This is a genomic window from Haliscomenobacter sp. (assembly GCF_040403615.1).
Lineage (GTDB): Bacteria > Bacteroidota > Bacteroidia > Chitinophagales > Saprospiraceae > Haliscomenobacter.
In genome coordinates, this window is the sequence record NZ_JBBAKG010000010.1 from 57,672 (window position 1) to 101,289 (window position 43,618).

Annotated in this window: 40 protein-coding genes (1 of these 40 running past the window's edge); 15 read left to right on the forward strand and 25 right to left on the reverse strand. The window is 46.2% G+C overall.

The genetic code is table 11. From position 1 onward, the window contains the following. The 4 genes from ABW391_RS05240 to ABW391_RS05255 form a co-directional block, all read left to right on the forward strand. Positions 1–106 carry the 3' portion of a HEAT repeat domain-containing protein gene (locus ABW391_RS05240; protein ID WP_353480781.1) on the forward strand. It extends 686 nt beyond the left edge of the window, so only the last 106 of its 792 coding nucleotides appear in the window; its start codon lies beyond the left edge, outside the window; the stop codon is at positions 104–106. A gap of 109 nt (positions 107–215) precedes the next feature. Beyond that, the gene (locus ABW391_RS05245; RefSeq protein ID WP_353480782.1) at positions 216–1,301 is read left to right on the forward strand and encodes a redoxin domain-containing protein; all 1,086 of its coding nucleotides are present in this window, start codon (positions 216–218) and stop codon (positions 1,299–1,301) included. Positions 1,302–1,486: 185 nt separating this feature from the next. Then, positions 1,487–2,263: a DUF4097 family beta strand repeat-containing protein gene (locus tag ABW391_RS05250; protein WP_353480783.1), complete on the forward strand. Its 777-nt coding sequence runs from the start codon at positions 1,487–1,489 to the stop codon at positions 2,261–2,263. Between the two features lie 109 nt (positions 2,264–2,372). After that, complete coding sequence (locus tag ABW391_RS05255) at positions 2,373–3,119, forward strand: DUF4097 family beta strand repeat-containing protein (RefSeq protein ID WP_353480784.1); 747 nt, start codon at positions 2,373–2,375, stop codon at positions 3,117–3,119. 91 nt (positions 3,120–3,210) lie between these two features. On the opposite strand, the gene ABW391_RS05260 is transcribed toward ABW391_RS05255, so the two are convergent. The 6 genes from ABW391_RS05260 to ABW391_RS05285 form a co-directional block, all read right to left on the reverse strand. After that, complete coding sequence (locus ABW391_RS05260; RefSeq protein WP_353480785.1) at positions 3,211–3,600, reverse strand: VOC family protein; 390 nt, start codon at positions 3,598–3,600, stop codon at positions 3,211–3,213. A 65-nt stretch (positions 3,601–3,665) separates the two neighbouring features. Next, positions 3,666–4,805 (reverse strand): helix-turn-helix domain-containing protein, encoded by a 1,140-nt coding sequence (locus tag ABW391_RS05265; protein ID WP_353480786.1) that lies wholly within the window; start codon positions 4,803–4,805, stop codon positions 3,666–3,668. A 59-nt stretch (positions 4,806–4,864) separates the two neighbouring features. Next, a complete protein-coding gene (locus ABW391_RS05270) occupies positions 4,865–5,563 on the reverse strand; it encodes a hypothetical protein (RefSeq protein ID WP_353480787.1) in 699 nt (232 codons plus the stop codon). Between the two features lie 91 nt (positions 5,564–5,654). Further along, a complete protein-coding gene (locus ABW391_RS05275) occupies positions 5,655–6,965 on the reverse strand; it encodes a F390 synthetase-related protein (protein WP_353480788.1) in 1,311 nt (436 codons plus the stop codon). Continuing rightward, complete coding sequence (locus ABW391_RS05280; protein WP_353480789.1) at positions 6,962–7,816, reverse strand: alpha/beta hydrolase; 855 nt, start codon at positions 7,814–7,816, stop codon at positions 6,962–6,964. Before ABW391_RS05280 ends, ABW391_RS05275 begins: the two co-directional genes overlap by 4 nt. Before the next feature lie 131 nt (positions 7,817–7,947). Next, on the reverse strand, positions 7,948–8,496 hold the full coding sequence (locus ABW391_RS05285) for a CopD family protein (RefSeq protein WP_353480790.1): 549 nt from the start codon (positions 8,494–8,496) through the stop codon (positions 7,948–7,950). Positions 8,497–8,834: 338 nt separating this feature from the next. Here ABW391_RS05285 and ABW391_RS05290 point away from each other — a divergent pair, with 338 nt between their 5' ends. Continuing rightward, positions 8,835–9,632: a tetratricopeptide repeat protein gene (locus ABW391_RS05290; protein WP_353480791.1), complete on the forward strand. Its 798-nt coding sequence runs from the start codon at positions 8,835–8,837 to the stop codon at positions 9,630–9,632. Between the two features lie 43 nt (positions 9,633–9,675). Here the strand turns inward: ABW391_RS05290 and ABW391_RS05295 are convergent, their stop codons facing one another. The 5 genes from ABW391_RS05295 to ABW391_RS05315 all read right to left on the reverse strand — a co-directional run bounded on the left by ABW391_RS05295 (position 9,676) and on the right by ABW391_RS05315 (position 16,161). Next, entirely contained in the window at positions 9,676–10,986 is a 1,311-nt protein-coding gene (locus tag ABW391_RS05295; RefSeq protein ID WP_353480792.1) for a glycosyltransferase, read from the reverse strand. Beyond that, entirely contained in the window at positions 10,987–11,754 is a 768-nt protein-coding gene (locus tag ABW391_RS05300) for a class I SAM-dependent methyltransferase (RefSeq protein WP_353480793.1), read from the reverse strand. Further along, entirely contained in the window at positions 11,708–12,892 is a 1,185-nt protein-coding gene (locus tag ABW391_RS05305) for a glycosyltransferase family 4 protein (protein ID WP_353480794.1), read from the reverse strand. Before ABW391_RS05305 ends, ABW391_RS05300 begins: the two co-directional genes overlap by 47 nt. A 151-nt stretch (positions 12,893–13,043) precedes the next feature. Continuing rightward, positions 13,044–14,129 (reverse strand): mannose-1-phosphate guanylyltransferase, encoded by a 1,086-nt coding sequence (locus ABW391_RS05310; protein WP_353480795.1) that lies wholly within the window; start codon positions 14,127–14,129, stop codon positions 13,044–13,046. Positions 14,130–14,217: 88 nt separating this feature from the next. Next, positions 14,218–16,161 carry a histidinol-phosphatase gene (locus ABW391_RS05315; protein ID WP_353480796.1) on the reverse strand — a complete coding sequence of 648 codons (1,944 nt, stop codon included), beginning with the start codon at positions 16,159–16,161 and terminating at the stop codon, positions 14,218–14,220. 198 nt (positions 16,162–16,359) lie between these two features. On the opposite strand from ABW391_RS05315, the gene mscL reads away from it, so the two are divergent. After that, positions 16,360–16,752, forward strand: coding sequence for a large conductance mechanosensitive channel protein MscL (gene mscL, locus ABW391_RS05320; RefSeq protein WP_353480797.1), 393 nt, complete (start codon positions 16,360–16,362; stop codon positions 16,750–16,752). Positions 16,753–16,818: 66 nt separating this feature from the next. Here the strand turns inward: mscL and ABW391_RS05325 are convergent, their stop codons facing one another. Together ABW391_RS05325 and ABW391_RS05330 are read right to left on the reverse strand one after the other, a co-directional pair. After that, complete coding sequence (locus tag ABW391_RS05325; RefSeq protein WP_353480798.1) at positions 16,819–17,682, reverse strand: hypothetical protein; 864 nt, start codon at positions 17,680–17,682, stop codon at positions 16,819–16,821. Positions 17,683–17,691: 9 nt separating this feature from the next. Continuing rightward, the gene (locus ABW391_RS05330; RefSeq protein WP_353480799.1) at positions 17,692–18,396 is read right to left on the reverse strand and encodes a DUF2306 domain-containing protein; all 705 of its coding nucleotides are present in this window, start codon (positions 18,394–18,396) and stop codon (positions 17,692–17,694) included. Between the two features lie 286 nt (positions 18,397–18,682). On the opposite strand from ABW391_RS05330, the gene ABW391_RS05335 reads away from it, so the two are divergent. Further along, positions 18,683–19,651, forward strand: a complete 969-nt coding sequence (locus ABW391_RS05335; RefSeq protein WP_353480821.1) for a polyprenyl synthetase family protein — start codon at positions 18,683–18,685, stop codon at positions 19,649–19,651. Here the strand turns inward: ABW391_RS05335 and ABW391_RS05340 are convergent, their stop codons facing one another. From ABW391_RS05340 to ABW391_RS05355, 4 genes are all read right to left on the reverse strand, one after another. Beyond that, positions 19,652–20,824 (reverse strand): site-2 protease family protein, encoded by a 1,173-nt coding sequence (locus tag ABW391_RS05340; RefSeq protein ID WP_353480800.1) that lies wholly within the window; start codon positions 20,822–20,824, stop codon positions 19,652–19,654. Positions 20,825–20,889: 65 nt separating this feature from the next. After that, entirely contained in the window at positions 20,890–21,495 is a 606-nt protein-coding gene (locus tag ABW391_RS05345) for a DUF4230 domain-containing protein (RefSeq protein WP_353480801.1), read from the reverse strand. A 48-nt stretch (positions 21,496–21,543) separates the two neighbouring features. Next, a complete protein-coding gene (locus ABW391_RS05350) occupies positions 21,544–22,446 on the reverse strand; it encodes a DUF3108 domain-containing protein (protein ID WP_353480802.1) in 903 nt (300 codons plus the stop codon). A gap of 101 nt (positions 22,447–22,547) precedes the next feature. Further along, positions 22,548–23,573, reverse strand: a complete 1,026-nt coding sequence (locus ABW391_RS05355) for a lysylphosphatidylglycerol synthase domain-containing protein (protein WP_353480803.1) — start codon at positions 23,571–23,573, stop codon at positions 22,548–22,550. Positions 23,574–23,639: 66 nt separating this feature from the next. On the opposite strand from ABW391_RS05355, the gene ruvC reads away from it, so the two are divergent. Together ruvC and ABW391_RS05365 are read left to right on the forward strand one after the other, a co-directional pair. Further along, positions 23,640–24,206 (forward strand): crossover junction endodeoxyribonuclease RuvC, encoded by a 567-nt coding sequence (ruvC, locus tag ABW391_RS05360; protein ID WP_353480804.1) that lies wholly within the window; start codon positions 23,640–23,642, stop codon positions 24,204–24,206. A 43-nt stretch (positions 24,207–24,249) separates the two neighbouring features. Further along, entirely contained in the window at positions 24,250–25,998 is a 1,749-nt protein-coding gene (locus ABW391_RS05365) for a SulP family inorganic anion transporter (protein WP_353480805.1), read from the forward strand. 9 nt (positions 25,999–26,007) lie between these two features. Here the strand turns inward: ABW391_RS05365 and ABW391_RS05370 are convergent, their stop codons facing one another. Continuing rightward, on the reverse strand, positions 26,008–26,433 hold the full coding sequence (locus ABW391_RS05370; RefSeq protein ID WP_353480806.1) for a hypothetical protein: 426 nt from the start codon (positions 26,431–26,433) through the stop codon (positions 26,008–26,010). Between the two features lie 285 nt (positions 26,434–26,718). Here ABW391_RS05370 and ABW391_RS05375 point away from each other — a divergent pair, with 285 nt between their 5' ends. Together ABW391_RS05375 and ABW391_RS05380 are read left to right on the forward strand one after the other, a co-directional pair. Continuing rightward, a complete protein-coding gene (locus ABW391_RS05375; protein ID WP_353480807.1) occupies positions 26,719–28,170 on the forward strand; it encodes a hypothetical protein in 1,452 nt (483 codons plus the stop codon). Between the two features lie 36 nt (positions 28,171–28,206). Next, a complete protein-coding gene (locus ABW391_RS05380; RefSeq protein ID WP_353480808.1) occupies positions 28,207–29,730 on the forward strand; it encodes a hypothetical protein in 1,524 nt (507 codons plus the stop codon). Positions 29,731–30,091: 361 nt separating this feature from the next. Here the strand turns inward: ABW391_RS05380 and ABW391_RS05385 are convergent, their stop codons facing one another. Then, positions 30,092–30,256: a hypothetical protein gene (locus ABW391_RS05385; protein WP_353480809.1), complete on the reverse strand. Its 165-nt coding sequence runs from the start codon at positions 30,254–30,256 to the stop codon at positions 30,092–30,094. Positions 30,257–30,877: 621 nt separating this feature from the next. Continuing rightward, positions 30,878–32,665: a MutS-related protein gene (locus ABW391_RS05390; protein ID WP_353480810.1), complete on the reverse strand. Its 1,788-nt coding sequence runs from the start codon at positions 32,663–32,665 to the stop codon at positions 30,878–30,880. Between the two features lie 39 nt (positions 32,666–32,704). On the opposite strand from ABW391_RS05390, the gene ABW391_RS05395 reads away from it, so the two are divergent. The 3 genes from ABW391_RS05395 (at position 32,705) to smpB (ending at position 37,320) form a co-directional block, all read left to right on the forward strand. After that, a complete protein-coding gene (locus ABW391_RS05395; RefSeq protein ID WP_353480811.1) occupies positions 32,705–34,192 on the forward strand; it encodes a helix-turn-helix domain-containing protein in 1,488 nt (495 codons plus the stop codon). 45 nt (positions 34,193–34,237) lie between these two features. Next, positions 34,238–36,514 (forward strand): S9 family peptidase, encoded by a 2,277-nt coding sequence (locus tag ABW391_RS05400; RefSeq protein WP_353480812.1) that lies wholly within the window; start codon positions 34,238–34,240, stop codon positions 36,512–36,514. Positions 36,515–36,858: 344 nt separating this feature from the next. Next, positions 36,859–37,320, forward strand: coding sequence for an SsrA-binding protein SmpB (gene smpB / locus ABW391_RS05405; RefSeq protein WP_353480813.1), 462 nt, complete (start codon positions 36,859–36,861; stop codon positions 37,318–37,320). Positions 37,321–37,389: 69 nt separating this feature from the next. Here the strand turns inward: smpB and ABW391_RS05410 are convergent, their stop codons facing one another. Together ABW391_RS05410 and ABW391_RS05415 are read right to left on the reverse strand one after the other, a co-directional pair. Continuing rightward, positions 37,390–38,352, reverse strand: a complete 963-nt coding sequence (locus ABW391_RS05410; protein WP_353480814.1) for an RpnC/YadD family protein — start codon at positions 38,350–38,352, stop codon at positions 37,390–37,392. A gap of 106 nt (positions 38,353–38,458) precedes the next feature. Further along, complete coding sequence (locus ABW391_RS05415) at positions 38,459–38,962, reverse strand: hypothetical protein (protein ID WP_353480815.1); 504 nt, start codon at positions 38,960–38,962, stop codon at positions 38,459–38,461. A 242-nt stretch (positions 38,963–39,204) separates the two neighbouring features. On the opposite strand from ABW391_RS05415, the gene hemN reads away from it, so the two are divergent. Further along, a complete protein-coding gene (gene hemN, locus ABW391_RS05420) occupies positions 39,205–40,560 on the forward strand; it encodes an oxygen-independent coproporphyrinogen III oxidase (RefSeq protein ID WP_353480816.1) in 1,356 nt (451 codons plus the stop codon). 23 nt (positions 40,561–40,583) lie between these two features. Here hemN and ABW391_RS05425 read toward each other — a convergent pair whose 3' ends face one another. The 3 genes from ABW391_RS05425 to ABW391_RS05435 form a co-directional block, all read right to left on the reverse strand. Further along, on the reverse strand, positions 40,584–41,216 hold the full coding sequence (locus ABW391_RS05425) for a response regulator transcription factor (protein ID WP_353480817.1): 633 nt from the start codon (positions 41,214–41,216) through the stop codon (positions 40,584–40,586). 20 nt (positions 41,217–41,236) lie between these two features. Continuing rightward, a complete protein-coding gene (locus tag ABW391_RS05430) occupies positions 41,237–41,941 on the reverse strand; it encodes a sensor histidine kinase (RefSeq protein ID WP_353480818.1) in 705 nt (234 codons plus the stop codon). A gap of 247 nt (positions 41,942–42,188) precedes the next feature. Beyond that, positions 42,189–43,618 (reverse strand): T9SS type A sorting domain-containing protein (locus tag ABW391_RS05435; protein WP_353480819.1); only part of this gene is annotated, 1,430 nt, incomplete at its 5' end.

Consider the following 43,618-nt stretch of genomic DNA (forward strand, 5'->3'; position numbering starts at 1 on the left):
GGGCGATAAACGAGCGGTTCCGTCCCTGCGTTCAATGTCCGAAGACGAAGAACTGATGGATTTTGTACGGCAGCAGGCTGCAGTCGGATTGGATGTGCTCCTGTAAGTTTAGCACCCGCCTGCGGCGGATGACTCTTGAAAAAATTCGCTCGCAGATCATGCTTTTTTGAAAAAATCTGCGCGTGGTGTATAACTCTTAAAGAAAAACCATAAAAATGAAAAAAATTATCATCACATCAATTCTTGCTATTAACTGTCTGACAGTTTTTACACAGAAATCTTTCTTTTACAACCTTAGTACTACACTTTCCAAAAATGAAAGTGTAACTAAATTGTATATTTCTTATGAAATTGCAGGTATTAAGTTTAAAGATAGTTTGGACATAGGCAAAAAACATCTAACATTGAAAAAGACTTTGACACAACCAGTTGCTGCAACTATTAGTACAAATAGCAGTAAAGTTGAGCAAGCTTCCGTAATGTTAGCAAATAATAACTTAAATATCATTTTGACAGACAATTCAATCTTGATTAATAAATCCAAATTGCAAGACGACTTTTTATATTTGACAGCAAATGACAGAATACGTCCAAATTATTTTCCTCTCTATGGCGAATTATCAGCAAAGAATGATACAATTGGTTTGAATAAATTAGGGGTCGTTTTTGATAGTTTAAAAAATAACGATATTATAAAATCCTATGACTATTTCAAAGCAAACAAAACCTCGTTTTTAAGTTTATTTTCATTTAATAGATATACTACTTTTTTTGCGGACTATTCAAAAGTAGAAAAAGACTTTGCTATTTTGCCAATGTGGGCTAAAAACAGTTCAGACGGAAAAAATATTTTAGCTAAAATTGAAGGTGCAAAATCGGCACAAGTAAATACGCTAGCAAAAAAATTTGTGCAGCAATCCTCAACAGGACAAAAAATAAGTTTAGACACTTTTAAAGGAAAATATATTCTAATTGACTTTTGGGCAAGTTGGTGTGCCCCTTGTAGAAAAGAACATCCAAATTTAATAAATACTTATGAACAGTTTAAGAATAAAAATTTTGAAATTATCTCAGTTTCATTAGACTCTGAAAATGATAATTGGCAAAGAGCAATATCAAAAGACAAATTAACTTGGACACAAGTTTCAGATTTAAAGGGACAGCAGAACGATATAGCCATACAGTATGGGGTGCAGTCTGTTCCTACCAATTTTTTAATTAACCCCAAAGGAATAATTATTGCTAAAAATCTGACAAGCGAGGAACTTTATAAAAAGCTAGAAACCTTGTTGGACGAATAGAAGAACAACATACAACATTGCATGGCAAAAGCGGAGGTAAAGTACTAAATTTAGCATTTGTGTTTTCTAATCCTCGCCTTCGCCAATGCTTTTCCGATCTGCGGGTGAAAAATTGAAGATCAGTCCGCCGCAAGCAGGCTGCTAAGCATCAACCGACATTTTTTACTTTTCAAAATACCAACGTCATGAAGTATTTATTCGCCCTGGGCGCAGCGCTGCTGTTGCTCACACCGGCTACTTTTGCCCAAAAAACATTCAAAAAAGCCTTCACTGGCTCTGCGCCTAAAGTGAGTATTGTCATTGAAAGAGCGGAGATTGAAATCAGTGGTTATAATGGCAATGAAATTCAAATTGAAGTCGAAGGTACCTTTCCTGCCCCTCCTGAACGCGCCAAGGGACTCAAACCATTGAACGTTGCCGAAGACAATACGGGCATCGGGCTGGAAATCAAAGAAGCAGGCGGCGTGATGACCGTTAAAAAAGCCAGCTATCAGGAAGGCAAGTACAAAATCAGAGTACCCAACAACGCGGATGTCAAAGTAGAGGTGATGGATTGGCACAAAAGCGACTTGGACATCAAGGACATCAGTGGCGAAGTGGAAATCATTGGCAAAAGTTCAGACATTAAACTGACCAATGTAACTGGCCCAATCGTCTCCAACACTGTAACTGGCAACACCGAGGTCATTTTTACCAAAGTCAACCAAAGTAAACCTTGCCACATCAGTACCATCAATGGTTTTGTGGACGTAACCGTTCCTGCGGATACCAAAGCGAAATTGGATATGTCTACCTTCCACGGCGAGATTTATTCGGACTTGGACATCAAATTTGCTTCGGATGAAAAAAGCAAAGGCCTTAGCCCGCTGCGACGCAACATTTCAGGTGCTAGCCTCAACGGTGGTGGGGTAGAATTGACCATCAAATCCATCAATGGGGATTTGTACCTGCGGAAGAAATAGTGAAATAGCGAAAAGCGAAAAGTCATTCCTGATTTCCGGTCAATATTACCGATACTTTTCGCTATTCGCTATTCACTTTTCGCTTTTCACTTTCAAATCCTTTCCTATCATGAAAAACCTGATCTTTTTGTGCCTGATCTTTTTGTCGGGCTGTATGGGGCATGCCCAAAATTCACCCAGCTCTCCCGCTCAAACACAAAGCAAAAGTGGAGACGCAACGGACTTTACTTACTCCATGCCCAGCGGTAAAAAAGCGGTCTTAAAACTGCCTTTTGCCCGCACCATCACGGTCAAAATCTGGGACAAGGCCGAACTGAAACTCACGACCATCCTCAAAACCACCCGCGAGGAATACAAAAAAATCCATACCCTGGAAGCGGTGGATGGCCAGGAGGAGCTCAACATCAAAACGGATTTCCAGAAGGATTTTTTCAGTGATAAAGACTGGAACAAGGATCGCTCTTTTTGGTGCAGAGATTGTGATTCCTTATTGAATGCAGGTGTTAGCAACATAGCCTGTTACTGCTTGCGCATCGATTACGAAATCACCCTCCCGGCAGGCACTTCTCTGGCCCTGGAAAGCATCTCGGGCGACATTGAAATACGCGGCCACAACGGCCCACTGCGCGCCAAAACCATCAGCGGATTTGTAGATATAGATCGGACCGTTAATACAGCAGCAACCCTGGAGTTTAAAAGTGTAACCGGAGAAATTTACACCGATTTTGACATCGACTTGAGTGGAAATAGCTCGGCTTACAGCAAAAAAGTGGCGGCCAGTATCAACGGCGGCGGCAGTAGCGTTCGAGCAGAATCCGTAAGTGGGGATATTTATTTTCGGAAGCGGGGAAAGTAGCTTGATCGAAGAACCAATTTTGCTCGATTTAAAATCTTGTTCACCCTGTTATTTCAAAAATGACTGTTGAAATAACGAGGTAAGTGATGCTCTATTTCGGCTCAATCAAATCCCACAAGTTCCCGTACAAATCTTCAAAAACAGCCACGGTACCGTAAGTTTCCTCCGCAGGCTCTCGCACAAAGCGAATGCCTTGCGCCTGATAATGCCTGTAATCCCGCCAAAAATCGTCGGTGTGCAGGAATAAAAAGACCCGTCCTCCGGTTTGGTTGCCAATCCGGCTGCTTTGTTCGGCGTTGGCGGCCTGGGCCAAAAGGAGGCAACATTCGCCCTGGCCACGGGGTGCGACCATCACCCAGCGTTTGGTTTCACTCAATGGGGTATCTTCCAAAAGCTGAAAGCCCAGTTTTTGGGTGTAGAACTCGATGGCGCGGTCGTAATCATCCACTATGATGGCAATGTGGGCAAGGCGTTGGTTCATGTCTATTTTTTGGGTAAATATAGTTAAACATAGAAATGGCTCACTCAGATCAGGATTTTGTGGTTTCACGAAGTTTGAGTGACATATTGCCGGGGTGAAACCCCAGTCACTTTTTTAAACGCCCGGTTGAAAGTTGCCTTGGAATTGAAGCCGCTTTCTAGCCCAATTCCCAACAGCGAAAGGTGGGCCATGGTAGGATCGGCCAGCAAGCTTTTCACTGCTTCCACCCGATAGGCATTGACATAGTCGTTGAAGTTTTTTTCAAAAACCCGATTGATGACAGCTGAGAGTACCGAGGAATTGGTGCCCAGTCGACTCGCCAAATTGGCAAGTGCTAGCTCTGGTTCCAGGTACATTTTTTCAGTTTCCATCAAACGAGACAATTGTTCTTTCCAGTGTTGCAGTTCCGCTTCGCTGAACTTATCGGTTTTGGCCACCTCCGAAATTGGGGAATTTTGAGTAAATGGATCAAAAACCAGTTGGCGAGCTTGGGTTTGGGCATACCCTGCGATGCTGAGGTAATAAATTAGCCCGGCATTGAACAGTTCATCCCACCAGTCGTGCCAAAAATCCAGATTCAGCCATAGGTCGATCAAAGTCATGCTCCAACCAATGACACTGGACAAAAAATAGGCCAGCAAAAAATTGCGGAACCAGTCAAAACTCAGCAATTCTGGGTTAGAAAATTGGGTAGGCGACCAGGATCGATATTGACGGTACAACTGGTAAGCCCAGTAAAAATACAAGGCAGTCAGCATAAAAGACAAAATAGCTTCCAGGTATTGGACTCCCCAGGGGAAGTGCAGATTGGTTTTCCACCACTCAACAAAGTCGGGTCCCTGAGAAAACACCAGCAAGTGATAGGCAAGAAAGAGGGCAAATGGTGCCGCATGCCACATATCTTGCCCACGCGGTTGCCAGCGTGTGTTAAATTGGCTTTTCAGGTAAAACCAGCTCAAGGCGGGGATCAATAAATTAAAGTTCCGGGGAAAAAACTCCAAGGTAGTCCATAAGATTTCGATCCCGGCAAAGCCCAACATATACTCCCAAATCTCGAAAGTGAATGCGGCGATCAAAACGCCAAACAGCCCATCTGACCAGCGTCCGTGCCGCCATGCCCTCAGCCAGAACATGCCAGCGTAAATCCACCCCTGGATAAAGGCAAAAAGCAAGGGTGTGGAATACAGGTTGAAATTGAATTGCATGCGTGTAGCTTGAGGAAGGGTGATTCACCAGAGCATCGGTGCACTGATGAATCAATCCTTCAGATCCGAATCAAATACAGGCTTTTTTCTTTGTCTACGGTCAGGATTAGAGATTCTTTGACCCGTTTACCTTCCCAGTAGGGCGCCTCACAAAGGTACAACTTGGTACCCACTGGATAGCTCACCCGATAAACACTACTCCAATTCAGCTTACGGCTAAAGCCTACATTTAAATTTTGTTCGTCGCCGGGAATTTCGGCGCGCACGTACACTTGTTTGCCGATCATCGATTTACCCCCTACTTTGAAGGTGACCATGTCTAAACCTGCTTTTTGTGCAAATGTTTCTACTTCGGGTTGTTCCTTGATTTTTTCCAGACGGTAAATTTCTTCGTATTTTTCAGCCCAGGCTGCGTCAAGCCATTGTTGGTGGCTGATCTCATAAGTTTTACCAAGGTTGATTTTTTGGCCAACATCGGCGGCAGTGATCACTCGGATAAGTTGCCACTTGGTTTTTCGTTTTTCGTAAATGCGCGTACCTGCGGGCATATTTACTGCATGACTACTGAGCCCACCCAGGTGATAGCCGTAGCCGCTGGTTTTGGATTGTTCCGAATCGAAGTGCCGAATATCGATGACTTTGGTGCTCAGCCCGGGGTTTGCCAAGGTGAAACTGACCCGAACTGGGTTGCTGGTACTCTGAGCAGCAAGTTGTAGGCTGAAAAAAAGTAGGGCGCATTGCGCAAAAATCTTGTACATGGTGCAGCGTTTTTAGTGTGAATCAATGGGTCAAAGATTCGATGCTAAAATGATCTAAATGCTGCAAATCAAAATTTGAGACGCCTCAATTTTATTTTGATACTATTTTCTGTTCCACTCGGCGCAGCTTTTCCCCAGCTTTCCGATCAATCTCCTGTTTGCATTGTATGATTAAGCCCTTAATTCCTTTTTCCTGCAAAAAAACATGTAGGGCATTGCTGATAATAGAAGCAACATCCTGAAAATCCTCAGTTTCTAACTCCAACTGCAATTCCAATGCGCCTACCTGCCGCAAGCGATAAGCCCGAAAACCATCCGTACTCCGCGCAATAACCCGACAAATCAAGTCTGGAAAAACCTTGACCATTTCCCCATTGCTACCAGGAAAAATCAAAACATCATCCTCCCGCCCTTCAATGCGCTCCAGGGCAGTAAAGCAAGATCCGCAAGGGCAAGGCTCGGGTTTTTCTACCAAAATATCGTTCAGCTCGTACCGGATTATCGGCTGTGAACTGCGGGTAAAATCAGTGATAATGGGGATAAAACGGGTTTCGTCGAGGTATTTTTTTTCAAAAATGGCGATGTCTTCGTTGAGGTGCATCGTACCGTGAGCACAGGTTACGCCCAGAAATCCTTCGGTGCATTGGTATACTTCGCGCAGCGGAGCAGAAAAGTTTTTTTGAATAAATGCCTTATCCTCAGGATTGAGCACTTCGGCAAAGGAAATCACCAATTGCGGTTTGATGTTTATTTGTTTTGCCAATTGAGCTTCGGCAATCGCCCCCAATACTGAAGGTTGTGCAGCCAGGATGTGGGGCTGGAATACCTCCAGGGCTTGAATCAATTGCTCAATAGGCTGAAAAATGTCAAAAAAGCGAAACTCCAGACTGGCCGATTGCACCGAGCTATACAAATTGCTGTTGGCGCGCAAAAAGAAAGCTACCCGCTGCTTTTTGAACAAACGCAAGGGAACAACCCTACGCAACACCATCCCAGTCCATTGCGCCCGCTCGGTGGGTGACACCAAAAACAGGCCGCGTGTACCACTGGTTCCGGTAGATAAGCCCACCGTTGCGCCTTTTAGTTCCGTGCTAAAATCGCGCGCTATCTCTGCTTGTAACGCCACTTGCATGGCCTCGCTTTGCTTCAGTCCAAGCGTATTGATGGCGTCAAAATTCGCCATGAACCCAGCCTTATTGATGGTTGGAAATTCGCCGAGCGCGGCATGGGCATCGGCCAATTGCTGGTAAAAAGGAGAACGCGTCAATACCTTTCTGCGAAATTTACGCCATTTGCGCTGTTGAAAGCGCTCCAATTTAGCCCGATTGCGGAATGTACCCCGCAAGGTATATTGCAGAAAATACCAGAGAATTTTGAGTTTGAATCCCAACTGGCTGTTCATCGCATTGCATCAGGAGCATCCAGCACCAGGGCTTCTTGCTCGTTCAAAATATCGTACAAATGCTCGTGGTACTCTGGGAAATCCGGCAAATTGTTGTGCCCTCCGCCCTCAATGGTGATGAGGGTGCTGCGGTCGGCGCTGAGGTCGTGTAGTTTTTTGCCCTGCTTGTAAGAGATCAGGCGATCCTTGTTGCCGTGAATGATGAAGATTGGGCAGGTGATTTTTTTCAAAAACTGATCGGTGCGCAAGTGGTAGCGCAACAAATACCGCAAGGGAATCCACCAGGCGTATTGACGGATTTGGTAATAAAAACTCAAATACGGCGAATCCAGAATCAGCATGCGCGGGTGATTCCAAGAGGCGATGCGGGCGCCAATCCCACTGCCAAGTGAACGACCATAGACAACAATCTGCTCTTCGGGGTATTCGGTACTCAGCCATTTGTACACCGTTTGCGCGTCGTTGAAGAGGATGCTTTCGGTGCGGCGGCCTCGGCTTTTACCAAAACCCCGGTAGTCGATCATGAAAAAATCGTAGCCTTTGCCCACAAAATCCTTGGCAAATTTGCCCCAACCCTTCAAACTTCGCGAATTGCCCTTGAGGTAAAACACCACCCCCTGCGAATTGGGCACCTTAAAATGTAAGGCATTGATCAGGCCACCATCTTCCATATCGAAGGTATGTTCCGTGAATGGGAACGGATAGCGGTATTGAAAATGTTTGGGCAGCATTTCAGGGCGAAAAAAGAAATAATCCTGAAAAAAGAAAAAGAATGCACATAGCCCCCCGTAGATCACCACCGGCCAAAACAAAATATTTGCCCAGAAAAAAGGAGACAGTATCCATTCCATAAGTTCAGTTTTCAGCGGTCAGCTATCAGCTATCAGCAGGCAGCAGTCAGTTATTAGCTATCAGCAGGCAGCAGTCAGCTAACGACAATCGGCTGATTGCTCAAAGCTGATTGCTGACCGCTGATCGCACATTAAATTTTCGGGTTTCTTTCTCTGGCTTTCCGGTAAGCTCGTGCGCCAATCATCAGCAGGATCATGAACCCGATGATACCCAGGAGGGTTATGATAAAGTCGAGGGCATTGCGGTACACTGCCAGCAGTACGATGGCCAACAAGAATACCGTTGGCACTTCGTTGAGCAAGCGCCAACGGAAAGAGCTGATGCCCAAATGCCCGGTCTCCATTTTGCGGATCATGCCCTTGCACCACAAGTGGTATCCGGTGAGACCCAACAACAAAACCAGTTTGAAGTGCATCCAGGAATTGACTTTGAACCATTCCCAGCCATAAAGATAAAGGATGATCAACCCGCAGATCCAGGTCAACATCATGGCTGGATTGCAAATGATTTTGTACACCCGCCATTCCATGAGGTTGAACTGCTGGGTGAGGATATCACGCTTGGGTTGTTCGTCGTCCTGGGCTTCGCGGTGGTACACAAACATGCGCACCAGGTAAAACAAGCCAGCGAACCAGGCCACAAAACCAACAATATGCAGAGATTTGAAGAAAAAAAGCATGGAGTTAGGGAGTTTATTTTTTACAAATTTCACAAAAGATTATCCGCAGCGACTGTGCAGGTTTTTCTGCGTTCATCTGCGAATTCATCTGTGCAAAATCTGCGTGAAACACAAATGTACACTAAGTAGTGGGGCAAAAATAAGCGTTTCATTTTCTCTAAGTCAAAGGATTAGATAAGAAACTTAAAATGAACCGTTTACTCATCTAATCCTTTGACAAAATGAAACACTTATTTTTTATCGCCCCTTGGATGAAGAATTTCACGAAAATTAGTGATTTGTGATACAAAATCCAATCATAATTTGATCTAAATTGCCCCTAATTAATTGCTATCCCGATGGATTTTCAAAAAGATGTTGTAGAACGCAGCTACCAGATGCCGGTAGTCATTGATTTTTGGGCAGAATGGTGCGGCCCTTGCCGGATTTTGGGCCCCGTCATCGAAGAGATGGCTCAAGAACAAGCAGATCGCTGGGCATTGGTCAAAATTGATACTGAAGAATATCCAGATATAGCCGAAGGCTTCGCCATTAAGAGCATTCCCTGCGTAAAGATGGTCTTCCAGGGCAAGGTGATCGCCGAATTTACCGGAGCGATTCCTCGGGCGCAAATTCAAAAGTGGTTGGATCAATTCTTGCCTCCAGTGGAAGCAATGGAAGAAGAAGAGGACGATTTGAGCGCCCTGCTCGAAGCAGTTTCCGCAGGCATCCCTGGTGCATTGGAAGCCTTGATCGAATTGGTAGATGAAAATCCAGAAATCCTCATTGCGCGTTTGGCGCTGGCACAGCAGTTGGTGATTCCAGATCCTGCAACTGCCCGTCAATTGATTCACGACATTCAGCCTGGCGATGAGCTGGCAGAAGCTGCTGCCGATGTACGCATGATCGCGGATTGGATTCAGTCGGTACCGTCCACCATCAATCAGGCAGGTGTTTTGCTGGGTGAAGCACAACAACTGGCCACCAGCGGCCACATCGAAGAAGCCCTCAAAAAAATCATTGAGGCCGTAATGGTCGATAAAACCTTTAACAACGATCAACCCCGCAAAACGGCGATTGCCTTGTTTCGGAGTTGGGGCATCAAACATCCTTTGACCCTGAAGTACCGCAAACGGTTTGATATGGCGGTGGATTAATTCAGGGGCGAGCAGTGCTGGTTTTGCTGGTTTACGAGTATCTCTAAATATTTTTACAAGGCAGAAACACCTTCGCCATTTCGGTTTCCCAACTCATGCTTTTAGCTGCGGAAGCGACCGACTGCTGGTTTTGTTTCCAGTTTTGGTACAGCAAAAGCAGAAACTGCTCCAATGCTTGTCTACTCTCCATCCAGGGCTGATGCAAAATCAGGCTATGCTGGGCATACGTTTGGAGCAGGCTTTCCAATTCCGGTTCTGCGCTGCCATTGACCAAAGCCAGAATGGGCTTTTGCGCCTGCAAGTACTCAAACAGCTTGGAAGTTACGATTCCCATCAGCTCGGGACTGTTCCAACTCAGCAGCAAGTTCAGGTGGGAGGCATGCTGCAATGCCAATACCTGCGCATGCGGCAGTTGCCCCAGATCATTGAGTAAATCCAGCATTTGATGCGCAGTTGCCCATTCCCGCCACAGCGCGCCGTCTTTTCCGCACACTACAATTTGCAGTTCCGCAGCAGGTATTGCTCCCGTTTGAACCAAGCGCTGCAATGCCCAAAACAAAAGCACTGCCGATTGCAGGCCGGGATACAATGCGCCGGTATACAGCATGGTGAATTTTTCAAAAACAGGAATACGGTGCACCTCCACCTGCTGCGCCATTGGCGCATTGTACAACACCTCAACTGGCCGACCGTAATGCTCCTGCAAATGCTGCGCCAAGCCCTCCGAAACGGTAGTCAATAACCGGGCGCGTTGCAAAATCCATTTTAAAATCCGGTGTTGAACCCGAGGAAAAAACACATTCTTCAGGCGAGGATCTACCGGAATGTCTCGAAAATCGGCAATCCAGATCAAATGTGGGAAACGGCGTGCCAACAGAAAAGCCAGAAAATGATCGGACATTGGTCGAAAAGAGGAAAAAACATGGCTGATTTCTCCTTGTCGGATCAACTTGCAAGCTTGCCGATACCCCCTTAAAATGTAGAAGATTCCGCCATCTCCAAAAATTACATTCAAAGGAAAACTATCCAGTGCGCGGCGCAACCAACCGATGCCGGGTTTTTGCTTCAGATTGGTGCTAAAGTGGGTAGTGTTTTTTTGGCTGAATCGCCAGATAAACCACCGAAAATCAAAACTGGGAATGGGGTGAATTTGGGCATCACCCATAGAAGACAATGCTTCCTGGTCAAAAATGAACGCATGAGCGGTGGTAATGACCTGAATGTTTGTCCAGTATTGTGGTGCCATCTGGCAAAAACGGGCATTGCGCAGCGTCCCTACGGTTTTGATGGGCGGAAAATAGTAGGCGATTTGTAAGATGCCTTTTGAACCTGGAATTGCAGGGTCGGTATTCATTTATGCCGGAACTAGGTGCATCAAAAAATCGGGCGATAGCCAGCGCCGCAAAATTGAATCGCCCAAACACTGATTCAAGTACCGGGTACACGCTGCCGCTAAAATGGGCGAAAGATACTGCAAGAACGGAACAGATGGCGCAAGAAAAGTGGTTTGCTGGATGCGAAACCCCATTTGCTGGGCCAGGTCTTTCACTTCTTCGAGCGCATGCGCCTGTATGGAAAATCCTTGCTGCACCACGCCTTTTCCTGGCAGCAAACGCGCCAATGGCCGCAGCAACTGACGCAAGCGAAAATCCCAGGAGCTTTTATTGGTAAAACTGATGCCCAATGTCCCGGTCGGTTGCAAATGCTGGCGTACCCATTCGAGGTGGTTAAGGAGAGCCGCTGGCTCCAAGTAAGTGACCAAACCCAGCATAAAGATGTGGTCAAAGCGATTTTCCACATCTGTCCAATTCTGGATATCGCCGAACCGGCGTTTTTCAACTGGAATCTTGCTGTGTGCCAGCATGGCCGCCGAAAGATCGGTTGCGGTATAGTCAAAAGAGGAAAATTGATTAGAAAGTACATGGTACAATGTGCCATTGCCCGCGCCAATATCCAGAATGTTTTTTCCTGAAAAATTCTGGCCTGCCAATGCACTTTGCAAACGTGCTTCAAACCAATATTGCAAGTACGGTTGCTCTACAGCGTACCGCAATGCATAAGTACTGGCCAGTTGATCAAAAAACTGCAGCACTTTCTGCTGGTGCGGTAGGAGCCTCTGCATGAAGGTAATTTAAGGCGTGAAGCAGGATGATGTACTGATCCTGGACAGTGTGCAGGTCGAACCGGGTTTGAGCCAATTCACGGCCATTTAATCCCATTTGCTGCAAAAACGAATAATTTTGTTGCAGCGCCTGGCGCAAGCTCGATTCCAGTTGAGCGGCGTTGCGGGGCTCAACCAACCAGCCGTTCCAGCCAGCCCGAACGGCATCTTGACAGCCGGGTACATCGGTAACGATCACGGGACGTCCCATCGACATGGCTTCGAGCACCGATCGGGGCATTCCTTCCCGATAGGAGGGCAAAACCACCACATGGGCTTTGGCAATCAAAGGGCGCACATCTTCCACTTGACCAAAGTATTTGATGGTGCCTTTTTTGATCCATTGTTGCAGGAGATTTTTGTCAATGGCATCGGGATGTTCTGCCTGATGGCTTCCAGCTACCCAAAATTGAACCCCTGGGTTATTTTTGCGGATGCGGGTCGCAGCGGCAACCAATTCGACCAGGCCTTTGTCGTACAACATTCTTCCCAAAAACAGGAACACAAATGGCTGTTTTCGAGGCAGGTAAGTCTTTGAAAAATGATCGGTATCCACTCCCGATCCTCCCACCACTACCCCTTGTCCGGGCTGGAGGATTTTCAAGGATTTTAGCAATTCATAATCCGATTGGTTGTGAAAAGCCACTTTCTCAACGGCCTGAAAAGCAAATTTGTACAAGCTCCGCACAATCCAGTTGAGCCAACTTTTGTGCAAAAAAGAATAGCCCAACCCTGTAACGGTTGGAATAATCGGTACCTGCAAAACATTGGCCACGATGCTGCCCATGATGTTGGGCTTGATGGTAAAGCTAAGAATGGTGGTGGGCTTTTCTCTCCGGATGATGGTGTACAACTCGTAGAGAAAACGCAGATCCTTGTAAGGGTTGGCTCCCAATGGAGCGAGGTGCTTCAAGTGGTGCAATCTGCAAAATTCCCATTTTTGAATAGCAGCAGAATACTTGTCTTGGGGAGCCAATACAAGCACATCATACCCCGCCTCAGCAAGATACTCAATGAGTTTCATCCTGAAATTGTACACATTCCATGCGGAATTGGTAATCAGGATGATTTTTTGTTTTTTTAAAAAAGTAAATTTCATCAGATTCAATGGCATACTTCTACAGCCTAAGATAGCTTGAGGATCGCAGTATCTTAGATGCTGTTGTGGTGTTGAATTAAGCCAAAGGGTGATAAAAAAGAAGAGTGATGCGAAAAGACAATTTATTCGCAACTATTTCTCAAAAATAGCACTACAAGAAATTATTTCCAAATTTCAGTCCCAATTCTTCGGTTATTTTTTTGATTTCCTGTTCTTTTCCTTTCGGATGAATCAGCAAAATATCGTCTTCATCTACGACGATGTAGTTTTCCAGGTCTTTGATCACCACCAATTTGTCTTTGGGTGCGCGCAACAAGCAGTCACTCACATTGAACAACAAATTTGGCCCCAGGTTGGTGACGTTGTCTTTTTCATCCTTCTCAGCCTCTGCATGCAAAGAGCCCCAGGTACCCAAATCTGACCAGCCAAAACTGGAAGGGATGGTGTACACGTTGTCAGCCTTTTCCATGATGGCGTAATCAATCGAAATGCTCAAGGTATTCGGATACACCCGATCGATGTAGGCCTGCTCGTTGGGGGTGTTGTAATGCTCTGGTTCGGCGCCCAATACCGTGAGAATTTCATTGGAATGTTGGGCAAAGGAAGCCAGGAGGCTTTCTACCCTCCAAATGAAAATGCCTGCATTCCAGAGATAATCGCCACTTTCCAAGAAAGTCTTGGCCTGTTCAAGAGGTGGTTTTTCAGTAAACCGGAGTACTTTATGTACTTCTCCTTCAACTGGAGTTTTGGTATAATTGATGTAACCATAGCCAGTATCCGGGCGGGTAGGCTGAATACCCAGGGTCAGGAGTGCATTGTTTTTTTCGGTAAAATCCAGGGCGGTTTGCAAGGATTTCACAAAATTGGCCTCATTGAGGATGATGTGATCCGAAGGTGCCACCACCAAATTGGCGTGTGGGTTGAGCGCTTGCAATTTTAATGCAGTGTAGGCGATGCATGGAGCGGTATTGTTGCGCGATGGCTCGCAGAGGATTTGGTTGTCGCTGATCTCGGGGAGGTGCTCTTTCACCAGTTCGCGATAGATGCCATTGGTGACGATAAAGATGTTTTCGGCAGGACACAGCTCGAGGAATCGCTCGAAAGTCATGCGCAAAAGGGACTTGCCAATTCCCAAAATATCCAGAAACTGTTTGGGACGTGCAGTACGGCTCGCTGGCCAAAACCGAGAGCCAACGCCGCCAGCCATAATGGCAACGTAGGTGTTGTTGTTGGGCATTTGTTTCAGTTGATGATTATTCGGTAAAAATAATAATTAATACCATATAAGTATGACGCAAAAAAATACTTCCCGATTTTTTGAGCTTCTAGTTCTTGGCGGTCAAAAAGACCCGCAACTCCTCCAAACGATCGGTATTGATCAAATCAACACCCGCAGTTTGTAGGACTTTCCATACGTTTTCATTGTCTGGTGAAGCCCAAAATCGAAGTTTTTTGCCTTCATCGTGTACCCTCTTCAGCATTTCGTCCAGTTTCTGCTTTTCATCGGCAGGCATTTCGCCGCTGCCCCTCCATTTGAAATGATTGTGGTAATCGTCGCTGATGATGGGCATCAGATTGGGCGTGATATTTTTGCCCAAATCGTTGGGGCGGCCATCCAGACTGGCCAGGCGCTGACTTTGTTTGCGGAGGGTCTCGATGGGGCGATCGCCCGAAAGAACAACCTGAACCGGCGCCTCGTTGCAATTGCCATCCGTACACATTTTTAGGATGTCGGAATATTTTGCAAACAATTTTTCCAATGCCCGATAGCTTGCTTCTCCATTGACCTTGATGTCGATAAACAAGTAAAACGGAGCAAAGAAATCAGGATAAACTTTTCCGCCCATTTTTTGAATGTGGGCGCGCAGGGGGCGAAGGTACATTTGTTCCAGGGTACGGGCCGGACTGCGGAAATAAGGGCGGTTGTGCGCCACATACAAGGAATCGTTCATCAAAAACACATCGGCTTCCACGCTGGTGAATCCTTCTTTCAAGGCATCAAACAGGGGCCGGTTGTGCTCGTAATCGTTGTGGGCGTGGGCATTTCGCAAAGGCGAAACAGGAGCGATTTCCGGCAGAGCAAAAGGCGCTACGGGTTGCGTCCAGGCCGTTTCCTTATCGCCTACCTGATAGGGGTTTTCCTTGTTTTTGCTCGAAACGATTTTGGCGCGTACAAACCATTCATTGCCCGTCAAGGTATAGCTGATATTGGCGTCATCCTTGGCTTTGAGGTTGATTTCTTTGAGTACTTCGGCATTTTTTTTGCCTTTCAATACCCCAATAAACTGAATCTGGTAGGTTATGCCCCTTTCGGTTTTGAGGTGAAAGGAAATGGCCTTGCTCGATTGTGTCAATTGATCCAACTCAACGCCGGTGGTGGCATAAAACTGGCCCGCTTCCATGGCTTCTACGATTGCACCACCGTGCAAGGAATCGGTTTTGACCATCACCCAGCCCCGTCCGGTATTGCAATAATTGGCCCCAAAGTTGAAGTAGTCGTGGCTGTCGTCGGTAGCCAACCCGTACAGGAGGGGTTGCCCGATTTGGACGTAATGCAGGTTGATTTCGTCCCATAGCGTTTCCATGCTCACGTGGGTTTTGTCGCCGTAATTGACAGCGGCAGGGTGGCCGTTGTACACTTCAAAGAAGCGCTCGTATTGTAGCCCCATCATGTCAGCAGGGCTAATGGCAAACTGAAAATTGGGGTGATTGATGTGCGGAAACATAGGCTGCCCGGTGAGGCGCCGCTGTGCCATTACCGCGTTAATATTGCTTTGCATGACCTCGGTCACGCTGTTGCCAAACTGCGTCAAAACCACCCCTTTGATGTTGGTGGCATTGAGGTGAATGGGTTTGCCTTTGTATTGGGAAGAGATCTCTTCGCTCTGCACGATGAGGAATCGGCCGGGTTCCTGAAACAACGGTGCGTATTCCTTCAGGGTTTTGAGGCGCACGTGCAGGGAGTCATTGCCTTTTTTTTCGAAATTCACCCAAGCTGGGCCGTATTTTTCGAGGTATTTGTTGAAAGCCCTTCGTCGTTGAGGGGCTTTGGGGAGCCATTGCCAACGCTGGCCGTCTTGCAAGGTATTGTGGTCGGAAAGGGCTACAAAATTATAGCCATGCTCTTTGTACCAGGCCATAATCATTTCTGGGTAATCGTCACCGTCACTCCACAAAGAGTGGGTGTGGAGGTTGCCCTTGTACCATTTTTGGGCACACAAAGGGCTGATTATACAGAGGAGAATGGATAACAGCAGTATTTTTTTCATGACCTATTTGGCTTTGAAACCCAAAGGTCTGGAATCTGGGGGATTTGACAAATTAATTTTTGGTTTTTACCACAGAGAAAACCGAGAAGGCCAAAGATGGCGCAGGTTTAGCCGTTCTATTCCAAACAAAAATATTTCCTTATCTTTACTACGGTTCATTCAGAACGACCATTTACTTACAACCAAACGAAAACAAACATGTGGAAGGAATTTAAAGAATTTGCCTTGTCAGGCAGTCTGATCGACACGGCTATTGCCTTTGTAATGGGTGCAGCATTTGGAAAGGTAGTCACTGCCTTTGTGGAAAAAATGTTTGCGCCAGTAGTCGGCTTACTGTTGGGTGGCATTAACCTGGCCGACAAGAAATGGGTACTCAAAGCCGCCGTAGGCGACGCACCTGAAGTGGCCATTGCCTGGGGTGCCTTTATAACTGCCAGCATCGACTTTTTGGTGGTGGCCTTCATCATGTTCCTGGTCATCAAAGGGATCAATGCATCCAAGCGCAAAGCAGTGGAAGCAGCACCAGCCGCTCCTGCTGGCCCAACAGACATTGAGTTGTTGGGGGAAATCCGGGATTTGTTGAAGAAGTAAGTTTTAGTTATTAAGTATTGGGTCGCTTCGACTTCGCTCAGCGGCCCAATACTTAAAACAGAAACATTACATCTTCACCTTCGACTCAGCCCACCATTCTTCGTTCTCCCAATAGTTGTCCCAGCCCAGGCTGCGGTATTTTTCGTTGATCTCTACATCGCGTTCGCCGATGGAGAACTCTTTCAGGATATCATTGGCAAAGCGGAAAAGGTCTTTTGACCAAATCACAGGTTTGGATTTGCCGGTTTTGTAGCTTGTCCAGGTACCATCATAGCGGATGCCACTGCCTTGATTGGGGGTAGCCGAGAAAAACCAGAGTTCGATCGGCGCTTTGTCGTAGGAACCAAAATCCATTTTCAGTTTTCCAGTGAATTTTCCCGAGTATTTACTCAAGCTGTCTTCGGCGAGGGTAAAGGTGCCGTTGGTAGAGTAGATGCGTTGTACGCCCATGTCGCCTACCTCTTCGGTATCCAAGTTGGGATCACTCACCTGCGCCAAGCTGTCCAGGCGGAGGGTACCTTTGAAAGCAGTAACTACTTTCTTGTGGCGGTTTTTACCGGTAATGTGATAGAGGAAAGGATCTTTGGCGTCTTTGGTTACTTCTGAAAAATAGAATTCAATTTTGTAGCGGTCTTCCCCGTAAAAACCCAGTTCAGCCCAGTCGTGGCTTACAACGACATTGGACAAATCTAGGGTATCCAGAATGCTGTGCATGCCTGCACTGGGAAGCCATTTCAAAGTAATTGGTTTAATTTCGTTTTCGGCAATGTCTTCTGAGCGGAGGGTATCTGCCCCTTCGGCATGGGTAGTCAGCGGCGTTGGTTCTTCGGTTGATTGTTTGGCTGCTTTTTGGGTGCATTGCATCATGCTGAAACAGCAGAGCGCAAAAGCAGTCACAAACAAGGAAATCTGCAAAAGTTGTTTTTTCATGGTATTGTTTTATGTTGGTGTTTTAAAGTTGTCAGAACCAAACATGCTTTTGAGCATAAACGCTGCCCAACCCAAATAAATGAGCACATCGGCCACAAAAAGATTGCCCACCCAGGAGAGCCAGGTCACGGTCAGGTAGGTTTCGATGGGCTTGGTACCCAGGTAATAAAACAGAATATAGCTCTCGGTGCGCAGGCTCATGGCCGCAGTTGTTACCGCCAAACTGCGCAGCATGGCGTTGGCGTGTTTTTCCCATTGCTTTTGGCGGGCGTATTGCCAGGCTTGCCAAGTAAAAAGCCACCAGACGATGCACTGAAAGGTAAAACCTACCCGCGCGGCCAGTCCACCATTGGCATAAATGGCCAGACCCAATCCTGAAGGGCAAGCCAGCACCAAAATGACCAATACGTAAACAAGCCCTAGCCAGCGGTGCAGCAATGGCCAGCGGCGGTACAAAGCTGGAATAAGCTGTAATGCACCAGTTGTCATCGCAAACCAACTGCTGGCAATGTGGATGTAAAAGGAACCCTGGAAAAGAGGTTTGTCAAGTACCGCATCTGTCTTTGTGCCTAAAAAGCCATGCAAAGGATTGAAACTGAAATAAGGGATGATTTTGGTGCCCATGAGGCAGGCAAAGGCTAGGATACTTGCCGCAACGACAAGTAAGAGATTCTCGAGAAAAATGTGAAAATTGCGGTTAATGGTTGCTGGCATAGTTTGTTTCAGGGGTTTAATTTTCCGATCAACCCCGATATATCTTCCAAAAGTACAAAAAACACAAAACAAACGCCAGGAGAAATATTTACTGGGTTTTCACAGGGAACTTCCAGTTACAATCTCTGATTGTCAAAATTACACTTTCTCTCCGAAGGGCGATAAAAAAACAAATGTTCATTTTGCCCCAATACCAAGGTCTTTTTCTGATCTCCTGCCGTCTACACACGAGAAGTCCAATTTTTCTTTACCTTTGTACCAATATTTTACCTTCCGATACTGGGATATGTCGCTGGATACCATTAAGAAGCCAATAGATCAGGAACTTATCAAGTTTGAACAGCATTTCAAACAATCCATGCGCAGCTCTGTTCCGCTGCTGGACAAAATCACCTATTACATTGTACGCCGCAAAGGGAAGCAAGTCCGTCCGATGTTTGTTTTTCTGGCTGCTCAGGTATGTGGGGGGGTTGTGGAAGCAACTTATGTTGCCGCCTCCCTGGTTGAACTGCTCCATACCGCAACTTTAGTACACGATGATGTAGTGGACGATTCCATGGAACGCCGGGGATTCTTTTCGGTCAATGCTTTGTGGAAAAATAAAATTGCAGTGCTGGTTGGTGATTTTTTGCTTTCCCAAGGGTTGCTTTTGGCCATCCGCAACAAGCAGTTTCGAGTACTCGAAATTGTATCTGATGCCGTAAAAGCCATGAGTGAAGGCGAATTGCTGCAAATTGAAAAAGCCCGTCGACTCGACATCAAAGAAGAAATTTATTACGAGATCATACGCCAAAAAACCGCTTCGCTCATTTCTTCGGCCTGCCAGGCTGGAGCTGCTTCGGCTACTACCGACGAGGATGCCATTGAGCGCATGCGCCTATTTGGAGAAAAAATTGGCCTTGCCTTTCAAATTAAAGATGACTTATTTGACTTTGGTGTCGATGATGTAGGCAAGCCCTTGGGAATCGACATCAAGGAGAAAAAGATGACCTTGCCCCTGATTTATGCGCTCAATGAAAGCGACGCCAGTACGCGCCGACACATCATTGGTTTGGTGCGCCGCCACAATGAAAACCCCGAAAAAGTCAAAGAAGTAATCGAGTTTGTCCGCCAAAGTGGAGGCATCCAATACACCGAAAAGGTGATGCTGCGTTTCCGGCAAGAAGCATTTGATATTTTGGAAACTTTCCCGGAATCAGCATCCAGAACGTCGCTCCGAGACCTGGTGACTTTTGTAACCGAGCGAAAGAAGTGATCAAAATCCCTTCTTCCCTTTCATCTTTTTTTTCAGGTTTTTGGTAAAAAAGTGCTCATCTATTACCCCTATCAGGCGGTTCCAGGGGTTGTAAACGGGCAATGCACCCGCATCGGAAACTTGAATAATGCCAAATGCCTGCTGTAGGTTATCCGCACTTACCAAAGGATGGATATCGGGCAGCATGTATTCACTCACCAGTGCATCTAAATCTTTTTTCTTGCGCGCTTCCATCAGCCTGAATTCAGGCAAGACACCCATCAGGTTTTGCCATTGGTCAAATACCAGAAAATTTCGCTCCAGGCGAAGTTGATAAATCTCCAGCACATCCCGAATGCGATCCGTAGTATACACCCGCGTGAAATTTCCCCGCATCATTTGGTCTACTTTGAGCTGTCCGACCAAGTGCTCGGTTCGAACCGAACGGTATTCATTTTCAGCGGTAAAGAATACAAAAACGCTAATCAAAACAAACATGGGGTTGGAATGAAATGCATTCACATCGGGGAAAAAGAACGCCAACAGGCCAGTCCCAATTGCAAGCATGAACACCGCCAGAAGCTGGCCAATTCTTGCCGCTACCAAGGTTGCTTTTAAGCGACCGAGGCCGATAGAAAGCAGTGCCCGCAATATCCTGCCTCCATCCATCGGAAACGCTGGAATAAGGTTGAAGCCGGCCAGGATGACATTGAGGAAAGCCATGAAAAAGAGAAAGCGATCCAGGTCAGAATATTCGTTTAGAAAATAATTGCCTTCGGAAAATACCACCCCATTGACAATCTCCCAGCGTTGCTCCGGGCTGAACTTTAAAAGATAAAGGCTTAACAAAGCCGCAATGGCCACATTGACCAAGGGGCCGGCAATGGCTACCCAAAACTCGTGCGCTGGTTTTTCGGGCAAATGATCCAATCGAGCAACCCCTCCAATGGGCAGCAAGATGATGTCCCGGGTGTTGACTCCATACCGACGAGCAGTCAAGGCGTGTCCAAATTCGTGCAAAATCACCAAAAAGAACAAAACGAACACAAAAATGGCCGACCACATCATGGCCAACTTGTCCCAATTGGTATCGTATCCTGCATACAGGACATAACCCAAAACCAATACAAAAAACGTCCAGTGAACCCGAATCGGGATGCCAAAAACACGGGCAAATCTAAATGCTCCAGTCATAAAAATAATGCGTTGAGGTAGTGTGGCGTTGAGTGAGGCAAAAATTTGAACCCTTCTCTGCCTTATTAGTTTTTAACCGCGGGTTTGTTTGCTACCGATTCCATTTGCACCTTCCAGCCTGCACTTTCGCCAATGAAGCGGATCAAATCCAGGATTTGGATGCCTTGGTCGCGAGCCTGTTTGATTAAATCACTCTCACGGGCTTTTTGTTCAATCAGGTCGCGGGCTTTCTTATTGAGCTTGTTGTAATCTTCCGGGCTGAAAGTATTGAAAGAGCCCTCCGAAATGTCGTAATAATCAATGCTGTGGTCAATAGAAATGATTTCCGGCTCTTTGGGAATATTTTTGATGGTTATCGTTTTCAGGGCGGTATCTGCTTTGATGTCCAGTCCTTCCAAATTATAACCTACTGACACCTTTGCTTTTACGCGAAGCAAAGCTTTTTTCCTAAAAATCCACCAATCGTACCGCCAGTAATCTTTGTGGTTGTACAATTCTGAAAAATAGCCTTCAATGGTAACCAACTTGGCCACGGTGCGTATTTTTTCCAAAAGTACCGTAGCTTCTTCCTGCGTAACTACGTGTTCTTTGGGAAGAAAAATGCTGCGGGCTATCCAAAACCCGGCAATAAATACCCCAACGATGACCAATCCAAGCAATAAACGACGCATAGCTGATTATTTTGGCTCAAGATAATTAATAGAAATAATGTCTAATCCTTATTTTTCCTCATCCTCTGGGCTGATTTCTTCGCCGGCTTTTTTGTCTTTCACTTTAGCACTCACCGGATAGCGCACTCCACGGTAACTTTTAAGGATGACTTTAACCGATCCTATCGAGATCGGAGATTCAATCATCAGTGGAAGGTGGTTTTTATCGTCGGTTGCCCAAATGGTCAGATTCGAGCTTTCTTTAAAGATATAGCCCTTAATCACTTCAGGATTGAAAGCAACTGTATTGAAATGGCCCATCCCACGAATTTTCTTGTTGGGGAATTTTCCTTTGTAATTCACCTTGAGTGGCCAGGTCTTTTTGTCGATGAATATTTTGATGGGAAAATCTTGTCCGGGGCGCATTTGATCAAAGTTGAGGTTGCGTGCACAGTAAATCATCGAGAGAATGTCGTGAATGCAGGCATCTGCGTCGTATTCGGTCAATTCCGCCACGTCTTTGGTTTTGCCTCGCAGGGATTTGATCTTGCGGTTTTCGCGGTCAAAAGTCAATTTATCGTACAGGGTGTAATTGCCTTCATGCACCTCTCGAGTAGAGGAGATGGGCAGTAGGTTGGTTTTGTCTACATAGACATCATACTTGTCGCGAACCTTGAAAAAGGCGTCGTAGCCCCTGTACGTTCCCCCATGGGCAGAAAAATGGTAGCGATCCCCCTGCTCTTCCACCTTGAAGACCACCTCTCCGGCAGACATCCAGATGAAATTCCAGTTGTAAAATACCTTGTAAACCATCTCTTCGCCATGCTTGAACACCTGGTTGTCCATGTCGCACTGGTCGCCCGCATACATCGGAAGGTGATTGGGTTTTCGTTCTGGTTGGGGCAAACGGAATGCCACCAATACAAACACCAGTGAAAAAATGCCAACTTTCATCAGCCTGGAGAAATTCATAAGTATTTCATTTTGATTTCAAGAAATATGTCCAAGGGCTACCCTTAGTATGACGCAAAAAATTACTTAAACAACAAAGTAGTCAGCAAGGATGCTGCCATTCAGCTTTTTTTGACTATAAAAATCAATCCAAGTAACGCCGGGAATACCAAGTTTAGTACGAACAAGGTATAGGATGCCGCCAGGATACTCAGGGAATTGCCTCCCCAAATGCCCCATACCAACAGGGCGATCTCGCCGCGGGCCAACAAGCCCAATACTGGCGGCAAGGGAATGGCAGTTTGCAACAAATAAATGGTACCAACGCCAGCCAATGCTGCATCCAGCGGAAGTTGAATGCCATAAAACCGCAGCATGGTATAGTACTGGATGCTGTACAGCAAATAGCGCAGTAACGCAAAGCCCAATCCACCCAGAAAAGTAGCCCGTCGATAATGTTGCATTACCTCAAGAGCTTGATTCAAAATAAGTTGGACGTATCTCCAGCACCCTTTCCAGGTTTTTTGCTGGTAATGAACTGAGTAATGATGCAAAAGCGAAGGGATGCCCACTACGCCTATGATCAACAATAAAAAAAAAATAAAGGATACCGCCAGCAGCAAAAGATCCCGATTTTCAACTTGCCAATGGCTGGCATACTGACCCAACCACAGCAATGAAGGCACCCCCATCCCCAGCAAAACCAAAAATTGGCAATAGTTTCCTGCGGCAGTAGCCAAAATAATTTTGGCTTTTTGGGTTTCAGGTGCCAAAAGCCAGCGCCCCAGGTAATCGCCACTGCGATTGGGCAGAAGCATGGAGGCTGCAACACCCGCCAATACCGCTTGTAGGCTTTGTCCAAAATTCATCCCACTCCAGGGCTGGGTAAATTTTCGCCATTTCAAAGTCTCCAACAGCCAATTGCAAGGCATTAGCAGGGCGCACCATAAAAACCACTGCATTTTTGCACCCGAGAGGTTTTGACGAAACAATTGCCAAAGCTGCGCAAAATCGTTGCGGCGAAACAACTCCGCATAGAAACCCCATACAATCGCGGCGACCAACAACAGCCGCAACCCGAGCCATGCCCTTTGCTGGAAAGTTGCCTTTTGAAACCAATTGCCTGGAGAAGGTGTAGTGTTATGCAAAACAAAGAGTTTTAAAAAGTTTGTTTAGCTGTAAAAATAAAGCTACTTTGCAGCAAAAAACAGCGGGTGGCAGAAAAACTGGAAACTTATCGCATTTTAGGGGTAGATCCCGGAACCAATATCCTGGGCTACGCCATTTTAGAAGTTCATGGCGCAGAATTAAAACCTACCGATATTGGGGTCGTGTACTTAAATCAATTTGAAGACCATCCCCAAAAGCTCAAGCATATTTTTGAACGGCTTACCAGCATCATTTCGCAATACGGACCCCGCTATCTGGCCATCGAAGCACCTTTTTATGGAAAAAACCCCCAATCCATGTTGAAGTTGGGTCGTGCACAAGGCGTGGCCATGGCAGCAGCCATCACCAAAGGCTTGGAGATCACCGAGTATTCGCCCAAAAAAATCAAACAATCCGTAACAGGCAATGGAAATGCGGCCAAAGAGCAGGTAGCCGCTATGTTGCAGAATACCCTCAAAGTCAATCTGGATGGCCAATACCTGGATGCCACCGATGCACTGGCGGCAGCTGTTTGTCATTACTACCAGTCGCGCTCGCCGCTGGGTGGGTCAGGAAAAAAATACAACGACTGGTCGGCGTTCATCAAAAATAACCCCGACCGAAAAGGATAAGTAATTTTTTGCGTCATACTAAGGCAAGCCAAACCCAGTAACCATGCCAAAGACTTATTGGAACAGCGTCAATCCTTACCCCCAGTGGTTCAACCTCGTCAATCGTCGAACCTTGAGGGCGGATTTTATAGCCGGGCTTACGGGTGCAATCATCGCATTGCCGCAGGGTCTGGCTTTTGCCATGATTGCGGGATTGCCGCCCGTGTATGGCCTGTATACGGCCATTCTACCGCCCATCATTGCCGGGCTTTTTGGATCTTCGCTGCACATGGTATCTGGCCCCACTACTGCCAATTCGCTGGTTATTTTTGCGGCATTGAGCCCCATTGCCGTCCCAGGAACGCCCGAATACCTCAGCCTGGCACTGGTGATTACATTCATGGTCGGCCTGATCCAATTGGGGTTTGGACTGGCTCGTTTGGGTGTTTTTGTCAATTTTGTATCGCATACGGTAGTGGTAGGTTTTACCACTGGCGCTGCTATCTTGATTGCCAACAGTCAATTAAAAAACGTATCGGGCATTGTCATTCCGAATGGATTGAGTGCCGTGGAAACGCTTTATGTTTTTTGGGAAAAATTCGATACCGCTAATTTTCAGGTTTTCACCGTTGCGGCCATTGCTTTTTTGGTTGCCCTGATCATCAAGACTTTGAATTCCAGATTGCCTTATTTGATAGGAGGTCTTTTGGCGGGAAGTGTGGTAGCTGCCCTGTTTGGTGGAGCTGCCGTTGGAATCAAATTTGTGGGCGCTATTCCGCGAGGTTTACCGCCATTGAGTTGGCCGCATTTTTCCATTACTGACTTTTCCTCGCTATTCCCCAGTGCCTTTGCGGTAGCCATGATTGGATTGATCTCGGCCATTGCCATCGGCAAAAGCATTGGCACGCATTCGGGGCAAAGAATTGACAGCAACCGGGAATTTATTGGTCAAGGTCTGGCCAATATCATTGGAAGTTTTTTCTCTGCATATGCTGGTTCCGGGTCATTCACCCGCTCGGGAGTCAATTTCCAGGCCGGTGCCAGAACGCCTATTTCGGTGGTTTTTGCATCTACCCTATTGTTGCTGATTGTGCTTTTCATCTCACCCCTGGCAGCCTATTTGCCCATCCCTGCAATGGGTGGAATCATCATGCTGGTGGCTATCAACCTAGTTGATATTCCAGAAATCAAGAGCATTGCCAAATCAAGCAAGCTGGAAATGACCGTTTTTTCCAGCACTTTCATCGCTACCTTATTGTTTGATTTGGAGTACGCTATTTTTCTGGGCATCATCATTTCGTTGACATTCTTTTTGTACAAAGTAGCTACGCCCAATATCGCCACCATGGCCCCCGATCCCAGCAAACCCGACAACAGTCTCACCTTTATTAAGCGCAAACCGCAATTGCGCGAATGCGCTCAAATCAAAATTATCCGCCTCGACGGTCCGATTTTTTATGGCGCAGTAGACCATATTTCCGATTTTTTTGACGCAGTGCGCGAAGGGAATCAGCAATATTGCCTGATCCTGTGCGAAGGGGTCAATTTTATCGGTTTGGCTGGGGCGCATTGGTTGTACGAAGAGGCCGAGCGCTGGAAGGCACGGGGAGGAGGGCTCTACCTCAGCAACCTGAAGGTAGTAGCGCAAGACGTGCTAATCGCCAGTGGCTATAAAGCTCAAATTGGGGAGCATCATTTTTTTCTGGCCAAAAAAGAGGCCATAGAATACATTTACACCCTTCTGTCCAAAGAAGTTTGCCGCAGTTGCGAGCGACGGGTGTTTAGGGAATGCCGAGAGAAGGCAGCAAGTTAGCGGCGATTTCTATTCGCCAAAATCTACAACAATGTACTGATCGGTGTGGCTGATCGGGTATTTTCTGGCTGCAAAAAATATTGCCTCCAGACCGAAGCGCTGGGTCAGTGATGGGGATGCTTCAAATGGCTCAGCTAGTTCAAAAAAGCCTTCGGCAAAGCGCATTTCCAATTGCAGTGCAGAAATAGTTTCCTTCAAGAAATTCAAACTCACTTTTTGTCCGTCTGCATGAACTTCCAGGTAGGCCAGGCTGGATCCACAAGCAGAGTTGGCGCGCGGTGCATCCTTGCTTTCTACCGCATTCAGCTTGCAAATCCCCATGCCTCGACAATCTCTGTTGATTAGTCCATAGACTACTTCCACTAAGATCGGGGTCACACCCAAATGGTGGCCCTTTTTTAATGCAGCAATGCTGGTCATACTTTGTGTTGTCATTTTAACCCGTTATTTATTTGATGTCTACAAAGTTCGACATTGCTGCGTTAGAAAAAAAGGCATTTTTGCACCAAAATGACCACCCCAAATTTTTTCGAATAACCAAACACAACCACGTAAAATAACTACTTATCCCCCGGTACTCCTGTAAGCAAACTGAAATAATTGATATAAAATCAAGAATTCAATAATTTTCATCATCTAATATTTGTCCTTTTCGTATTGATAAACTATTTTTACTTTTAATCGTGTGTGTTTTTACGCTTATTTCTAAATTTCTGATTCATGGAAGAATTCAGAGAGTTGGCGCTTTTGTTGAGAAATTATTCCGCAGATGCGCAAATTCAGGTAATCGACAACCACACGATCAAGCAGTTTCCGTTTTGGGAAACGGACTTACCTGATGATAATATCAATCAACCTATTGCAAATGGCAATGAATTGTCGGCTCTAAACTGTCAGGACAAATTGCAGTTGCGTACCCGATTTTGGAACACGCTGCTTTTTTTAGACCTGAATCAAGAAGAATTGAGTGATGCGAGCAGGGTTGCTTATTTGTGTTGGCAGCGGCTGGCAACACTAAAAACCCTAATGGCGGCTGGTGCCATCAAATCCCTCAAGGAGATTGCCGAACCGCTGTTGCAAACGGCCAAAGAGTATGAGCTGACCTTGATCCTGATTGAAACTGCCACCCAATTGCGGCAGCTTTCTGCTTTGCACGATGGCAACATGATCGGATTTGACCACTATTGCCAATTGATTGGCCAATATGAGCAAGTACTCAAAGCAGAACAAGCGGCAGACGATGAATACGATGCTTTTTTAATGGAACAGATCAATCCTGCGTCCAACACCGATTCGTTAATTCAATTTGCCTTGAATGCGTGTCAACGCCTGGAACCATATGCACAATCCTGTAAATCGGCTTCTTTTATGATCAATTTGTATTTTCTAAGATTGCAAGCAGCTGTTTTACAAGCCAATTGGACCGATGTGGTACGGATTGGTGGGCAAGCAGATAGAATTTTGCGCGGCAAAGCCATTGTTCAAACAGCTAAAGTGAGTGCATTTTTGCTCAGCCAGGCGCTGGGTATTGCCAATTTGGGTGATTTGAAGCTGGCGCTGGAAACAATCGATAAAGCCATTGCTTTGGAGGTAAATGGCAGTCGCAACTGGTACCGTTTGCAGGAATTAAAAATTCGGTGGCTGTTGCACCAAAACCAATACCCGGCCGCGCTGGATTTGTGTAAGGTTTTAAACGGGAAAAACAAAGTAGGAGAATGGGATATTGATCAAAAACGCCTGTTCCATACGACATTAATGTACCTCTCGGATCAAAAATCATTGCCCATTTCTACCCGCGAAAAGGGCATCCTGATGACCCATTGGATACCCATGTGGGGCAGTCAGCTGGATGAAATGGACATCCAGAATCCCGATCACGAAGCCAGTATATTGTTGTTGCAATTGCCCAAATGGGTAGGCAAAGGTCAGGCTGGCGCTTTGGCAGCACGGTTTCGGCACTACCTCATCACCAGCAAGGCTTGCGCTCCTCAATCGGCCAGGTTTGAAGTCCTGATTGAAACCCTGGAAGCACTATCAAACACTACAACTCCTGATGCGGTGATCAAAGCTGCTTTGCAAAAGCTGCAAGCACTACGCATCGATTATTCAGCGCCGGAAGCTGCCCCAGAAATTTTAAGGATTGAACATATCCTGCAAATGCTGCAGCATTGACCATATTTATGCTATTGTGAATCATACTCCTGCAAAATGACTGACCTTTTAGAACTGACTCAGATAATGGATGGGTACAAGCTTCGCCAAATTGAAGTCCTGACCCGTCCTTTACGCCCTGGCATTCAAGAATCCCGCTATCGACTGATGTACCATGCACTGGCCAATGGCGACGTACATACCGAAGAAGAGGCGGCTCAATTGCTGGGATTGGACGTTAAAGGACGGCCTTTTCGGCGCTTTTTGCTCGAATTTCGCCGAAGATTGTATGCCCCATTGCTGTTTTTGGATACCGAAAGCAGCGAGCAATTCAACGCTACCCAAAAAGCCAACTTTGAATGCCTGCGCAAGCTTGGCATTTTTCAGACCCTGTTGCACCGCAAGTGCTTCATCAACGCCGCAATGCTTGCAGAGGAGATCGTGGAAATCGCCGCGCAAAATGACGTCACCCTCGTTGCCCTCGAAATGGCCACTTACCTCAAACGGTATTTTGTGGAGCAGGAACCTAATCCTGATAAATACAGGTACTATAAGGTGTATGTGGAACGGTTCCGGTTTGATTGGGAGGCGGAGAATAAGGCGGCAGAGTGCTATTCTGCAGTTATTGCACCTGCTATAAAAAAGAAATCTAACCAATATGACATTGCATTAAAGTCAAAAGAATTACTAAATATTCTTGAACCCTATTCAAACAGATGCAACACAATCCTCTTTTTAGCGGGATATTATGGGGTAATGTTAACGGAAAAGATGTCTCTTTTTGCGTGGAAAAAAGCACTTGATATTTGCGATATTGCTATTGAAAGACTCAGGGCAAAGTCTTGTTTCTCGCCAAGAATGATTGGCTTCTTTATGATTAATAAGACGACCTGTCTCTCTATGCTAGGGCAATACGAAGAAGCAATAAAGCTAAACATAGAATGTGCTGATTTTGAAGTGTATGGCTCAAGAGGATGGTTTGTAAACCAAGATGTTCAGGTTTCAGTTGCATTAAGAGCTGGCGAATATTCACTAGCCCATTCCGTCGCAGAGAAAGTCATTTCAAATCCTATGTTCAAACTAATGCCGAAAATCATGCATGAATCTTGGCAAATACTTTTTTCTTATATTTCCGTTATTCAATCCATTGGAAAAGTGAAATTAAACGCCAATGATAACATAGTTTTTCAGCAATTTAAACTTAATAAATTCTTGAATGATGTCCCTACTTACTCGAAAGACAAAAAGGGTTTGAACATTCCAATACTAATTGTACAACTGTTGTTTTTGTTGCATCAAAAAGAATATGAGCAAGCTCATGAACGTCTTGAAGCTTTACGAAAATATCGAGTGAAGCATTTTAGGTATGATGCCGGCAACTTTCGTACGCAACTGTTTTTGAAAGCCATTACTACAATGGCGGGATCCGCATTTAACAAAAAGAAATTCATTAAGAAATCTCAACCATTTATAGAACAGCTAAGAAATACGCCAATTGGGTATCCTGATCAACATTATAAAATAGAAATAATTCCATATACGCTTGTTTGGAATTGGATGGTTGAAATGATTGATCAGTAATTTTCTCGAATTCCAAGTCAATAGTAAAGTGGCGGCAAGTTTCTTTCACCTTAAAGAATCGGCATTTATAACTCGTTAAAATAACGTGAGTTCAGGGATTTATCGCACAATTACATCTATTCATCTTGTAACCCGCCGCTTTATCGGCGGGCTTAAAACATACCTACCCCTCACATCTATCATCCTTCCAGTGGCTTGCATCCAAATATTGATGCGCGCTCTGGAAGGATGATAGATGAGAGTGTGTGTACGGCCTTGAGCCCCCGACTAAAGTAGAGGGTTACAAGATGTTTGATGTGGTTTGTGCTTTTACCTGGATGGTAAAACCGTATTCCCTCCATGTGGAATCCCCGAACTCACGTTAAAATAATAAATCGACTCCATTAGTCTTCCCCTTCCCCAAACTCACTTCAACACTCACTTCTTCTTTTGGAGAAACCTCCTCTTTCCCTGGTTCATTCTGATTCCCTAGTCCGAGCAATTGCATGAAAAGGACAATAGCTGCATTGATGATTATGGTATTCATAGCTTTACAATTTTGGGTGTGCTTAAAGTGATTATCATCAGCAAAGCTATCGGCTAGCACCCTGCCAGTCACGGCACTTTTGCAGGGTTTTGAGCAGGTCATAAAAGTCATTTTGCCCCAAAAGCAGGCGTTTTGAACCCCTCAAAAATTACTTTTTGAATCAAACGAGAGCTGTTTAGGGCAAGAAAAATCAGGCAAGCACCATCAAAAAAGTAAATTTTTAATCCTAAAAAATAAATACAATTCATTAACAATAAACACATTAATTAATTTTAACTTTATTTTTCATTAAATCTCTATTGTCTTTTTTTGAGTTAAAACGCAATTGGCGCACCCGCTACTTCTGCTTTTCTTTGTTCTACACAACACACACGAGGGAAAGCGGTCTTTCCCAATAAGTTCCTCCTATTAACTAACTGTTGCCAAAACCGAAGCGTGGCGGTTTCGCTGCGCTTTTCTAAAACAAAACGCGATTGCACTATATCGACAATAGGACACTGTAAGAAATCACACTGTCTGATTTTGTTTAAATATAACACTGTAGCTGAAGTGTTTATATTTTGTCCTAAAGAAGCCCATCTGGTAGCACCGCCTCCGCTACCGGGGGCTTCTTTTTTTTGTTTATATCCCAATCCCCACGCGCCGCATCAACACAGAAGCATTGAAACTTTGACTGATGCCTGGCTTCAAAGTATAATCAAAATACAATTCATCTTCCTCAATACTGACTTCCATGCACAGGTTCTGAATCAAGCCGGGGTTTTCTGCTTCCATGGCCGTCAGTTCCAGGTCATGGGTAGCCACAAACCCAGCACTTTCATACCGCAACAGTTGCAACATCAATCCCCTAGATCCCTGGTGGCGGTCTCGGGAATTGGTGCCTTTCAGGATTTCATCCAGCAAAAAAAATACACTCGGGCTTTGCCCTTGTTGACCAATCACCTGATCGAGCAACGCCCGCAAGCGATAAAGTTCGGCATAAAAAGAAGAGGCGCTGGCCGAAAGGTCATCCTGGGTACGCATGCCAGTAAACACCAAAAGGGGCGGTAAGCTGAGTGCGGTTGCACAAACCGGTGCTCCTGTCTGGGCCAGCACAATGTTGACACCCAAGGCCCGCAACCAGGTACTTTTGCCCGCCATATTTGATCCGGTGAGCAATTTGATGTGTTGTTGGGTAGCCATGCTCAGGTTGTTGCCTACGCGGCGCGAAGCAGGTATGAGCGGGTGTCCCAAATTTTGGGCTTGCAATACCGCTTCGGTATGTAGCATCGGAAAAGCCCAATCTGGTTGATTGTAATGCAAGTTGGCCAAACTACACAAAGCATCCAATTCACCCAAAGCAGCAAACCACCCGGGTAGTTGAGTTTGGTATTCCGCCTTCCATTTTTCCAATTGGTACACCCATTGCAAGTCCCAGACCCCCACCAGGTTCAGAACGATGGCAAAAGGGTTGTTGCGCACGTTCAATTGTGACAAGCAATAAGAAAGGCGGCGAATCGCTTTTGAAGCGCCATATTGGGCACCAGCATGCAGAAAACTTTGCTGCTGCTTTTGCAAGAGTTCCGTCTTTACCTCCAGGTTTTCAATCTGCTGAATCAGTACCGCGTATCGCAGCAACCAGGTCTCCGCTTTGGCGGTATGCTCAATGGTGAGGTTGACCTGAGCGAAGGTCTGGCGCAGCAACAAAGCTGCTGGCAACACCGCCACCAATACCAACAGCAGCGGATAATTGGGTAAAATCACGATCAAAGCCGCGATGGCCCAAATCGGCAACAGCACCAAGGCCCAGCGCATCCAGGGCCGATTGTACACAAAAGAAGGTTCTTGCAACCATTTTTGTAAGGAAAGCTGGTATTGCACTTCATCGGTTTGCGCCAATCCATAGGCCCTGAAATGTTGCCGCCAATCCAGCAGCGTTGCCAATTCCTGAACGGCCACCTGGCGGGCATGGATCAATTCTGGAGCAGCAGGATGCTCCAGGTATTTCGCCAATTGCTGGCTTCCTGATACGGTTACCGTCCGGTTGCAAAACTGGAAGATGGAATGCGGCCCAAACAAATCCAGATCACTTGAATAGGGGTGTTCTGGATTGGCGAATGCAGCGCCATCTGCAAAATCGGCAAAACGGTATTCCAGCGCGGCTTGCTCTTGCTGATTGACCAGCGCCAACAAGCGGTGGTGTTGCTCGGCTTCTTGTACTTTGCGGTGGCGCTTTACCATCCACAAAAAGGAAGCGATGGACAGAAGCGCCCAGCTCAGCGCAAAACTCCAATGCTGTTGCGCCAAAAAAATGATGAACCCGATGGCCAAAACGAAAAACAACAGTCGCCCCAAAGAGAGTAAGTTGTAGCGTTTTTTCAATGAATCGGCCTGTTCCAGATGGTGTTTGTTTCTTTCCTGATAATTCATGTTGCGAATATTCGCTGTAAAAGCTATTTTTAACCCGGTATGAGTACAAAAGCGCAAAACGAACGAATTCTTTTCGGCCTGAAGGTGAAACAACTTCGACAGCAGTTGAGCATGTCTTTCGCTGATTTGTCAGAGAAAGCAGGCATGTCGGTGTCTTACCTCAACGAGATTGAGAAAGGAAAGAAATACCCCAAAGGGGAAAAAATCCAAACCCTGGCACAAGCCTTGAACGTAACTCCGGCAGCCTTGGCATCCTCGGATGTAGATGAAGGCCTGGCTCCGATCCACGATCTCTTGCAATCCAATTTTCTCAACGAACTCCCTTTGGAGCGTTTTGGCATCGACCTCGCAAAGGTAGTAGAAATCATCGCTGGTGCACCTTCTCAGGTTGGCGCTTTTATTTCTACCCTGTTGGAATTGTCGCGCAACTATGCCCTGCGGCAAGAGCATTTTTACTTTGGGGCATTGCGCTCTTACCTCGAATTGAACAACAACTACTTCGAAGAGCTGGAAACCGCGGCAGAAAACTTCACCACAAGCAACCAAATAACCGCAATCCAGCCTTTTTCCGGTGAACAATTGCGCAATATTCTGGAAGAAAAATACGACTACATCATCTCCGAGAATGGCCTCGATCGTTACCCTGAACTGCAACATTTGCGCTCCCTCTTTATCCCCAAACGCAAGGAATTGCTCCTGAGCAGCAAACTCTCGGCTATCCAGCGCTCTTTTGAATACGGCAAGGAATTGGGTTTTCAGTTTATGCACATCAAGGAGCGGGCTTATACTTCTTCCATCTTGCGCGGACGGTCTTTTGAAGAAGTACTCAATCATTCCAAAGCCATCTATTTCTCGGTAGCTGTGCACCTGCCCCTCCAATCCATCATTCAGGATCTGGAGCAATTTTTTAAACTCCAAACCTGGGACGGTGCGGCGTTTCAGGCCATCATGCTCAAGTATGACGCTACCCCAGAGATGTTTTACCACCGCCTGACCAATATTTTGCCGCGCTTCTTTGGCATCCGCAAGTTGTTCTTTCTGCGCTTTGTGCACGATCCGATCAAGGCGACGTTTGATGTAGACAAAGAATTGCACCTCAACCACAAACACCATCCCCATGGCAATGGCATCTACGAGCATTACTGCCGCCGTTGGGTCTCCATCGCGTTGCTGCAAGAACTATTTGAGCTGAAACAAAGTGGCAAACCCAGCGAATTGCTGGTCAAAGCGCAAATATCCAATTACCTGAATACAGCCGATCAGTACCTTTGCATCACTTTGGCCCGGCCTTCGTACCCATCGCCCAACAAAAACGTCAGCGTGACCATTGGCCTCCTGATCGATGATGAGTTGCGGTCTAAAGTACTCTTTCTCAACGACCCTGCCATTCCAGCCCGTGAGGTACACACCACCTGCGAGCGCTGTCCCATTGAAAATTGTGTCGAGCGGGCGGCAGAACCGGTCATTGCGCAAAAGAAACAGCAATTTCAACTGATTCAAGAGCGTTTGAATAAACTTCTTGGATAGATGCTAGTCTGAATTGTATTTTCGATGTATAAAAATGTGTAAAGAATGTTCAACCGTTGCTTTTTATTCACCCTGACGATTGTTGCTTTTTCAACCCTTCAAGCCCAAAAGGCCATTTCACTCGAAGAAATTTGGAAAAAAAATACTTTCTCCGCCCGTACCGTGCCCGGTTTTAGCTTCCAAAATGATGGGCGACATTACTCCCGTCTGGACGCCAACAAGATTGTGCAGTACGATCTGACTACGGGTACCTCTACCGCAATATTGTTCGATCCAGCAACGCTGAATCCCAATTTAAGCATCGATTCCTACCAGTTCAGCGCCGATGAATCCAAGTTGATCCTGGCCACTGCCGTTGAGCCAATTTACCGACACTCCAGTCGGGCCAATTTTTACGTGTACGACCGCAACCTGAAGCAGTTGAACCCGCTTTTTGCCGAAGGCAAAACCATGTACGCAACATTTTCACCCAAAGCCGACAAAGTTGCTTTCGTGTTCAAAAACAACCTTTACTACAAAGAGCTGGCTGCTGGAAAAATCACCCAGGTCACTACCGACGGGGCGCTCAATGCCATCATCAATGGGGCCACGGATTGGGTATACGAAGAAGAATTTGCGATGGATTGCGGCTTTGCCTGGTCGCCAGATGGCAGCAGCATCGCCTTTTATCGCTTCGATGAGCAGGAAGTGCCTCAATACACCCTCAGCAACTTTGAAGCAGGCATGTACCCCAGCTACGTAACCTACAAATACCCCAAAGTGGGCGAAAAAAACTCCAAAGTCAGCATCCACCTGTACAACCTGGCCAGTGGAAAAACCCTGAAAGCGGAGACCGATCCAACTACCGAATACATTCCCCGCATCAAATGGACCAACGACCCCAGCAAGCTCTGTATTTTCACCCTGAATCGCCATCAGGATCAACTGGATGTCCTATTGGCCGATGCTGCAACTGGCAAAACTTCCATCCTGCTGCAAGAAGACAACAAATACTACGTGGACATCCACGACAACCTCAGTTTTCTGAAAGACGGCAAACATTTCATCTGGACCAGTGAAATGGACGGCTGGAACCACCTCTACCTGTACGACCTCAGTGGCAACATGGTGCGCCAAATCACCAGTGGCAAATGGGAAGTGAGCAATTTTTACGGGGTGGATGAAAAAACCGGCACGCTTTATTTTCAATCCTCGGAAGCTTCCCCTCTCGAACGCCAGGTAGCCCAAATTGGACTGGATGGCAAAAACAAAAAAACCATTTTTGCCGAAAAAGGCTGGGCCAACGCACAGTTTGGGCCCACTTTTGAGTATTACGTGATCGACCACTCTACCGCCAACAGCCCGGCCAGCTATACCGTTTTTGATCAAAAAGGAACCAAAGTGCGGGTAATCGAAGAGAATATTTTTGTAAAAAACCTGCAAAAAGAATACGGGGTTCAACCCGTTGATTTTTTTGCGTTCAAAACCCGCGGCGGCACCGACCTCAATGGCTGGATGATCAAACCCGCCAATTTTGATCCCACTAAAAAACACCCGGTACTGATGTTTTTGTACGGTGGGCCAGGCAGTCAGGAGGTAAAAGACAGTTGGCGCGGCCAAAACTACTGGTGGTTTCAAATGCTGGCGCAAAAAGGCTACATCGTAGCTTGTGTCGACAACCGAGGCACGGGAGGACGCGGCGAAGAATTCAAAAAAATGACCCAATTGCAATTGGGCAAATACGAAACCGAAGACCAGATTGAAGCCGCCAAATACCTGGGTCGTTTGCGCTATGTGGATCCAGCCCGCATCGGCATTTTTGGCTGGAGTTACGGGGGTTACATGTCTTCTTCTTGCTTGTTCAAGGGGGCAGGTACGTTCAAATGTGCCATCGCGGTAGCGCCCGTCACCAACTGGAAATGGTACGACAACATTTACACCGAGCGCTACATGCATACCGTACAAGAAAACCCGAAGGGATACCAGGAAAACTCTCCCATCAATTTTGTAGACCAACTCAATGGCAATTACCTGCTGGTACACGGCATGGGCGACGACAATGTGCATTTTCAGCACACTGCCGAGCTGGTCAATGCCCTGGTGGATGCCGATAAGCAGTTTGATACTTATTTTTACCCCAATCGCAACCACGGCATATATGGCGGCAATACGCGTTTCCACTTGTACACCAAGATGACCCAGTTTCTGGATGAAAAGCTCAAAGGCCCCGAGCCAACCCAAGCGGGAGCCTACAGCAAGGATATACTGAACCGCGACGCCATCAAATACCGCCAGCAACTCAGTAAACCCAAGCCCCAGCAATTGCCCCAGGCAAAAGAATAGCTAAAAGTAGAAGACAATCGTAAATGTTGCGCACCTCGCCTTCGGCGATGCGTGTAACAAGTTTTTAGCCACAAATGACACAAATTTTCACAAATCGCGGCACGAACTTCGTTCGTTCCATGAGTACAGACACAAGATTGTGGCTCAATTTGTGAAAATTTGTGAAATTTGTGGCTGAACATCCCCTAAACACTCCACCGAAGGTGGGGTGTTTAACTTTTACAAGTAACCTTAAGTGATGATTCTTTCTGGAACTTTCCTGCCGTAGGTGACATTTATAGACGGGAGTCATCCCGAATTGTAAAAAAATGAGAGATGACTTCTATTTCAAGTAGTTCGAAAATATGAAAAAGAAAGCCGCACCGGAAATCACCAATCGCCGGGCAACCTTTGAATACGCATTTGTCAGCAAACACGAAGCAGGCATTGCACTATTGGGAACAGAGATCAAATCCTACCGCGCAGGGCACGTCAACCTTAGCGATGCCTACTGTCTGTTTGAAAAAGGGGAATTGTACATCCACAACCTCTACATTGCAGAATACGAAAACGGCACGTACTCCAACCACATCCCCCGTCGCTTGCGCAAACTCCTGATGCGCAGAAAAGAACTCAACAAACTGGAACGCAAGGCCAGCGAAAAGGGATTCACCATCATACCTTACCGCGTCTACCTGAGCGAAAGAGGATTTGTAAAAGTAGAGATTGCCCTGGCACAAGGCAAAAAATCATATGACAAACGGGATTCCATTCGCGAAAAAGACAACAAACGCGAACTGGATAGATTGAACAAGATCAAACTGTGATGCCGTATACTCGGGCAAGCAGGTCTCAAGGGAACAACATTTTTTTACCGCAACGTAAAAGGAAGTTGATCAGTTATCGCTCGGTGTGTTGTTTGAATTTTGTGCACGCTCAATTGCAGCCTGTACACTTTCCAATGATAAGGTTAGGATTGTGGCAATTTTCTCGGCATCTAATCCTAGTTGTAGCATTTCAGGCACAGCATGATTGAGGAGTGCTTCGTCGCGTTTGGCTTCCCCGAGCTCGATGCCTTGTTCGATGCCTTGTTCGATGCCTTGTTCGATGCCGATTTTTTTAAATTCTTCCTGGATGGCTTGTTCGAATCCCATTGGTTGAGTTGCTTTAGTGATGACCATTAAATCCTGTTCAAATTTAGTTTTTATTTCTGAATTTTCAAAGCCTACGTAAAGGGCAATGAACCCAATAATAAACTTAATTTGGTCTTTAGACAGATTGCGCTTCAGCAAGCGGCGGATCATATCGAGTTTTAGTTGCACCAGTTTCTGTTCATCTTTGGGTTTGTTGAGAAATTGCCATGCCGCTTCCATAACTGCAGCAAAAGGATTGGGATCATTGGCCAATTCCCGGACTGAATGATCAAGCAATACGTAGGTGTTGAATTTGTAGTTGACTTCCGTTCCCCAAAAAGTCTCTCTGTACTCCTTGAAATGAAAATTTCGATTTCGATCAGTGTAAATGGCGAGTGCAGCGATCTGGCGATGGAATTTATCTCGGATGCGGTAGCCGCACTCATACATGCGTTGGGCAAACAGAGCATCACGATAACCCTGGATTTCTATATGCGCCAAAAACCATACTTCGACTCCGCTCAGTAACCATACTTTAATGAGTTTATCGGCGTGGCGCTTTTTGCCGGGGTTGTCAGGAATCAGTTTTTGGAGCTCGGTATCCAAAAACTCAAAGCCGCGTTCAAAGTCGATTTGATCCACGTAATCTGAAAAGAAATAGCGGATAAAGTCATCAATTAGGGTTTCGATGATACTTTTCCAGAGGGTATCTTTGGGAAATGCCATGCGTTGGGTTTGAAAAGTAAAAATACTATTTGTTTTTCATTAAAAAAATAAAAAACAAAATAATTTTACTTTTCAAACCAAAACACGTTCTCTTCATATGCATTCCCTAAAAAGCTCCTATCGCTCCAAGGTTGGACGTATACACAACGATCAACACAATGTAGAATACAATGTATACCCCAATCAAAACCAGGGTGAGGATGCCCAGGAATTTGAACAAGCGCCCCAGGTTTTCAAACGAAGTAGCCAGGTTTTGGCTTCCATCGCCATCAATTGCTGCTTTCATACTCGTAGCAAAACGGCGCAAATACAGCAGTGGCAAAACGTACAGCACCAACACGGCCATGTAAAGAACGCCTCCTCCCCACATCAAAGGTACAATGCCCTCCATCCCGGGCATGCCACCAAAAGCGCTCATGCTGGCAAAACTGGCAAACATCAACAAGCCGATAAGTGCGCCAATACCGGTCAAGACAAAGCCAATAATGGCCAAAATGTTGCCCCAGCGGGAAGCAGTAAGCAAGTCAGACTGCATGTCCGCATCGATTTGCAAGCCGTCTCCTCCCGTGCTGGAAGGTTGATACTGGTCTAGTATTTCAGAATTTTCCATAAAATAAAGTATTTGAAGATTTAGTAAATTACCTCTATTAGGACTGTAAAATAGGCATTTGACTTTTGGATTCAAAAAATCTGCGAAAATCTGCGAAAAAAATCTGCGTGAAATCTGCGTGAAATAAAAAAGTAGAGGCCTAGTGACAAACCTCAATCCCCCCGATGACCGTAGTCATTTCCCTTCCAATAGCACTGCAATAGTTTTGCGGATAGATTCCACCATTTTTAACACCCATTGAGATGACAAATTCCCTGCTGCTGCAAAAATACAATACGCCAGTGCCCCGCTATACCAGCTACCCCACCGTGCCGTACTGGGAAGAAAAACCCATCAGCGAACGCGCCTGGATTCAGCATTTTCAGGATGCATTTCAAGTGGATCGTGGTATCAGTTTGTACATCCACCTGCCTTACTGCGAGAAATTGTGTACTTATTGCGGGTGCAACAAGAGAATCACCAAAAATCATGGGGTGGAAGCACCCTATATCGCTTCCATCCTCCAGGAATGGGAGTTGTACGTAAAAAATCTACCACAAAGGCCCCTGATCAAAGCATTGCATCTGGGCGGCGGAACGCCTACTTTTTTTCATCCTGATCAATTGGAAACGCTGATTAGAGGAATTTTTAAACATGCCGACCTGGCTCCTGAAGTTGACTTTGGGTTTGAGGCGCATCCCTCCAGCACTACCCGTCAACACTTGACAACACTGTACTACTTGGGCTTCCGCCGCATCAGCGTGGGGGTGCAGGATTTTGCACCCGAAATCCTGGACATCATCAACCGCCAACAAACCGAAGAAGAGGTACATCAGGTGACCGAGTGGGCGCGCGAATTGGGCTACACCAGCGTCAATTATGACCTCATCTTTGGCCTGCCCCTGCAAACCCCGGCACACATCCGCACCACCATGCAAAAGCTGGAAAGCCTGCGGCCCGATCGCATCGCTTTTTACAGCTATGCGCATGTGCCCTGGATCAAACCGAGCCAACGCGCTTATTCCGAAGCAGATCTGCCTTTGGGTACGGCCAAGCGCGAATTGTATGAACTTGGCCGGGATCTATTGGAAGACATGGGCTATCCCGAAATCGGAATGGACCACTTTTCGTTGCCAACAGACGATCTTTACCTGTCTATGCAAGCGGGAACCCTACACCGCAATTTTATGGGCTATACGCCTTTTTATACCCGCTTGAGCATTGCCTTGGGCGCTTCCTCCATCAGCGACAGTTGGGATGGTTTTATCCAAAACGAAAAAGGCATCGAAGAATACCAGGATGCCATTGCCCGGGGGCATTTCCCCATTACCAAGGGGCATTTATTTACCGAAGAAGACCAAATCCTGCGCACGCATATCCTCAACATCATGTGCCGCTACGAAACCGATTGGAGCGATCCAGCCTTGCAGTGCGCCGCCTTTGAAGACATCATCGGCCGATTCGACGACTTGATCGCCGATGGGTTGATAGAGGTAAATGGACAGCACCTGGCAGTTACCGCTTTGGGGCGTCCTTTCCTGCGCAACATCTGTCTGGCATTTGATGCGCGTTACTGGCAAAAACAGCCGGGAGCGAAAGTGTTTAGTCAAGCGGTGTAAAAAACGAACCAAAGACACTTGAACTAGTCTAGGGTATTGTTTTTGTTGATTAATCGCTTCAATTCCTGGCGATTGTTGATGTTGAGCTTGCGGTAAATGTTTTTGACATGGTAGCGCACCCCGTTGATGCTGATCAGGATCAGGTCTGCGACGGACTGGTAGGTCATTCCGTCGGCCAACATGCGAGAGATGCTGAATTCCTGTTGACTAAGTTCGGTGTTTACTTCTACAGGAAGATGAAAATATTCCACCAGGTGTCTAGTGACTTCGTTGCTCAAGGGGTACTCGTTGTCTTCCAAGGCACTGATTAAGCTTGTCTCCAGTTCGCCCAGGTTTATGCCCTTGACGAGGTATCCGCTTGCCCCATAGCTCAAGGCTTGAAAGATGGCCTCTTTGTCGTCCAAAATCGATAAGATGACGACCTTACCTTCTTTCATTCTATTCAGAATGATGGGAATACCGTCAATTCCGGATTTTTCATTCAAAATAATATCCAGCAATACCAGTTTGATGTCCAAAAAATCGCGGTGGTATTTTGAAAAATCAGCAACGGAGCTTACCGCCAAAACACATTTTATTTTTTTTGATCCATTGAAATAGCTGGATAGTTCAGTCAGTAACTCTGGAGAATCGTCAATAATGGCAATGTTGTACATAAGTTGAGGACTACACACGTTTAGAGCAGTGGGGTATTCAGTTGACAATGCTGGCCTTCCTCATTTTCATCAAATTGGATCATGCCTGCAACGGCCTTCAGCCGTTGGGCGATATTTTTGATCCCGTAGGTTTCATTTGATGATTCCACAGGCGGCAAGCGCGTTGGATTAACAATTTGAAAATGATTTCGGATTTGAATTTTGAGGATATTTTCCTTTAAGTCAATTTGTGTTTCAATTCGCTTCGGTTGGGTATGCTTGAGCATGTTGATGAGCAGCTCTTGACAGGTCATCAAAATGTGGTTGGCGTTTTGGGAGTTTATCTTCCGTTGCAGCAGCGCATTGGAGATGGAAGTGGTAATCTGGTGAGGAATCAGGGGTTCGATGGTCGTTTTACTGAAATCCCGCAGCTTATTGATCAGGGCCTCGAGGGTATGGCTTGAGGTTTTGAAAGACCACATCAAGTTGCGAACCACCTGCGTTGAACTGGTGGCCAGTGCTTTCAAATTCTGCGCCAGAGATTGTCTTCTCTTGGGCTGCAATGCCGGATCGGCAAGCTGATCGGCAATGATTTTGATGGCATACAGGCGGCCACTCAGGTTGTCGTGCAAATCTGCTACCATCTCACTGCGCAGTTGGGTCTCTTTTCTGTCGCGCTTTAACTTCATGTGTCTATACCACAAGGCAAGGAATACTAAGCTACCAATAACCAAAACATAATACATTCGTTTTATTTTACAGCTTGTCTAAGCGAGCAAAACACGCCAATCGTTCAAAGTAGGCTATTCTAAACCACAATATAGGGGATACTCCTTTAATGCACAAATACTACATGCTTTATGTAGTTTATTTAGGGGCAAAAAAACAGGGGCTGACCCAGCAATTGCCGGATCAGCCCCCATTTTGTGGAGTAGAGACGCGATGAATCGCGTCTCTACCTTATGCCCCATGAATGAATTCAGGGGCTATGGATTACTCCACAATAATCATTTTCTTGGTCGCCGTGAAATCATCAGCTTCCAAAGTGTAATACAACACCCCTGAAGCGTTCAGATCGCTGGCCTTCAAGGTAACCTGGTTCATACCTTTAGCGTAAGTTGCACGAACGCTCTTCAGGATACGGCCAGTTACGTCGCTGATGGTCAAAGTTGCAGCAGTTGCTTTTGGCAGGTTGAAGTTGATCAGCGTCTCACCGTTGAATGGGTTAGGCGTGTTTTGCTTCAATTCGAAACCAGTTGCTACCTCAGCACCGTTGAATTTCAATGCAACGTTCAATTGATCGTTGTTGCCATTGTAAGCTTCAGCAGTTACTACGCGGTTCAAGCTCAGGGCGTTGCTCAATTGAGCATCAGCCTTTGCACGCAGCACCAAAGTGAACAATGCACCCTGCTTTGCTTCACCGTTCCAAGAAGTAGTGATGATGCCTTCGTTGGTGAATACACCGAAGTTTTCAGCTTTGGCAACACCGTAAACGATGTCAACCAATTCTACTTTGCTCTTGTCCAGGTTCAATGCGAACTGGTAACCTTGTACGTTCTTCAGGTCAGCAGCGTTGAATTCAACACTGTACTCTTGGCCAGCCTTCAGGGCAGCTTCAGCAGCGTTGATGTCCAATGTTCCAGCAGTACGTACTTCAGCAGCAGTTGCTGCGCTTACCGTTGCGCTTGCGTTAACATCACCCACCTTTACAGCGATGAAACCTGCGTTTACAGTTCCAGTCAAGTTGTTGATGTTGGCAACTTCAGGGAATGTAGCAGCCCATGGGTTGCTAGCATTTGGGAATTTGTAAGCAGCATCTACGAATCTCCAGGAAGTGTTGTTTTGGAAAGTTTGATCGATGTTCAGGATCAACTTACGCAATGAAATCAAGTCCAGAGTAGTGATTGACTTAGAGTTGTTGACGTCAGCAGCAATCATTTTGTATGGGCTGTTCAGGGCCTGTACATTCAGGATGTGCTTCTGGATCAATACCAGGTCAAAAGTAGATACACCATTCAGGTGGTTTTTGTCCAATTGTGGCGTTACTGTGAAGTCACTTCCTTTAGCCAGGCTAACGAAAGAGTAACCACCGTTGGCAGTAGAAGTTGCAGTCTGAGAAGCAGCACCACTCAAAGTGATGGTTGCACCTTGCAGGTTAGCAGATCCTTCAGTTGAGATGGTACCAGCGATAGAGCCAGCTCCACCAGGAGCATCAGGACATACTTTGCGGTTGTCTTGAACTTCAATGTAAGTTACGCAGAAGTCGTCGTTGCCCACTTCGTCCCAAGCATGCAATTCAACCAGGATTACTTTGCCTTTGTCGGCACAAGTCAGGTTGATGCCGGTCACGTTTTTGTCTTTTTTGTCGCCTACGCGGTTCAAAGAGTACTTCGTAACCAGTTTCAAACCATCCTTCACTTCTG

Excerpts from the sequence above, each read along its gene's own strand:
- ABW391_RS05245 (WP_353480782.1), top strand. The coding sequence starts at position 216 with ATGAAAAAAATTATCATCACATCAATTCTTGCTATTAACTGTCTGACA.
- ABW391_RS05250 (WP_353480783.1), top strand. The coding sequence starts at position 1,487 with ATGAAGTATTTATTCGCCCTGGGCGCAGCGCTGCTGTTGCTCACACCG.
- ABW391_RS05255 (WP_353480784.1), top strand. The coding sequence starts at position 2,373 with ATGAAAAACCTGATCTTTTTGTGCCTGATCTTTTTGTCGGGCTGTATG.
- ABW391_RS05260 (WP_353480785.1), bottom strand. The coding sequence starts at position 3,600 with ATGAACCAACGCCTTGCCCACATTGCCATCATAGTGGATGATTACGAC.
- ABW391_RS05265 (WP_353480786.1), bottom strand. The coding sequence starts at position 4,805 with ATGCAATTCAATTTCAACCTGTATTCCACACCCTTGCTTTTTGCCTTT.
- ABW391_RS05270 (WP_353480787.1), bottom strand. The coding sequence starts at position 5,563 with ATGTACAAGATTTTTGCGCAATGCGCCCTACTTTTTTTCAGCCTACAA.
- ABW391_RS05275 (WP_353480788.1), bottom strand. The coding sequence starts at position 6,965 with ATGAACAGCCAGTTGGGATTCAAACTCAAAATTCTCTGGTATTTTCTG.
- ABW391_RS05280 (WP_353480789.1), bottom strand. The coding sequence starts at position 7,816 with ATGGAATGGATACTGTCTCCTTTTTTCTGGGCAAATATTTTGTTTTGG.
- ABW391_RS05285 (WP_353480790.1), bottom strand. The coding sequence starts at position 8,496 with ATGCTTTTTTTCTTCAAATCTCTGCATATTGTTGGTTTTGTGGCCTGG.
- ABW391_RS05290 (WP_353480791.1), top strand. The coding sequence starts at position 8,835 with ATGGATTTTCAAAAAGATGTTGTAGAACGCAGCTACCAGATGCCGGTA.
- ABW391_RS05295 (WP_353480792.1), bottom strand. The coding sequence starts at position 10,986 with ATGAATACCGACCCTGCAATTCCAGGTTCAAAAGGCATCTTACAAATC.
- ABW391_RS05300 (WP_353480793.1), bottom strand. The coding sequence starts at position 11,754 with ATGCAGAGGCTCCTACCGCACCAGCAGAAAGTGCTGCAGTTTTTTGAT.
- ABW391_RS05305 (WP_353480794.1), bottom strand. The coding sequence starts at position 12,892 with ATGAAATTTACTTTTTTAAAAAAACAAAAAATCATCCTGATTACCAAT.
- ABW391_RS05310 (WP_353480795.1), bottom strand. The coding sequence starts at position 14,129 with ATGCCCAACAACAACACCTACGTTGCCATTATGGCTGGCGGCGTTGGC.
- ABW391_RS05315 (WP_353480796.1), bottom strand. The coding sequence starts at position 16,161 with ATGAAAAAAATACTGCTGTTATCCATTCTCCTCTGTATAATCAGCCCT.
- mscL (WP_353480797.1), top strand. The coding sequence starts at position 16,360 with ATGTGGAAGGAATTTAAAGAATTTGCCTTGTCAGGCAGTCTGATCGAC.
- ABW391_RS05325 (WP_353480798.1), bottom strand. The coding sequence starts at position 17,682 with ATGAAAAAACAACTTTTGCAGATTTCCTTGTTTGTGACTGCTTTTGCG.
- ABW391_RS05330 (WP_353480799.1), bottom strand. The coding sequence starts at position 18,396 with ATGCCAGCAACCATTAACCGCAATTTTCACATTTTTCTCGAGAATCTC.
- ABW391_RS05335 (WP_353480821.1), top strand. The coding sequence starts at position 18,683 with ATGTCGCTGGATACCATTAAGAAGCCAATAGATCAGGAACTTATCAAG.
- ABW391_RS05340 (WP_353480800.1), bottom strand. The coding sequence starts at position 20,824 with ATGACTGGAGCATTTAGATTTGCCCGTGTTTTTGGCATCCCGATTCGG.
- ABW391_RS05345 (WP_353480801.1), bottom strand. The coding sequence starts at position 21,495 with ATGCGTCGTTTATTGCTTGGATTGGTCATCGTTGGGGTATTTATTGCC.
- ABW391_RS05350 (WP_353480802.1), bottom strand. The coding sequence starts at position 22,446 with ATGAATTTCTCCAGGCTGATGAAAGTTGGCATTTTTTCACTGGTGTTT.
- ABW391_RS05365 (WP_353480805.1), top strand. The coding sequence starts at position 24,250 with ATGCCAAAGACTTATTGGAACAGCGTCAATCCTTACCCCCAGTGGTTC.
- ABW391_RS05370 (WP_353480806.1), bottom strand. The coding sequence starts at position 26,433 with ATGACAACACAAAGTATGACCAGCATTGCTGCATTAAAAAAGGGCCAC.
- ABW391_RS05375 (WP_353480807.1), top strand. The coding sequence starts at position 26,719 with ATGGAAGAATTCAGAGAGTTGGCGCTTTTGTTGAGAAATTATTCCGCA.
- ABW391_RS05380 (WP_353480808.1), top strand. The coding sequence starts at position 28,207 with ATGACTGACCTTTTAGAACTGACTCAGATAATGGATGGGTACAAGCTT.
- ABW391_RS05385 (WP_353480809.1), bottom strand. The coding sequence starts at position 30,256 with ATGAATACCATAATCATCAATGCAGCTATTGTCCTTTTCATGCAATTG.
- ABW391_RS05390 (WP_353480810.1), bottom strand. The coding sequence starts at position 32,665 with ATGAATTATCAGGAAAGAAACAAACACCATCTGGAACAGGCCGATTCA.
- ABW391_RS05395 (WP_353480811.1), top strand. The coding sequence starts at position 32,705 with ATGAGTACAAAAGCGCAAAACGAACGAATTCTTTTCGGCCTGAAGGTG.
- ABW391_RS05400 (WP_353480812.1), top strand. The coding sequence starts at position 34,238 with ATGTTCAACCGTTGCTTTTTATTCACCCTGACGATTGTTGCTTTTTCA.
- smpB (WP_353480813.1), top strand. The coding sequence starts at position 36,859 with ATGAAAAAGAAAGCCGCACCGGAAATCACCAATCGCCGGGCAACCTTT.
- ABW391_RS05410 (WP_353480814.1), bottom strand. The coding sequence starts at position 38,352 with ATGGCATTTCCCAAAGATACCCTCTGGAAAAGTATCATCGAAACCCTA.
- ABW391_RS05415 (WP_353480815.1), bottom strand. The coding sequence starts at position 38,962 with ATGGAAAATTCTGAAATACTAGACCAGTATCAACCTTCCAGCACGGGA.
- hemN (WP_353480816.1), top strand. The coding sequence starts at position 39,205 with ATGACAAATTCCCTGCTGCTGCAAAAATACAATACGCCAGTGCCCCGC.
- ABW391_RS05425 (WP_353480817.1), bottom strand. The coding sequence starts at position 41,216 with ATGTACAACATTGCCATTATTGACGATTCTCCAGAGTTACTGACTGAA.
- ABW391_RS05430 (WP_353480818.1), bottom strand. The coding sequence starts at position 41,941 with ATGTATTATGTTTTGGTTATTGGTAGCTTAGTATTCCTTGCCTTGTGG.